Below are 55,223 nucleotides of genomic sequence, written 5' to 3'. Positions count from 1 at the left end.
CCAAAGTATCTAGGCTCTCCGCGGCCCTCTTCAGCAATAGCTACAGCAATTTTTTCCTTTGATACGTCTAAACCTACAAATTTTATGGCATCCTGCATAATGACTAGCTCCTTTCGTAATGTAGCTCTAATTTGATTTTTTGTTTTTCAACATTAAACATTCTTACCAAATTAACCTACGAATTTACGAGTAAGGAGCTAGTTTCGTTCATGATAACTCGGCGCTAAGCGCCTGCGGGGTCTCCCCTGCCCCGTCCTCCCGCAGGAGTCTTCGCGCCTTCCGCTCCAATCAACGTAGGCTTTAAACCAGCAATGACCTTTAACAAAGCCATTTAATAAAAAAATTCCTATCATGCATCTATTTCCCTTGTATACGAAATATTCCTGATTTTTTAGGGTGAATTGACATTTCTTAAAAAATTTTTTATAATAATCTTGAAATCAAGATATTTTATTCATATAGATACCTCAAAGTAGGTCTAATTTTATAAACCTAAAGGATGAGTTTTTTATGGAAAATAATTCAACTACTAATTCATTAAAGCTTTTTATAGTTCTTTCAAGAGCGTATAAAGCAATAAACGAGCATGTGAATAAAGTAATCCAAGCTAGTGGTTTAAATCCAACTGAATTTGCAGTTTTGGAGCTCCTTTACCATAAAGGTGACCAGCCAATGCAGCAAATAGGCGGGAAAATATTACTTGCAAGCGGAAGCATTACTTACGTGGTCGACAAACTTGAACAAAAAGGGATGTTAAAAAGAATTGCCTGTCCGAAGGACCGACGAGTCACTCATGCACAAATAACTGAAGATGGGAAAAAGTTTATTCAGGATATTTTTCCTGAACATGCAGAACAAATTGATAAACTCATGTCAACACTGACTGAAATTGAAAAACTTGAAGCAATTGACTTGTTGAAAAAACTAGGTTTGCCTGCAGGGAAGTTCTAATACGGCCATTTGGTCGTATTTTTTTTGTTGTTAGGAATGTTAGCGGTTAGTATATAATAAAATAGATTGGAATATTAGCAAAGTTTAAAAAGGGGATGGTTCAATGGGGTTTGAGAACTACACATACATACGTCCGAATCTAGAAGAGGTAACAGAAAAATTTAATTTGGCACTTGAGAGCCTAAAAAATGCAGAATCAGTTGAAGAGCAAAGCAGGGTCATGAATGAGATTAATAAGCTAAGAAATGATCTAGGTACGATGTTCAACCTTTGTTATATTCGTCATTCTATTGATACAAATGATGAGTTTTATAAGGATGAACAAGATTTTATGGATGAAATCCAGCCTGAAGTTGAAGGGTTAGTAACTAAGTATTATCAAGTGCTAGTAAATTCTAAGTTCCGTCCTGAATTAGAAGAGAAATGGGGAAAGCAGCTATTTGCCCTGGCTGAAGGACAACTTAAAACATTTAAACCTGAAATTGTGCCCTTACTTCAGAAGGAAAATCGCCTATCAACGGAATATACGAAGCTAATGGCTTCGGCAAAGATAGAATTCGAAGGGGAAGAGAGAACATTAGCACAATTAGAACCATTCGCGCAGTCGACTGACAGAAAAATGAGAAAACGGGCCAATGAAGCGAAATTTGGTTTTATGGTTGAACATGAAGCAGAGTTTGATCGGATTTATGATGATCTGGTGAAAGTAAGGACAGAAATTGCCGAATCACTTGGATTTAATAACTTTGTTGAACTTGGTTATTACAGAATGATGAGAACAGATTATAATGCTGAGATGGTCGCCAATTTCCGTAGTCAAGTACAGGATTTCATTGTTCCGATTGCGACAAAATTAAAAGTACGTCAACAAGAAAGAATCGGACTGGATAAATTAAAGTACTATGATGAAAGCTTTAATTTTCAAACTGGTAATGCCACTCCAAAAGGTACTCCGGAATGGATCATAGAAAATGGACAAAAAATGTATGAAGATCTTTCAGAAGATACGGGGGCATTTTTTCGCTATATGCAAGATAATCATTTGATGGATCTTGTTGCCAAGAAGGGTAAAGCCGGCGGAGGCTACTGTACGTTTATAGAGAATTATAAAGCACCTTTCATTTTTTCTAATTTCAACGGAACGTCCGGGGATATTGATGTCCTGACACATGAGGCAGGTCATGCTTTCCAAGTGTATTCAAGCCGTCATTTTGAGATTCCCGAATACGCATGGCCAACATATGAAGCATGTGAAATTCATTCGATGAGTATGGAATTTTTCACATGGCCGTGGATGGATTTGTTCTTTAAGGAAGACACCGATAAATACAAGTTTTCACATTTAAGTGATGCCCTATTATTCTTGCCATATGGGGTTTCGGTTGATGAATTTCAACATTGGGTCTATGAAAACCCAGAAGCTACTCCAAAAGAGCGTAAGCTCCAGTGGCGTGAGATTGAGAAAAAATATTTGCCGCATAAAGATTATGACGGAAATGAATACCTAGAGAATGGCGGCTTCTGGCAGCGCCAAGGGCATATCTATAATTCGCCATTTTACTATATTGATTATACGCTCGCCCAAATTTGTGCTTTCCAATTCTGGAAGCGTTCAAGAGAGAATCAAGACGAAGCTTGGGCAGATTATGTGAAGCTTTGTAAGCTAGGCGGGAGTATGTCATTCACAAAGTTAGTTGAGGAAGCAAATCTAATCTCTCCTTTTGAAGTTGGTTGTGTAGAGTCAGTTGTGGGTGTAATTGATAATTGGTTAAAATCTGTGGATGATAAAAATCTATAGTTAAATGAAAAAAGCGAAGCCGTTCAAGAAATGGCTTCGCTTTTGACCTATTTAAGAGAAATTATTTTTGAAACTACTTTGAGTTGATTTTCTTCAACAACGGCAGATAATTTTTTAATATCTGGTTCCTCTAAGATAAAATCAGCAATTTTATCTTCAAGTTCTTCTTGGATTACGCGGCGGAGCGGGCGTGCCCCAAATGCGGGGTGGTACCCAAGCATAGCTAGTTTTTCTTTTGCTTCTGTTGTAATGGTTAATTCAATCTTTTGCTCAGTAAGTGTTTCTTGTAATTCACTAATCATTAAATCGACAATATAGAGGATATGCTCTTTACCCAGTGAATTGAATTCAATGATACTATCGAAACGATTCAAGAATTCTGGCTTAAAGAAGCCGCCTAACGAGTCAAGTATACTTGCTTCTTCGATTGCCTCTGTTGTACCAAATCCAACATGAACTGTCTTGTGGCCCACACCAGCATTGCTTGTCATAATGATAACAGTATCCTTAAAGCTGACAATTCTTCCTTGACTGTCTGTGAGTCGGCCATCTTCAAGAATTTGCAGGAACAGATGCTGGACATCTGGATGTGCCTTTTCAATTTCATCTAATAAAATAATGCTATATGGATTTCTCCTCACTTTTTCGGTTAGCTGTCCGGCCTCTTCATGACCTACATAACCAGGAGGTGAGCCGATTAATTTAGAGACGCTGTGTTTTTCCATGTATTCGCTCATATCAAGGCGGATCATCGAATCCTTAGAACCAAATAATTCCTCAGCAAGCGTTTTGGTTAACTCTGTTTTTCCCACTCCGGTTGGTCCAACAAATAAAAAGGAACCAATTGGGCGATGCTTTGATTTTAAGCCGGCTCGACTACGTCTAATCGCTTTAGAAACTTTATTTACAGCCTTTTCCTGGCCAATAACCTTTTGGTTAAGATTTTCTTCTAATGCTTTCATTTTTAGCTGCTCATCTTGTTGGAGCTTTCCAACAGGTATCCCTGTTTTTTGTTCGATGATTTCTTGAATAAGCCCTACATCAACGATGGGTCTTTCAGAGCTTGATATTAAATGTAAAGACTTTTCAAGGTTTGTTTCTTCATCGCGAAGGGATGCGGCCTTTTCATACTGCTCATTTTTAAGTGCTTCTTCCTTCTCAGCAACAATCTCTTTTAAACGTATTTCAATTTGTTCATTGCTCTTATAATCCGAAACTAGGTTTAATTTCGAACCAGCTTCATCAAGCAAATCGATGGCTTTGTCTGGTAAAAAGCGGTCTTGAATATAGCGCTGAGACAATTGAACACAGGCAAGGATTACTTCATCAGAATAGACGACTTCATGATAATCCTCATACTTCTTTTGTATCCCTTTTAATATATCAATCGCAGCTTCTGCAGTCGGTTCAAGTACATGAACTGGTTGGAAGCGCCGTTCCAGAGCAGAATCTTTTTCGATTTGGCGATATTCTTTTAATGTGGTTGCACCAACCACCTGAAGTTCTCCACGAGCAAGGGCTGGCTTTAAAATGTTGCCGGCATCCATAGAGCCTTCAGCAGAGCCAGCACCTACTAGCAGATGAATCTCATCGATGAAAAGGATAATATTTTTCCGGTCCTGTAATTCGGAAATGACTTGCTTCATTCTTTCCTCAAATTGGCCACGGATTCCTGTATTTGCAACAAGGGAAGCAACGTCAAGCAAATATACCTCTTTACCTCGTAACTTACCTGGGACATCTCCTTCAGCAATTTTCTGGGCAAGTCCTTCAGCAATTGCAGTCTTCCCGACCCCTGGTTCACCAATTAATACCGGATTATTCTTATTTCGTCTGTTTAGTATTTCAATGACACGCTTTACTTCTCCATCGCGGCCGATGACAGGATCTATCAACCCCGCTTTTGCCATTTGGGTTAAATTACGTCCGAATTGGTCAATAAAGCCACCTTTTCCGGTTTTTCTTCCTGTTTGTTGTGTAGGTTGAATGCTATCATCCTTTTCATGAGAAGCGTTATTCATGAACAGATTTTCAAATGGGAAGCTTGGATAAGAATTCATCTTTGGACCAAAACTTGCACCTAAAGTTTGCTTTTCTTTTGTATAGCATTCGTGACAGAGTTTGATTTCCTTACGTTGTCCGTTAATAATCATATTTAATTGGATGTTTGCATGGTTCTCATTACATTGTTGACAAAGCATAAGCAAATTACCTCCTCGTAAAGATTCATATTTTCACTTTGACTTTGACTATATTTGACCTTATGACGATAGTATACTCTGACCTTTTTTGACTTTCAAGAAATTTGTTTTTGGTAATGCTTGCTATTTCAGGAAAAAAGCTCGTCTTTGTTTGTCCTTAGCATCATATATTGATGATAAGGAGGAGATGATGTGAAAAGGGATTGGACTCAAGCATTTCAGATTGCGGCGGTCTATGTAGGCACTGTAGTAGGCGCTGGATTCGCCACGGGAAAAGAAATCGTTGAATTTTTTTCACGGTTTGGTTTCTTTGGCTTAATAAGTATATTGATGAGCGGATATCTCTTTATTTCATTGGGTTCAAAATTAATGAGAATGGCTGCACTTATAGATGCAAAATCTTATCAAGAGTTTAATGAGTATTTGTTTGGCAAATGGCCTGGTCGTGTCATTAACGTCTTTATGCTATTTATGCTTCTTGGTGTTAGTGCTGTGATGCTTTCAGGGGCTGGGGCTATTTTTGAGGAACAGTTAAATCTACCCAAAGCAGTCGGTGTTTTCCTGACAATTTTTTTATCCTTTTTAGTCATGCTAGTTGGAACAAAAGGTCTTTTTGCTGTCAACACGTTTGTTGTTCCGGTAATGATCACATTCAGCATAATTTTAATGTTCTATTCCATTCAAATGCCCAACTTCCTCAATCAATTATTATTTATTCCTCATTCCGATGATGGCTGGAAAAGTGTGATTGCACCATTTTCATATGTGGCATTGAATCTGGGGCTAGCACAAGCCGTTTTAGTACCGATTGCAACAGAGGTAAAGGATGATTGGATAATCAAATGGGGAGGGATTCTTGGGGGTGCTGCTTTAACAGTGATATTGATTGCTGGTCATTTCACTTTAATCATGCTTCCTAATTTGGAACAGTATAATATTCCAATGGCAATTGTTATGAAAAACTTAGCCCCTTTTTTTTATTGGATTTTTGTTCTCGTTATTTATGGAGAGATTTTTACTTCTGTGATTGGAAATGTCTTTGGACTGGACCGACAATTGAAGCAATATTTGCCCATTCCGACAATGGTGTCGGTTACGCTTATTTTTATTGTTTCCTACCTGATTAGTCTTGTGAATTACGGTACGTTGCTATCCTATTTGTATCCATTGTTTGGTTACATCTGCATGATTTTTTTTATTTTACTATGGATGAAACCATTTACACCAAGTATAAGAAAATAGAAAAGCAGGTGTCCATTAGACACTCTGCTTTTCTAATTAAAAGGCAAAATAATAAAAATCAAAAGGTCAAAAATGATATGAGAAACAATAACCAAAGGCATACTCTTTTTTAAAAAATAAAGATAGCCCCACACAAAACCAGAAATAAAGGCAGCGAGAACTAATAAAAATGAGCCCGAATAAATATGGACGGAAGCGTACAGAATTGATGCAGACAAAATACTTACAACCGGATTTAAGTATTTCGAGAGTCTTTTTTGGATAAATCCACGCCAGAAAAGTTCTTCGCCAGGTGCCGCAACTAAAACAAGTGCAAGGTACTGCCAAAAAAAGGATGGGGCATACCAATTATAGAGATTTTTAATGCTTGTATCAATTGGCAGCTGAAGTATCTCGATTCCCCATATACCAGCCCGAAAAACAAAATATAATAAGAAACCTGATATTGATCCTAGTAGGATAAATTGAATAAATGATACTTCATCATCCACCTCCTCTTGAAAGGTTGAGTATGCGATGAGTACCAGAACTGATCCTGAAAATATATACCAAAAGATCGCTCTATCATGAAATGAAAAAAATAAAAGAACGTGAGCAATAATAAAACCAATAAGTATGCGAGGGTCTTGGAAGAATTTTTTCATTATCGCGATCTCCTTTTCGAAACAATAAAATTTATTTTACCAAATTAGTTTTTCAAATGGAAATCATTACATCACCCCATTCCCCATTTATATTGGTTAGAACACCAAGAAAAGAAAAAAATAATAAAGAAGGGAGTGAAAGGGATGAGCAAATCAAAGAGTGAACAAGAACGAGAATGGACAGTTAGGAAACAAGATCAAAATCCTCATGGGAAAGTCAAAAGTTTAAAGCAGTTATCAAAGGAAGCTGGAAAAGGCGAATAACGGTTTAAAAAAAAGGCAGCCATGGTTAGACTGCCTTTTCTATAATTCTATTAATTAATAAGCGCTTTCTTTTACAACCTTATAGTTTTTGTGATTAACAACTGTTCGTTGATCCAATTCTAAATCACGATAATTGTCCATAAATGTTAGGTCGACTATGACAGAATTTTCATTTACCTTTTCAACAATCCCCTTTAGACCACCGCGGAATTCTATGATATTTCCTACTTCTGCTTTTCTCATTTTAGTCTCTCTCCTTTACCTCAAAAAACTATAATAAAATCCAGTTAAATAACAGTTTGCACTACTTTATTCATTTCGTAAAGGCTTTTATTTGACAATTATGTTAATTCTTTATAAACATTTTAATTATATGAGAAAAAAGGCCATAAAAGAATCGGAAACGCTTTCAAAAGTTATCGTAAGTTTCGAAAATTGGCTTAATAAAAGTCATATACGTTAATATAAACAGGTAAAGGTGGTGCAACAGTATGAAGGAAGAAATGATCACTGAAATCCTGGATCGACTAATGACTGGTGAACTTTCAGAGTATTTTGTAACAAATGATGATTTCATGGAATTTCGTCAGGTACTTGTAAAAAGAAAAGATTTTAAGCATTTCCGCGGAATTGGTCAGAGGGGAGGCGATGTTTTGTATCAATATCTAAAAGAACCAAGAAGCTAATCGCTATTATTACCAGGAACTCTCCATTAGGAATGTTGAAATAATCAAAAGCTGTCGAAGGTAACAGATTTTATTGTTTTTTTTGGGGGGAATATGATAGTTTATGAATGTTTTTGACAGAATTGTGACAAATGATATAAAATTGATTTTTCAGTTGTTTGATAAAGTGGAAAGTGCTATTCTATCAATTGAATACACAAAAAACATTATCATGAGAGTGTAAATTCATTACATATTTGTTTTCCTTTTGGAAAAAATAAGCGAAAAAGATTTGAATTTAACTCTTTAGCCAATTAATGATTTAGTTGACTAAATGATGAGAAATGTTTATTTTTAATGAAGCAAGTTTATATTTATCTATATATTAAAGGAGTTTGATGATCATGTCAGAAAAGCAATTTAAGGTAATCGCAGAAACAGGGATACATGCAAGACCAGCAACTTTATTAGTACAAACGGCTAGCCGATTTGATTCTGAGATTCATTTAGAATATAAAGGTAAAAAAGTTAATTTAAAATCAATTATGGGTGTTATGTCTCTAGGTGTTGGCCAAGGTGCAGATATTACGATTTCAGCAGAAGGAAACGATGCAAACGATGCTTTAAATAGCCTTGAAGAGACATTGAAAAAAGAAGGATTGGCTGAATAATGACTTTTTTACAGGGGATTGCAGCATCAAACGGTATCGCAATTGCGAAGGCATACCGTCTTGTTGAACCAGATTTATCTTTTGAACAAAAAACAATTGACGATGCTGCTGCAGAGGTTGACCGTTTTCGACAGGCAATGGAAAAATCTAAAGCAGAACTCGAAGCAATTCGTGACCGTGCCAAAGTTGACTTGGGTGCGGATAAAGCAGCAATTTTTGAAGCACATTTACTTGTCCTAAGTGATCCTGAATTAAATACACCTATCGAAGAAAAAATTCAGTCTGATAAAGTGAATGCTGAATCTGCTTTAAAGGAAACGGCAGATATGTTCATTATGATGTTTGAACAAATGGATAATGAATATATGAAAGAACGTGCAGCAGATATTCGTGATGTAACGAAACGTGTATTAGCCCATTTATTAAGTGTTCAACTAGTTAATCCAAGCATGATTGCTGAGGAAGTTATCATTGTTGCAGAGGACTTAACACCTTCAGATACAGCACAATTAAACAGACAATATGTCTTAGGATTTACAACAAATATTGGTGGACGTACCTCACATTCAGCAATTATGGCTCGCTCTATGGAAATTCCAGCAGTAGTTGGAACAAAAACAGCTACTGAGGAAATCAATAATGGGGATCTAGTTATTGTAGACGGTTTAAAAGGTGAAGTACTTATAAATCCTACTCCAGAACTTGTTGAACAATACCGTAAAGTTCATGATGAGTATGAAGTACAAAAAGCTGAATGGGCCAAGCTTGTTAACGAACCAACGGTAACGAATGATGATCATCATGTAGAATTGGTCGCCAATATTGGTACTCCCAAGGATTTAAAGGGAGTAATTGAAAATGGCGGGGAAGGTGTTGGTCTTTACAGAACCGAGTTCCTATATATGGGAAGAGATCAGCTTCCAACTGAGGAAGAACAGTTTGAGTCCTATAAAGCCGTTTTAGAAGGATTAAAAGGAAAACCTGTTGTAGTTCGTACCTTGGATATTGGCGGGGATAAAGAACTGCCATATTTGGACTTACCAAAGGAAATGAATCCATTCTTAGGCTTCCGTGCAATTCGATTATGCTTGGAAGAGCAGGATATATTCCGCACCCAGCTTAGAGCCTTGTTACGGGCAAGTACCTATGGAAATTTAAAAATCATGTTCCCGATGATTGCAACCCTGGATGAATTCCGTGCGGCAAAAACGATTCTAGAAGATGAAAAGCAAAAGCTTCTTACTGAAGGTCAAAAGGTTTCCGATGAAATTGAACTTGGAATAATGGTCGAAATTCCTTCAACTGCTATCTTAGCTGATCAATTTGCAAAAGAAGTAGACTTCTTTAGTATTGGAACTAATGATTTGATTCAATATACGATGGCTGCAGACCGCATGAACCAACGTGTTTCATACCTATATCAGCCCTATAGCCCATCCATTTTACGATTAGTAAAAATGGTTATTGATGCAGCACATGCAGAAGGAAAATGGACAGGTATGTGTGGGGAAATGGCAGGAGATGAAACGGCCATTCCGGTTCTTTTAGGTCTTGGGCTTGATGAATTCTCAATGAGTGCAACTTCAATATTAAAAGCTCGCTCACAAATCAGGAATTTGAAAAAATCTGATATGGAGAAGCTTGCTCAACAAGTTTTAAATATGCAAACAACCGCTCAGGTTATTGAAGCAGTAAATGGCGCCACAAAGTAAACACAATACTCAAAAAAGACCGGCTGATGATTAGCCGGTCTTTTTCTGTCGTTCATTTATTTTTTGATTTTTCACAGTATTGCCTTTTTTATTATGGATTTTTGAGTATAATAAGTGATACATAGTACCTATTTTTCGGCCGGTACTTTAGGGTGATAGATGGACAGGAATAGGCAAGTATTTTATTGGACATGGTAAATTTGAAATGGTGGAGGTGAATGGAAGTATGGAACAAAAACCTGTACATTTTGATGGAAGCTCACTACTAGGTCAAGCAACCAATGAGGCTTTGGTTAATGAACCATTCCAGTTGACTGATGAAATGAGAATTAACATTGGTCACAACCCTTACTCTCTTGATACAAATGAATAAATGACATGAAAAGGATTTGTCTTCGGGCAAATCCTTTTTGATTATTTTCTCTTATTTTAACTAATAATATTATTGTCTTTATTCAAAAGAAAGGTGGAGCTTAAATGGTACGTGTTTTGTATATCACGGCACATCCTCACAATGAAACACAGTCCTATAGTATGGCGGTAGGTAAGGAATTTATTGATAGCTATAAACAAATCAATTCCAGCGATGAGGTAATTCATCTAGATTTGTATAAAGAACATATACCTCACATTGATGCAGATGTGTTTAGCGGCTGGGGAAAACTTCGTTCTGGTCAAAGCTTTGATGAATTAACAGCGGAGGAAAAGCAAAAGGTTGGCCGGCTTAACGAGTTAAGTGAGCAGTTTGTTAGTGCGGATAAATATGTGTTTGTCACGCCTTTATGGAATTTCTCATTTCCACCAATTATGAAAGCATATCTTGATTCTGTAGCAGTTGCGGGAAAGACATTTAAATATACGGAACAGGGCCCAATAGGTCTTTTAACGGATAAAAAAGCATTGCATATTCAGGCCCGAGGTGGATTTTACTCAGAGGGGCCTGCAGTACAGATGGAAATGGGACACCGATATATCAGTGTGATGATGAGTTTCTTTGGAGTTCCATCCCTAGAGGGGTTGTTTGTGGAAGGCCATAATGCAATGCCTGACAAGGCTGAAGAAATAAAAGAAAATGCGATTGCACGTGCAAGGGATTTGGCACATACATTCTAAAAACTTAATATAGGTACAGAGGCAGATTAAATCTGTCTCTTTTTGTATGATTTTTTGGCAAGTATTTCCTCAATTTATCCTGTATACTAAGAATATATTTGTGAAGGAGGAATTGTAAAAAATGGAGTTGAATTTAACTAGTAAAACAGCTTTGGTGGTTGCTTCCAGCCAGGGCTTAGGGTTTGCAATAGCTGAACGATTAGTAAGAGAGGGAGCAAATGTTATGATTTCTGGCCGGGAAGAGGAAAAGCTGAAACAAAAAGCAAGTCAGCTTGAATCTCTTGGTATGGGAAAAGTAGCCTACCAAAAAACTGATATAACTAATGTAAATGACATTAATCAGCTGGTAAAAGTAACAGCAGAATCGTTTCAAAGAATTGATATACTAGTTAATAATGCTGGAGGCCCTCCTGCAGGGGCGTTTGAGGAGTTAACAGATGAGGAATGGCAGAAGTCCTTTGAATTGAATTTATTATCATATGTTCGAATGATCCGGGCTTCATTGCCCTATTTAAAAGAGCAGGGCGGGAAAATTTTGAACATCGCCTCTACTTCGATTAAAGAACCAATTCCAGGCTTAATACTCTCGAATACCTTTCGGACGGGAATAATTGGACTAGCAAAAACTCTTGCTTCAGAACTGGCTCAATATAATATTCTTATTAATACCATTGCTCCTGGCCGGATAGCAACTGACCGCGTCAATCATTTAGATCAAGTAAATGCAGATAAACTTGGAATCAATCGGGAAACTATGGCATTTCAAGTAAAGGAAGAAATTCCATTAAAGAGATACGGAACACCAGAGGAATTTGCAAATGTTGCAGCTTTCCTATTATCTGATGCTAATTCCTATATGACAGGCAGCTCATTTTTAGTAGATGGAGGGATGATCAAAGCGATATAATAACCCAATTATTTTTTCCTATATTAACCTTTCTTTACGTTTATTACCGATGTATTTTGGCTATGGTAAAAATATTAAGGGAGTGTTTAAGATGCTGAAAAATATTCGATTCATTACTGTATTGATCATAATAGTATGCAGTTATTCTCTGCTAAGTGGCTGTAGTTTGCTTTTTTCCAATGAATTAATTGTAAACCGCTATGCCGATGCCTTGTTAACAAAAAATAATGAACTTCAATTCCGTTTTCGAATTAACAATGAAATATTAGCAGGGCAACAATTATATAAAGTGAAAGTTACTATTCACGATGACAAATTAGCTGCCGCAATCGGTAAACGAGAAATAGTATACGGAGAAGATCAAGTGTTGAACGGTGAATATTTAGAAGTAAAAGGAAAAGGTGAGAAATATATTTTTATGGATCCGTTGCCCCTAAGAGAAGATTTACATATTCTTGACCTTAAAAACATGATTGAAAAGGATAATGCTGTTTCGATTGAAGTATTTAATAATCAAGAAGTATTCGGTCGTGCCTATTTAACAAATTTTTCTTCAGAGTTATAAAAAGTGATTATGTTCTCGGTTGAAAGGACAAAATATATTTGTGCATAACTTTGGAGATGGAGCACGAAGACCGGAGCGACTGGGACGTTCCGGTTTTTTTATGCATAATTTTTTATCAAACAAAATTTTAATGCTAAAATATATAAGGAAAATTCCAAAGAGAGGGAAGATTATTTTGCTTACTCCAGAAAATACGGTAATTGGATTTATTGGCACAGGTGTAATGGGAAAAAGTATGGCAGGACATTTATTAAAGGCGGGCTACTCTGCAGTTGTTTATTCAAGGACAAAGGAAAAGGCACAAGACCTATTAGATAAAGGCGCAGACTGGGTCGCAACGCCGAAAGAGGTAGCTGAAAAAGCATCTATAACTTTCACAATGGTCGGCTATCCAACCGATGTGGAGGAAATATATTTCGGCGAAAATGGCTTAATTCACAATGGGACATCTGGAAGCTATCTTATCGATATGACAACCTCTTCTCCGTCACTGGCCATTAAAATTTATGAACAGGCTAAAAGTAAAGGAATTCAGGCGATTGATGCACCTGTTTCTGGTGGAGATGTAGGTGCAAAGGAAGCTAAGCTCTCCATCATGGCTGGCGGTGAAAGTGAAGCGTTTGAAGAGGTTCGTCCTATATTGGAGTTGCTTGGAACTAACGTGGTCTACCAAGGCAAACCAGGTGCTGGCCAGCATACAAAAATGTGCAATCAAATTGCAATTGCTTCTAATATGATAGGTGTTTGTGAAGCAATTATATATGCTGAAAAAGCTGGGCTGGATCCAGAAAATGTCCTGAAAAGTATTACAACGGGAGCTGCTGGAAGCTGGTCTCTTAGCAATCTTGCACCAAGAATGTTAGCCGGAAATTTTGAACCTGGTTTTTACATAAAGCATTTTATAAAGGATATGAAAATAGCGATAGATGAAGCTGATCGAATGGGAATGGAAGTACCAGGTCTCTCATTAGCTAAATCTTTATACGACCAATTAGCCGAAATGGGAGAAGAAAATAGCGGCACACATGCTCTGTATAAATATTGGAAGAACTAATAGTTGAATAAATTCCTCCTATCTTCTTGAAACTATAAGAGAAACCTTGAATTAGGAGGAATTGTTAATGGCTAAACGGACAAAAAAGAACGACGCAAAACAAAAAAACAAAAAGGGGTTTGATTCTGCAGTAGCGAACGAAGAATTCGCCAATGAATTCGGATCAGCTGCAGCAAATCAAGCACATAAAGAAAAGGCTAAAAAAGAAAAGGCTCCTAAAAACAATGGGAAATATAAAGGCCAATAATTTTTAAAATTAATACCCTCACATTAAATGTGAGGGTAAAATTCGTTTATTTCCAATTTCATAAATATTGTTCCAGCCGATTTAGGCCAAGTTCTAATAATTCCATAGAACAAGCAAACGATAACCGGAAATAGCCTTCTCCATATTCAGAAAAAGCACTGCCTGGTACGACGGCCACTTTTGTTTCTTGAACAAGCTTAAGGGCAAAGTCAAAGCTGCTTAATGCGATGGTATCAGGAATTTTCACAAAGAAATAAAACGCTCCGTCCGGTTTGACGGCATCAAGTCCCATAGCAGATAATCGCTTGAAAACATAATCCCTTCTTTTTAAATATTCCTTTTTCATCACAAGCGCATCATCAATACCTGTTGTAACAGCCGCCAAAGCTGCCTTTTGCGCAATCGAAGTGGCACAAGAAATATTATATTGATGGACTTTTAAAATATGTTTGGTGATACCTTCAGGTGCAAATAAAAAGCCAATTCTCCATCCTGTCATTGAGTGGGACTTGGATAACCCATTTATTACGATGGTTTGTTCTTTTAGAAATGTTGCAATCGATTGATGTGGCTGATCATAAGTAAGTTCGCTGTATATTTCATCTGCAAGGATAAAGATATCTTTATTCTTAAGATATTCTGCTATTTCTCTTAGCTCTGACTCTGAGAGACTGACTCCAGTCGGGTTCGAAGGGTACGGGAGTACAATGCAGCGAGTTTTCTCGGTAATAAATGGTTTGATCATTTCTAATGTAAAGCGAAACTGGTTTCGCCGAATATCGACATGCACTGGAGTTGCCCCCATCATTCGAATAATTGGTTCATAGCCTGGATAAATTGGACCAGGTAATATGACCTCGGAACCTTCTATTAAAATAGACCGAAAAGCAATATCAATTGCCTCACTTGCCCCTGCAGTAACAATCACTTCTGATTCAGGCTTATAATGCAAGCCATATTTTTTTTCTACAAAATTGCACGCAGCTTCCCTTAATTCAATCGTCCCTGCATTATGGGTATAGGAAGTAAAGTTCTGTTCAATTGCTTCAATACCTGCTTTTTTTACATGTTCAGGGGTCGGGAAGTCAGGTTGTCCAATTGTAAATGAAATCAGGTCATCAACATGCGCAACCATATTAAAAAACTTTCTAATTCCTGAGATTTCTATGTCTTTTACTCGTTGATTAATTAAATGCTCCACTATTGTCCATCCTTCCGACTGGTATTAATCTGTTATGAATATAATGATTATAGACTATTTTTAGCTAAAGTTACCACTATGTAGAAATAAAAAACGATCTGAGTTTTTCTCAGATCGTTTTTTGGGGAAAGGGGAGTGTAATTCAAATGAAAGTGTTTTAATAACCATAGTCGCAGTCAACTTCGTCCTCGTGCCAAAAAACGGGTGACACAAAACCAAAATTAACTATTCTATTTTCGAGCTTGCAATTACATTGCTCGCAGCCACATTGCTCTTTAATTTCTTCATAAATAGAATGATCAACATCTTCAATAAATGTAACATTTTGTTCCTGAAAAAGAATCGCTGTTCCTTTCATTGGTCAAGCACCTCTTTTGAAATTATATTCAACTTAAGACTATTTGACTTATAACTGTATTGTAAATCCACATTTATTAACAGTCTATATACTAGTGATATTGTTCACAAAATCATCACGAAGCATTAGCAAAAAAGTAATCCAGATTTATAAATCAAAAAAAGCCAAGCTTCGAGCTGGCTTTTTGAGTTCTTTTTAGGAGTATCTTTCTCCTAATTTTTTGAAAATAGGTTTTTGGTAAGTTTTGCTCTTTTTATGAGTGCTTGGGGGTTGATCTAGTTCTGAGATGCCGGTATATAGTTGAAGTAAGGCTTTTGCTGAATTAAGTGAGAGTGTTGCCTTTGGATTTCGTACCCGTTCATCTAATTTCCCAAAATGAGGTAGTTCGAGAAAATCTGATTTAGTTGGAGGAATATGAAATGTGTATCTTCCACATTCAATAAGCACATCTGACTGCTGCTGACTATTACGCGGATTTCCAGAAAAATGAAGACCAACTTTTTTTGCCTTGCCTTCTTTAATCAATTTTTTTAATGTTTCTTGTTTCAATCTGTACAATAATTTGGGATTTGTAGCCGTTTTTGCATGGCGATTCACAATAAAGATAGCTTGAGCGAGGTTTTCGATGGTTAGATTTAGATTTATTAGGGGGCCTTTTTGATCATAATTCAAAATATGTTCTCCTTTCAGTTATATAAAACATTTATATTATACCCCTTTTTTTAAGAAATAGGAATAAAACAGTGCGTCTTTTTGGCTATTATGATAAGAAAATTATAAAAATTCTTCTAATCTTACGAATAAAAGAGAGTGTAGGATGTTAACCTAATCCTACACTATAAAAAGAATAAAAAGAAACTTTAATAATCATTATGTTCGAAAGGTTTTTTCGTTTTCACTTTTCTGATTTTAGGGTAAAGACGGTTAATTCAGGTTTTGACATAAAGCGAAAGGGGAGACGTGTTGTTCCAATTCCTCTATTTACATATAGTGAGAGGGGATTATGCTTGCCGATTGAATAAAGACCCTCTGTGTATATTTTTCCAAAGGGAGGAGTCACAAGAGCCCCCAAAAATGGGATTTTTATCTGTCCTCCATGGCTATGACCACTTAGCTGCCATTGGACTGGATACAATGAAGCTGTTTCTGCAAGGTCGGGTGCATGGGATAATAATATTTTAAACGAATTTTTAGGCACATTTTTTAAAGTCAAAGGTAAATTAGGATTCCCTAGCATCGCATCATCAATCCCAAGCAGATAGATTATGCTTCCATCACTTAATTTAATTGGTGCTGAATCATTCAAAAGTACGGAAAAATCAGTTGTTTCCATAATATTCCGGTAAATATCAGAGCCATAGCCGCCATGATCATGATTACCAAAAATGCAGTATTTTCCAAGCGGAGCCTGTAATTTCTTCAAAATAGGCATCAGTTTATTAATTTCTGTATATTGGTTTGGCTCGTCCATTAAATCTCCAGTAAATAAAATAATGTCTGGCTTAAGACTATTAATTTTTTTAACTAATTGATTAAATTGATGAAGATTATATTGAAAACCAAGGTGGGTATCACTAAATTGAATCATTTTTATTCCATCAAAGCTGTTAGGGATTAGTGGATGTTTGATTTGAAGTTCTTGAATATCGAGTAATGAGGGTTCAATTCGATTGGCATAAAGATAGCCTCCCGAACTTAATCCGAGAACGGTAAGAAATGAACCCAATGTTCGTTTTAGAAAGGTTCTCCTCGTCTGATTTTTAGTCATTTTTTCAACCAACCTATCTTTTATTCACCTTCTATAAAAAGAAGGGTCCCTTTGTATTTTCTTTAAAAACTTTCGATAATGCAAGTGAAAAGGTCCTTGGTATGTTCTTATTCAAAAAAAATTAAAACATGCATAAAAAGCAGCCAACAATGCGGCTGCTTTTCCTACTTATAGCTTACGGCACGGCTTTTTAATGCTTTCCAAGAAGAAATAAATTGTTGTTTACCTACTCTTACTTGTTTTTTTCCAGAAAGTGGATCGTTTAAATAGACATATTTCGCGTCATACCCAACTAAAACGACGGCATGTAGATCAAGCGGGGTTTTAATGTATTGTTTCCCGTGATACCAGCCCTCCCAACGGTCTGGAAGACGGTAATCCCCTGTTGTCCATACAACCACTGGATATCCTGCAGAAACATGCTCTAAGACCCGTTCAAATGGCATATTTGTTAAATTAATGGCTCTTCCAGGGAGCTTTTGGTTGACTAGGGCAATCATCGGTTGGTCAAATACTGCATACCCTGCTCTTCTGCCTGTCATATCCCCAACAAAACCATCTGCTGGGTTTCCCCAACGTACTATATCTCCCTTTGGAGATCTAATGAGCGGGTCTACATCCTTCCGGATAGACCGGTATAGATCCATTTTACTTGTTTTAACGCCTGCAAAATTTAGCACCATTGCAAGGCTTGTGACTTCACAGCCGTATCTAAGTTCAGGGTTTTGCTTAATTAATACCACATTTAGCATAGCAGAATTCTTTTTGGGAGTAGTACTAACCGAATCACTTTTATTGGCTTCATTTTTTCCATAAATCACTTGTTGATTAAGTTCTTTTATTGTATATCGGTTATTTTCAAAATTGACAGATGATCTGGATTGAGTATTCTCTTTCACGGATATCGTGGAAAGAGGCTGTTTACTTTCTGTGCTGGAATGTGTATCAGCATTAAAGTGGCTGCATCCCAACATGGGAAGGATCGAGGCTAATAAGCAAAGTTTTTTCAAAACTTATCCTCCTTATAGAACAGCGTAGGTATAGGATATGATTGTTTATAAGCGACTATAATGGTATCCTTTTGGAAAAGAACGAGAATCCTTCGTTTTGCGTATGGTATAATGAGAAAAAATTTTGGAGGTACTTGGATGGATGCATTGGAAATACTATCGGATCTTGAAAATGTATTTCCCTATTTTCAACCGATTATTAGTGCCGATGAACAACGCGTAATTGCCTATGAGGTATTGGGGAGATATGAATCAGAAGGGAAAATCATCAGTTTAGGGGCCTTTTTTCAGGATGATCAAATTCCTGATGAATATAAGTTTGAAGTGGATTTGTTATTAGTCAAAATGGCACTTGAAAAAGCGTTAAATCTTGATGAGGATGTAAGTATATTTCTGAATCGGAATGCTGATTTATTAATGTATGGACATGGTGAACCTTTTTTACAGGAGCTCCTCGCGTTTGAAAAAAAAGGCTTGATGTTAAATCGAATTGTTCTAGAAATTTCAGATCGAAATTATACTGGGGATTTAGACCAATTTGATCACTTATTGCAATATTATCGAACATATGGGATTAAAATAGCGATAGCAAGAATTGACAGTGAAAGTAACTATTTTGAACGAATAGGACAACTTGAACCAGATATACTGAAAATTAACCTACAAGCCTTAAAATCGACGTCAACTGGTATAAATTATCACGATGTCTTGTTTACATTGTCTCTTTTGGCGCGGAAAATAGGTGCAACACTCTTGTTTGAAAATATTGAGATGAGCTACCAACTGCAGTTTGCATGGAAAAATGGCGGTCGTTATTATCAAGGTTATTATTTACACCCGCCAGCAGCAGAGTTCATTCAACGTGATTTCCTAAAGGATCGCTTAAAAGAGAAGTTTCATGACTTTATCTCATATGAAAAAAAGAAATTAGAAGCAGTTTATACCACTGCAGAATTTTTTCAAGCCAAAGTCCAAGAAATTGTGATTAAGAACAGAAATGTAACTTATCAAAACCTTTTTCAAGTACTAATAAAAGAATTGGATCAGATTGCCTTTAGAATGTATGTTTGTGATGAGGATGGCTTCCAGAAATCTGCCAATATCTTTAAAGAAAAAGAGGGTTGGATCACTCAATCCGAGTACATTCAAAAAAATTGGAGCTGGCGTCCTTACTTTTTAGAAAATATTATCAAAATGAGAAATGAACGAAAAGGAATCTTATCTGATTTATATTGTGATATTGATACTGGGGAAACGATTCGTACTTTTTCATTCCCAATGAATGGGGAAGATTATTTGTTTATCGATATATCCTATCAATATTTATTCCAACATGACCAATTACTTTAAAATGCACTGAATTTGCTATCTTTTAGCTTCTTTTTAGGGAAGTGTATTAAAAAATTCCTTATTTTTTTATTTTTACTTGGACAAATGGACAACGTTATTTTATTCTTTTAATATTGGCATATTAATTATGCGGTTGGAAAATTATGAAAGTAATCCAATCGGATAGAAAAATGCCAAATGAGAAACATAATTGTAGATGTTTGTTTGGGTTTGAAAGGAGACGGAGCATATGTCACAGCTTCAAGGTATATTAACAAGATTAAAAAATCTTCAGGAACAAGCTAATAGTGGTGAGCCAGCACAACGCTATTTCGAGGTAAACGGTGATAGAAAGTGTCAAGTAACATTTCATCCAAAAACGGAGACATTTGAATTAGAAGTATATAATGAGAAGGAAAAACCAAAAAGATATCAATTTGATAATGTTGATATGATTACAATTGAAATTTTTGATTTGATTCAATAAGGAACCTTTAGGGTTCCTTTATTTTTCGTGTCAACAACTGCGGAGGTTATATTTAGGTTTCTAATTATACATGACCAAAATTAGCACAGACTCCCGAATACTATGGTAGAATGTAACTGTAGAAAAACAAATTTTTGAGGAGTTTTCGGCGATGATCAGTCTTCCCAACGGTGAATTTTTAAAATTAACAATAAAAGAATTAATGATCCCTTCCGAACGGGTAGCGCATGTTCAAATAGGTAATAATCTCGAACATGCCTTATTAGTTTTAACAAAAAGCGGGTATACGGCTATACCGGTCTTAGACCCTCATTACAAGCTTCATGGGTTAATTAGCACCCCGATTATTATGGATTCTATCCTTGGACTAGAAAGAATTGAATTTGAACAACTTGAGAAAAAACGAGTGGAAGAGGTCATGAAAGGCTCTATTCCACGAGTTAAAATTACTGCATCCTTAAAAAAATGTCTTGAATTACTTGTTAACCAACCATTTCTTTGTGTTGAGACTGAAGATGGATACTTTGAAGGAATTTTGCCAAGAAGTACGTTATTAAATCAATTAAATAAAATAATAAAAAAAAGTGAAAAATGATGTATTTAGGCCCCCAAGCAGGGGGCTTGATTTTTTTAAAGTTTGAGGTGTGAATATGAGTACTTCTACTGAGAAGATATCCAAAGAAAAGTCCAACAGCAGACAAACGAAAAAGCCACTAGTTCTAGCTGCCGTAATGTTAGCGATGTTTATGGGGGCGATTGAAGCAACGATTGTTTCAACCGCAATGCCAGCAATTGTCGCTGATTTAGGTGGTTTTACACTATATAGTTGGGTATTTTCTGCGTACTTGTTAATGAATTCTGTAACCGTTCTTATTTATGGTAAATTATCTGACTTATTTGGTCGAAAACCAATTCTTACGATTGGAATATTAATTTTTTTATTAGGATCCATTCTTTGTGGATTCGCCACATCAATGAAAATGTTGATTATTTTTCGTTTGATTCAAGGGTTTGGAGCAGGTGCTGTCACACCGATTGCGACAACAATAGTTGGCGATATCTATACTGCAGAAGAACGGGCTAAAATTCAGGGATACCTAGCTAGTGTATGGGGTGTTTCGGCGATTACTGGACCTGCTGTCGGCGGTTTACTTGTCCAATATGTAAGTTGGCATTATGTATTCTGGATAAACATTCCGCTTGGGATTCTGTCCTTAGTAGGCCTATGGCTGTTCTTACATGAAAATGTCCAAAGGAAAAAACATGAAATAGATTATCTTGGTGCTATTTTGTTAACGATGACTATTTCTTCGTTAATGTTTATCCTTGTAGAAGGTGGGAGCCGCTTTGCATGGGGATCTTGGCAGTCGCTAAGCTTTTTTGCTTTCAGCGCTGTAACATTACTTGGGTTTGTATTTCAGGAAGCCCGTGCTAGAGAGCCAGTAATGCCATTTTCAATTTGGAAGGAACGCTCTATTCTTATAGCAAACACTACCTCGCTTTCTACGGGAATCATGTTAATTGGAATTTCGAGCTTTTTACCTACATTTGTGCAAGGTGTTATGGAACAGACACCCATTGTTGCGGGTTTTACGTTGACAGCGATGTCAATCGGGTGGCCAATTGCATCCACACTTGCGGGACGGTTGTTGATAACGATGGGTTATCGAAAAACATCTATTATCGGTGGTGTCTCGTTAATCATTGGCAGCATTGCCTTCTTGACGATGTCAGCCTCCTCAGGGCCTTTATGGGCAGCAGTGGGTTCTTTTTTCGTTGGATTAGGGATGGGCTTAACATCCACTGCCTTTATTGTCTCGATTCAAAGTACGGTTGGTTGGGAACAGAGAGGCATCGCAACTGCATCTAATATGTTTATGAGAAATCTTGGAAATACAATTGGTGCAGCATTACTGGGGGGAATCCTTAATAACAGGTTGAGTCAATATTTAAGCGAGAATGATCATTCCTTATCAGTAGATGATGTCAATCTACTCTTAAAATCTGCTGAGCGAGAAAATCTCTCTGAATCAGTCCGGAGTTTCTTGCAGAATGGGTTAACCATTTCTCTTCACTCTGTTTATTATGTTGTCTTCGCCTTGGCAATCATAAGTTTACTGTTAATATTTTTTATACCGAAAAAGAACGAAAGCTCTGTGTAACTTCACAGAGCTTTTTTAAGGAGGGGAACAATCTTGTCCTCATTATCAGAATTTCAATTATTATCCGTTTTAGCCCAGGAGATGAATATGCGGAAGGCATCAGAACGGCTGTTTGTTTCACAGCCAGCCCTTTCGCAACGATTGCAAACAATCGAAAAAGATTGGGGAACGAAATTATTTATTCGCTCGCAAAAAGGTCTAGCTCTAACCCCTTCAGGTGAGCATGTCATCCAATTTGCAAATGAAGTACTAACTAAGCAAGAAAAGGTGCGTGAAACTATTCATTCCCTTCAATCAGGTGTGTCAGGTACTTTGAAGATTGCTGTTGCTTCGATTGTAGGCCAAAACTGGCTTCCACAGGTTTTAAAGAAATTTATTGATAGATATCCTCAAGCCAAAATTTCATTAGTAACTGGATGGAGCAGCGAAATTTTAAAATGCTTATATGACGATCAAGTTCATATTGGGATTATCCGTGGTACACCTGATTGGAAAGGAATTAAGGTTCATCTATTTAACGATCCTCTTTATTTAGTTGACAGGGAAATTACCAGTCCGGAACAAGTTTTAAATACGGACCGCCCCTTCATTCAATTTAAAAGTGATTCTAATTATTTCCAAGAAATTCAAGATTGGTGGATGCGCAATTTTAAGACTTCACCCAAGAGGACCGTTGTGGTTGATCAAATTGAGACATGCAAGCAGATGGCTTTCAATGGCATTGGCTACGCCATCCTGCCCGCCATAACATTAACTAAAGCAGAAAAGGAAATTTTCAAAATACCGCTTTTAAATGAGAATAATGAACCTCTAAATCGTGATACATGGCTACTGGGCTATGAATCGGCCTTTCAATTAAAGCAAGTTTCAGCCTTTGTAGAATTAATTAAGGAACATATCGCTGAATCTTCAGGAGATTAGGGTAGTTTTTCTTGTTTTCGTTTCTTTTGTTTGTTAAAGTATTTTTTAGTACGAATACATAGGGGGTAAAATAATGAAGATGATGGATGCAAATGAAATTATTTCTTTTATCCAAAATAGTAAAAAATCTACACCTGTAAAGGTTTATTTAAAAGGTGAATTAGCAGGAATTGATTTTGGGAACAATACAAAAACTTTTATTAATGGAAATACGGGAGTCATTTTTGGTGAATGGTCTGAAATTAATGAAGTGTTAGAAGCACATAAAGAAAAAATTGAAGATCTTGTGGTTGAAAATGACCGTCGTAATTCTGCAATCCCTTTGTTAGATAATAAGCATATTAATGCCCGAATTGAGCCAGGTGTTACTATTCGTGACCAAGTGGAAATCGGTGATAATGCCGTTATTATGATGGGAGCCGTTATCAATATCGGTGCCGTTATTGGTGAAAAATCGATGATTGATATGGGTGTTGTTCTAGGTGGAAGAGCTACAGTCGGGAAGAATTGTCATATTGGGGCGGGAACTGTCTTGGCCGGTGTTATTGAACCCCCATCTGCGAAGCCTGTTATTATTGAGGATGATGTTCTTATTGGAGCGAATGCCGTTGTTCTTGAAGGGGTAACAGTTGGAACAGGTTCAGTAGTCGCTGCAGGTGCAGTTGTCACTCAAGATGTTGCTCCTTATACAGTTGTAGCAGGGATGCCGGCAAGGAAAATTAAAGATATTGATGAAAAAACGAAGTCAAAAACTGAAATAATGCAAGAACTTCGTCAACTTTAAAAGCCCGCTTCCTTTGCGCGAAGTACTCTAGCCGCTGGGCGCTGGAGCTAGATAGTTTCTCTAAGTATAAGCAGAAAAGCGTGGAGCATATCCACGCTTCTTTTTTAAAAGGAGAGTTAATAAATGAATCCATTGATTAAAATCCGCCGTGACCTTCATCAAATTCCAGAATTAGGATTTCAAGAGTTTGAGACACAAGCCTATTTATTGTCTTACCTTGAGTCTTTACCACAAGATCGTATCACGATAAAAAAATGGAAGACAGGGTTGTTTGTAAAGGTTCATGGCTTAAATCCCCAAAAAACAATTGGTTATAGAACAGACATCGATGGACTTCCAATTAGCGAAGAAACAGGATTACCTTTCTCATCGACCCACGATAATAAGATGCATGCATGTGGGCATGATTTCCACATGAGCATCGCTCTTGGGGTACTAACTTATTTTACGAATAACCCAATTGCAGACGACCTTATGTTTGTTTTTCAACCTGCAGAGGAAGGACCTGGCGGAGCGGAACCGATGTTAAAATCAGATGAGATGCTGGAATGGAAGCCTGACCTGATTTTTGCCTTACATATTGCACCAGAGTATCCAGTTGGAACTATCGCGGTTAAGGAAGGGTTACTATTTGCTAATACTTCTGAACTGTTTATTGATCTAAAGGGTAAGGGGGGGCATGCCGCTAGACCTCACGAAACGAATGATATGGTTGTCGCAGCATGTACATTGGTAAACCAGCTGCAAACGATTGTTTCGAGGAATGTCGACCCCTTAGATAGTGCGGTTATAACGATTGGAAAAATCACTGGCGGTACGGTTCAAAATATTATTGCTGAAAATGCAAGGCTTGAGGGAACCATCCGGACGCTTTCTGCTGAATCGATGAAAAAGGTTAAACATCGCATTGAGGCGCTTGTGAAGGGAATCGAGGCAGGTTTTGAATGTGAAGCAGTCATTGATTATGGATCGATGTATCATCAAGTCTATAATACTGAATCTATTACAAGAGATTTTATGAAATATCTTCAAAATGAAACAAATGTTGAAGTAATCGAGTGCAAGGAAGCAATGACGGGAGAAGACTTTGGGTATATGCTTAAAGAGATTCCAGGGCTTATGTTTTGGCTGGGTGTGGATTCGCCCTATGGTTTACACCATTCAAAATTAAATCCACAAGAAGGTGCGATTGAAGTAGCTGTTAAAGTAATGACAAGCTATATCTCTAATCTAGGGAATAGATTAAATCTTAAATAAGAAGGCGTTTTATTTTGTTCTGATTAGCAATCATGATAAAATTAAAGAGAATTAAAAGGGAAATTGTTACATATCGTCGATTATTCTTACACAATTAGGGAAAACTTATGAAGGGGAAATAAGGTTATAATTAATAATAAGTATTTAATTAAATTAATTATAATTTAATATTGACTCAAAATAAGATGTGTCCTATAATTAGAATTGTGAAAAGGATAGCAAATGAGAATTGCTATAAATACTCATTTATTAATTATTTGGAGGGATTAGAATGCCAGAACGTATGGTAGGTAAACAAGCACCACGCTTTGAAATGGATGCTGTAATGCCAAACAAAGAATTTAAAAAAGTAAGTTTGGAAGAAAACATGAAAAACGATAAATGGACAGTGTTGTTCTTTTATCCAATGGACTTTACATTTGTTTGTCCAACTGAAATTACAGCGATGTCCGATCGTTATGAAGAGTTTGATGATCTAGATGCAGTTGTAGTTGGTGCTTCTACTGACACAATCCACACTCATCTTGCTTGGATTAAAACAGACCGCAAAGAAAATGGTCTTGGCGATTTAAACTATCCACTTGCTGCAGATACTAACCATGTGGTAGCTCGTGATTATGGAGTATTAATTGAAGAAGAAGGTATCGCACTACGCGGTTTATTCATCATCGATCCTGAGGGTGAATTAAAGTATTCTGTTGTAAATCACAACAACATTGGCCGAGACGTGGATGAAACTTTACGTGTTCTTCAAGCATTACAAACTGGCGGTCTTTGCCCAGCAAACTGGAAGCCTGGACAAGCTACATTGAACGTATAATTTGTACAAAACAGATAGACCTAACCTTTTAAAGTGTTAGGTCTTTTTAATAGGGGGATTATCGATGAAATTACGTGAACCAATGCCAGAGTTAACTGGGGCAACTGAATGGTTAAACGGTGAAGTGACAAGAGCAGACCTCATCGGAGAAAAACCAACATTGCTTCATTTTTGGTCGATTAGCTGCCATCTTTGTAAGGAAGCGATGCCGCAGGTAAATCAATTTCGTGATGATTTTAAGGACAAATTAAATGTGGTTGCTGTTCATATGCCGCGTTCTGAAAACGACCTTAACTTAGATGAAATTAAACAAGTGGCAGCTGAGCATGGAATCAATCAACCGATTTTTGTCGACAGTGATCACAAGTTGACAGAAGCCCTTGAAAATCAATATGTACCAGCTTATTATGTATTTGACAAAGAAGGCAAGCTCCGCCATTTCCAAGCAGGCGGAAGTGGCATGAAAATGCTCGAGAAGCGTGTAAACCGAGTGTTGGATGAGTTGGAAAAAACAGAATAAAAAACGATCTAAGTGCTGTCCGTATTCAACGGGCAGCATTTTTATTTTTTTATCTTTACCTGTAACCTAGCTTCCTTTTAATCGTCGGTATTTATATACAGGACTTAACCATTAGAGGAAAAAGGGGTGTCAGAAGTTGATAAAGCTAAAACGTTGGTTTCCTATCTTTTTAATTATCTTATTATTTTGGATAACAGGGTGCAGTTCCAACAGCGAAGATAAAAGTGCAAAAATGAGTGAAAGTAATGAGGTTGCTATGGATTCAGCCGAATCTGGCAGTGGGGAGGAAGCAGACTTTTACTCAGGTGAAACAGAAAAGGATGAAAAAAGTTCCGCAGCTGCAAATATAAAAATTCCAAACCAAATGGTCATTTATCAAGCTGATCTACAACTGCGAGTAAAGAAATTTGATCAGACAGTCCGTATCCTTGAAGAAAAAGTAATAAAATATGGAGGTTATATAGCAGAGTCTAATGTATCAAAAGAGGGCAACGAGCTGGTAAGCGGCAGCATTAAAATTAGAATACCACAAAAGCACTTTCAGACCTTTTTACATGATGCTGAGAGGCAAGCAGCAGAGGTTTTGCATAGAAGCATAACAGGGCAGGATGTAACCGAGGAATATGTTGATCTTGAGTCCAGATTAAAATCAAAAAAGGTGGTGGAAGAACGGTTACTCACTTTCATGAAAAGTGCAGTAAAAACAGAAGATTTATTGAAAATTTCTGCTGATTTGGCATCTGTACAAGAGGAAATTGAGATCATTGAAGGAAAGATGAAGTTTTTAGAAAACCAAACCTCCCTTTCGACGGTTAACATAACCCTTTACGAAAAAAGCGTAGTTGTACCTACAATTAATAAAGATAAATTAAATACTTGGGAGAAAACCAAAAAACAATTCATGAAAAGCATCAATATGTTATTAGTTGGTTTATCAGGCTTGGTTGTTTTTATCGTTGGGAACCTGCCAGTTATTGGCATTTTATTTATTATAGTATTTTTTCTCCTATACTATCTTAAAAAGAGGAAGTCCAGACAGGGGCAGGAATAAGAAGGGATAGCTCTCTCTATATAAATCTGACGAATGATGCTAAAATGAAACATAATAAGATAATGATTTATCCGGGGGAGTTATATATGAAGAAAAGTTTCGCAGTCATTGGGCTTGGTCGATTCGGTGGAAGTATTTGCCGAACTCTTACCGATGAGGGGATGGAAGTTCTTGCTATCGATAAAAATGAAGAACGAGTAAATGAGTATGCAATGATTGCTTCTCATGCGGTTGTAGGGGATACAACAGACGAAGCTGTTTTGAAAAGCCTTGGGATACGTAACTTCGATCATGTGATTGTAGCTATTGGCGATGATATTCAATCAAGTATACTTACAACTCTTATTCTTAAGGAATTGGGTGTAGTGCGTATTACAGCTAAGGCTCAAAACGATTACCATGAAAAAGTTTTGAGGAAAATTGGAGCAGATAGTGTTGTTCACCCAGAAAGAGACATGGGAAAACGGATTGCTAACAATATGGCTTCGAGTAATGTGGTCGACTATCTTGAACTATCAGATGAACACAGTATCGTTGAAATTGTTGCGAATGGAAAACTTAGTGGTCATACGATTATGGATTTGGATATTCGCAAGAAATATGGTTTGAATATTGTCGCCATAAAAAGAGGAGAAGAAATTATTGTTTCTCCACAAGCCAAAGAAACTTTTCACGTTAATGATGTTTTAATCGTGATTGGAACCGATCAAGACATCAATCGATTTGAAAAAAAAGTATTGGAATAAGAAAAGCGGAAGCGCCTTGAACAGGGGCGACAGGCATAAGACGAGCAGGCGTGAAGGTTGCTCTTTAACCTTCATGACTGATTGGCTTATGACCCCGAGCCCCTAGGCGCTGGAGCTAGACAATAAGAAAAGCGGAAGCGCTCGAGGAGCTTCCGCTTTATTTATTCTTATACTTCCATAATGATTGGTAAAATCATTGGTCTGCGCTTTGTTTTTTCGTATAGGAAAGGCGCTAATGTATCTGTAATTTCATTTTTAATTTCAGACCATTGGCTTGTCTTTCTTTCCATCACTTTATTTAAGTGCTTGGTGATTAGATTTTGAGCATCGTTAATTAAATCACCGGATTCTCTCATATAAACAAATCCTCGAGAAATTAGGTCAGGTCCTGAAGCAATTTTAAATTCTTTCATATTAATACTTACGACCACAACAACTAATCCTTCCTCAGAAAGAATTCTACGGTCCCGTAAGACAATATTTCCAATATCGCCTACGCCACTGCCGTCGATATAAACAGAACCAGATGGAATCTTTCCAGCAACCTGAGCAGTATCCTCAGAAAGAGCTAACACTTCACCATTATCCATAATAAAACAATTTTCTTCTTGTACTCCGCAATCAACCGCGATCTTAGCGTGCATTCTTTGCATTCGATATTCACCGTGGATTGGCATAAAGAACTTTGGTCTAATTAAACGCAGCATTAGTTTTTGTTCTTCCTGTCCACCATGACCAGAAGTATGAATATTACTTAGTTTACCGTGAATAACTTCCGCGCCGGCTCTATAGAGCATATTAATCGTTCGACTCACACTAATTGTGTTCCCTGGAATAGGTGAAGATGAAAATACCACTGTGTCACCAGGAATGATTTGAATTTGTCTGTGTGTGCCATTAGCAATTCTTGAAAGAGCAGCCATTGCTTCGCCCTGACTTCCGGTACAAAGGATCGTAACTTTATCAGCAGGAAGCCGGTTTATTTGATTCGCTTCAATAAAAGTCTCTTTAGGTGCATTAATATACCCTAATTCAAGTCCGATATTGATAGCTGCTTCCATACTTCGGCCAAAAACCGCTACTTTTCTTCCGTATACTACTGCTGCCTCTACCACTTGCTGCAATCTATGGATATTAGATGCAAAGGTAGCAAAAATAATACGACCGTCCACTTTACGGAAAATATCATTGATGCTGTCACCTACCCGACGTTCTGACATGGTGAATTCAGGTATTTCACTATTTGTACTATCTGATAGTAAACATAAAACGCCTTCTTTACCTATTTCAGCCATTTTGGTTAGATTGGCAGGTTCACCTACAGGGGTAAAATCAAATTTAAAATCTCCAGTATGGACAATTTGACCTGGCGGAGTTTTAACTACAATCCCATAAGAATCAGGAATACTGTGGGTGGTGCGGAAAAAAGTAACCGATGTTTTGCGGAATTTGATGATATCGTCTTCTTTAATGTCTATCAACTTAGCATTTCTTAATAAGCCGTGTTCCTCTAGTTTATTTTTAATTAATCCAAGAGCGAGTTTTCCACCATAAATTGGAACATTAATCTCGCGTAATAAATAGGGAATACCGCCAATGTGATCTTCATGTCCGTGTGTAACAAATAATCCTTTTATTTTATCTTGATTCTTTACCAAATAGGTATAATCAGGAATAACATAATCAATACCTAATAGCTCATCCTCAGGAAACTTTATTCCGGCATCAATTAATATTATTTCATCCTGAAACTGAACTGCATACGTGTTTTTGCCAATTTCGCCTAAACCACCTAGGGCAAAAACCGCAGTTTGATCATTCTTAACAAATTTCATAAATTATCATTTCTCCAATACTTTATAGTCTTCATTTTGAAGTTCATATTTTAAATGAGCTCCTTTAACTTCTTGAACAAATTCAACATTAAACCCACGGTCGGCAATTTTTGAGCGGACATCTCTTACCGATTCTCCTTCAATAAATAGGGTTTTTGTATTCTCTCTGACTGGTACTTCTTTGATGTTTTCCTGATAATATACTTTAAATATCATTACAATTTCGCTCCTAACTGAATCATAACTTTTTCTATTATATAAAACATTTTCATCTTTTTCATTTATTTTCTTTGGAAACCATTAGACTTATATGAAAAGTATGTAAAAAAGAATCGTTGTTTTTACAATTTACAATAATGAAGGAGCCCTTCGCAAGTTTGAAGGGCCCTAAAAAAATTTAGGCAATGGATTTCTTTCGCAGTAATTCTTTCCACTGTTTTAAAAGCTTCTTCCTTAGCTTCTTTAACATAGTGGATCATCTCCTTATCTCTTATTTTATACAATCCTTGTCCAATGTAAAGTAAGCGATGGCAGATTATTGAAGTTTTTTTAAAATAAGAGTATTTTTACTATATTATATGATGAAATTGCTGATTCAATCATGGTTAAACATGGAATTACATTGACAAATTATAAATTGACTTTTTTTAATATAAAGTTTAGTGTTTTAAAGAATAAAGAACTGTGGGGAGTACATTTTCACAGTTTAAAGGATTCGACAAAAAGGAGTACATATTAAATGAAGAAAATTGTATTTTTTGACATAGACGGCACATTGCTCGATCATGAAAAAAACCTACCCGAAAGCACGATAAAAGCCATCAATTTACTTAAGAAGAATGATGTATTTGTCGCAATTGCCACTGGTAGAGCTCCGTTTATGTTTGAAGGCCTGCGGAATGTACTTGGAATTGACTCTTATGTGAGCTTTAACGGTCAATTTGTGGTTTTTGAGAATGAAGTTATATATGAGAACCCTTTGAATGAAAATGAGCTAAATAAATTATTTTACCATACGAAGTCAAACAATCATCCATTAGTGTTTATGAATGAAAAAACAATGAAGGCAAGTGTTAAGCATCATCCATTTGTTGAAAAAAGCATGGGGAGCCTAAATTTTCCTCATCCTGAGGAAGATGATTCTTTTTATGTCAATCGAAAAATGTATCAAAGCCTCCTTTTTTGTGAAAATAAAGATGAAAGTTTATATTTCTCTGACTATCCCCAATTTGATTTTATCAGATGGCATCCATATTCTGTCGATGTTTTACCAAAGGGTGGTTCAAAAGCAGAAGGAATAAAAAAAATGATCGAACGTTTGGGGTTTGAGTTGAAGGATGTTTATGCATTCGGAGATGGTTTAAATGATTTAGAAATGTTGAAGGCAGTTGGAACAGGCGTTGCCATGGGAAATGGTGTCCCTGAAGCCAGAGAACTTGCAGATCTTATTACAAGCGATGTTTCCGAAGATGGTATCTGGAATGGGTTAAAGGAACTACAGTTAATATAAATTGTGAACCGACCCGAGTAAGGGCCGGTTCTTTATACATCTGTAGCTCAAAATCAATGCAGCTCCTGTTTGATTACCTTTCGATAGCTAGGGCCCCTTGGATTGGTTTTAATGGGTCTTCATGATTGATATAATCATAAAACATAACACCATTTAAATGATCGATTTCGTGTTGAAAGCAGATAGAAGGAAGTCCCTTTAAACGTAGTTTCACTTCTTCACCGTTAAGGTTTGTTCCCTTTACAGTAATCCTTGCATATCTAGGGACGTATCCTGGAATGGCTCTATCTACTGAAAGGCAGCCTTCACCAGCTTGTAAATACGACTTTTCAACAGAATGGCTAATAATTTTGGGATTAAATAATGCGTAACTATAAAGTGTGCCTGTGTCATCAGTAAGATGCACGGCTATCATCCGTTTTAGAACATTTATTTGCGGGGCAGCCAATCCTATTCCAGGGCGTAAACCAAATTGTACCGACTTTTCAGGATTTTGACTATTAATTACATATTCTAATAAGCTAAATAATATTTGTTTATCCTCTTCTGATGGCGGCATGGATACTTCTGCAGCCACTTTTCTAAGGGAAGGATGACCATCTCGAATGATATCTTCCATCGTAATCATGATTCCACTCACTCCTGTGCTTAAACTAAAATTATTAATAATAAATAGTCTATCAGACAATTGATAAAAAGTTAATATTTGATTCAGGTAACTGATTTGCAACCTTTTTTTATGGGATATTGTATTGTCAAACAAACCAGGTGTCGATATAGTAGGAATTGGAATAGGCAGGAGGTTTATAATGTGTCATTAAAAGAAAAGTATTGTTTGATTTTATGTTTATCCGTTTTGATTGTTATTTTTGCTGGGTGTACGAAAGAAAAGTCTCCAGTCGAAAAAATGTATGATGTTTTAGAAAAAGTCGTTTCAGCCGAAAAAGAATTTGAGGAACAACAGAATCCCCTTGTTACACTTGAAAAAAAAGAAAAAGAAATTTATGACCAGATTATCAAACTTGGCATGAAAGAATATGCTCAAATCGTAAAACTTTCAGATGAAGCAATATTATTAGCTGATGAAAGAAAAGCGCTGATGGAGAAAGAAACCAACAGCATTAAAGAATCCCAGAAAGAATTCTTAAAGGCCAGGGATATTAAGGATAAATTAGAAGATCGCGATTTAACGAAATTAGCTAATGAACTATATGAGATAATGATGGAAAGATATAAAGCGCATGAAGCGTTATACCTAGAGTATAATGAAGCACTGAAAAATGATAAAGAATTGTATCAAATGTTTAAAAATAAAAATCTTTCACTTGAAGACCTTGAAGCACAGGTAAATAAGTTAAATGAAACGTATAAAAGAGTCTATAATGCCAATGAAAAATTTAATATGTTAACAGAACAATACAATGATAAAAAGTTGTCATTTTATAAACAAGCAGGGCTTAAATCAAGCAAATAAATATTATCTCATCAAAATAATCGGCTGAATAGGCCGATTTTTTGTATATTATAACAAATAAATTAAATGAGGTATTATATATAACAGATGTTAAAAAAAAGTAATACAGAAGAAAAAAAGTTTATAATATTAGCAATATGAACGTGGTGAAAAATATTAAAATATAGTATTTGACGTGCAAAAACTAATGATGTAAACTTAAAAAGTGTTAATTAATTGTATCAATGATGTTACATAAAATAGTGGTACAGAATAAGATGATGGTAAGGTGAAAGATATTTTGTTTTAAGTTTTCGTTTATTTGAAAAACTATTTGAAAGTATGTTTCATGTACTATGCTTACCAAAATCGAGTGTAATATCAAGAGTTTATCCAAATGATAAAGAAAAATGGATGACATTGTCCATCTGTCTTTTATTCTTAAGTTTTTGGGTATTCTAACTTAGTGGATAATAATTAAAAAAATTAAGTTTTGAATTGAAAGGAAGAGGTGACCTAAATGGTTTCTAAAACTCAGAACGCCAAGCTTGATGCGAAGAAAACACTAGAAGTTGTAGAGGAACAATTTCAAACACTTCAAATTCTTAATGAAGTTGGTGAAGTCGTAAACGAAGCTGCGATGCCAGACCTTACAGATGAACAGCTTCAGGAATTAATGCGCCGTATGGTTTATACACGAATTCTTGACCAGCGCTCTATCTCTTTAAATCGCCAAGGAAGATTAGGATTCTACGCTCCAACTGCAGGACAAGAGGCATCTCAATTAGCTTCACAGTTTGCATTAGAAAAAGAAGATTTCATCCTACCGGGATATCGTGATGTTCCACAAATTATCTGGCATGGATTACCTTTATACCAAGCCTTTTTATGGTCCAGAGGTCATTTTGAAGGTGGACAAATTCCTGAGGGCGTTAATATAGCTATCCCGCAAATCATCATCGGTGCACAGTATGTTCAGACAGCTGGTGTAGCACTAGGAATGAAAAAGCGTGGAGTAAAAGCAGTTGCAATTACGTATACAGGTGACGGTGGTACATCTCAAGGGGATTTCTATGAAGGAATGAATTTTGCAGGCGCATATAAAGCTCCAGCCATCTTTATTGCTCAAAATAACCGTTTCGCAATCTCAACTCCTGTTGACAAGCAAACGGCTGCCAAAACTCTGGCTCAAAAAGCAGTTGCAGCAGGTATTCCTGGTATTCAAGTTGATGGTATGGATCCTTTAGCGGTATATGCTGCAACTCGTGATGCACGTGAGCGTGCAATTAATGGTGAAGGCCCAACATTCATTGAAACATTAACTTATAGATATGGTCCTCATACCATGGCTGGTGATGATCCAACTCGTTATCGTACAGCAGACCTTGACAATGAATGGGAAAAGAAAGATCCATTAGTACGTTTCCGTAAATTTCTTGAAAATAAAGGGTTATGGACGGAAGAAAAAGAAAATGAAGTAATCGAACAAGCGAAAGAAGACATTAAAGAAGCAATTAAAAAAGCTGATGCTGCACCTAAACAAAAGGTTACTGATTTAATGTCAATTATGTATGAAGAAATGCCGCAAAACTTAAAAGAGCAATATGAAATATATAAAGAAAAGGAGTCGAAGTAAGCCATGGCTCAAATGACAATGATTCAAGCAATTACAGATGCATTGCGTGTGGAACTAAGCAATGATCCGAACGTATTAGTTTTCGGTGAAGACGTGGGTGTAAACGGTGGTGTTTTCCGTGCAACCGAAGGGTTGCAAAATGAATTTGGCGAAGATCGTGTTTTTGACACGCCACTTGCTGAATCAGGAATCGGTGGTTTAGCGGTCGGTCTTAGTTTACAAGGCTTCCGCCCTGTTCCAGAAATTCAATTCTTCGGTTTCGTTTATGAAGTAATGGATTCAATTTCTGGTCAGGCAGCTCGTCTTCGTTATCGTACCGGAGGCAAATTTAATGCTCCAGTAACATTTCGTTCGCCATTTGGAGGCGGCGTACATACACCTGATATGCACGCAGACAGTTTAGAAGGACTTATGGCGCAACAACCTGGCTTAAAGGTTGTTATTCCATCAACTCCATATGATGCTAAAGGACTTCTCATTTCATCAATCCGTGATAATGACCCAGTTATTTTCCTTGAGCATATGAAGTTATACCGTTCGTTCCGTCAGGAAGTTCCAGAAGGGGAATATACAATTCCACTAGGAAAAGCCGAAGTAAAACGTGAAGGAACAGATATAACAATCGTTACTTATGGAGCAATGGTTCACGAGTCATTAAAAGCCGCAGAGGAACTAGAAAAAGAAGGTCATTCTGCTGAAGTTATTGACTTAAGAACAGTAAGTCCTATCGATATTGAAACGATTATTGCTTCTGTTGAAAAAACAGGTCGTGCGATCGTTGTTCAAGAAGCTCAAAAACAAGCAGGAATTGCTGCAAACGTTGTTGCTGAAATTAACGACCGGGCAATTTTAAGCTTAGAAGCACCTGTATTGCGCGTGGCTGCACCTGATACCATTTTTGCATTCCCGCAAGCGGAAGCTGCATGGCTGCCGAATTATAAGGATGTAATGGAAACAGCTAAAAAAGTTTTAAATTTTTAATTAATTACGTAATTGACCGCTCTAATTATTATAATTTCGATGCTCAAAAATACATGTAATTTAGGAGGATGAATCCTAGTGTCATTTCAATTTAAAATGCCTGACATCGGTGAAGGTATTCATGAAGGCGAAATTGTTAAATGGTTTGTAAAGCCAGGCGACAAAGTTCAAGAAGATGATGTACTTTGCGAGATTCAAAATGATAAAGCAGTGGTAGAAATTCCGTCCCCAGTTGAAGGAACCGTTCTTGAAGTACTAGTAGGAGAAGGAACTGTCGCTACAGTTGGACAGGTTTTAGTCACTTTTGATGCCCCAGGGTATGAAAACCTACAATTTAAAGGCGATGAACATGCTGATGAACCGAAACAAGAAGAAAAAGCAGCAGTAGCAACTCCTGCACCTGAGGTTAAACAAGATGCAGCACCACAACCAGCAGCAGTAGCAGTGGCACCACAAGCAGATGTTGATCCAAATCGTCGGATTATTGCTATGCCATCTGTTCGTAAATATGCCCGTGAAAAAGGCATTAGTATCAATTTAATAGCTGGAACAGGAAATAATGGACGGATACTGAAGGGTGATATTGATCTCTTTGTAAGCGGTGGAGCAGCACCTTCGCCACAAGCTGCGACAAATGTAGCTGTAGAAGTTGAAACAGCTAAAGTGGAGGCACCGCAAACAACAGCCGTAGCTATTCCACAAGGTGAATATCCAGAAACTCGCGAGAAAATGAGTGGGATCAGGAAGGCAATTGCCAAAGCAATGGTTAACTCCAAACACACTGCTCCTCACGTTACATTAATGGATGAAATCGATGTAACTAAACTTGTTACACACCGGAAGAAATTCAAAGAAGTGGCAGCTGCTAAAGGCATTAAGCTTACCTTCTTACCATACATCGTTAAAGCATTAACAAGTGCATTACGTGAATTCCCAGCTTTAAATACTTCACTTGATGATGCTACTAGTGAAATCATTCATAAACATTATTATAATATTGGAATTGCAGCAGACACAGAAAAAGGATTGCTAGTTCCCGTAGTAAAAGATGCAGACCGTAAGTCAGTATTCTCAATTTCAAATGAAATTAATGAATTAGCTGTAAAAGCCCGTGACGGCAAACTTGCACCTAACGAAATGAAGGGCGCATCTTGTACAATTTCAAACATCGGTTCAGCTGGCGGGCAATGGTTTACACCAGTTATTAACCATCCTGAAGTAGCAATTTTGGGCGTTGGCCGAATTGCAGAAAAACCAATCGTTAGAAACGGTGAAATTGTTGCTGCACCGGTTTTAGCACTTTCATTAAGTTTTGACCACCGCATGATTGACGGTGCAACAGCACAAAATGCATTAAATCATATTAAACGTTTATTGAACGATCCAGAACTATTGTTAATGGAGGCGTAATAAAATGGTCGTTGGAGATTTCCCAATTGAAACAGATACTATAGTCATCGGAGCAGGCCCAGGGGGATACGTTGCTGCTATTCGTGCAGCGCAGTTGGGACAAAAAGTGACAATTGTTGAAAAAGAATATGTTGGCGGCGTTTGTTTAAATGTAGGATGTATCCCTTCTAAAGCATTAATTTCAGCAGGTCACCGCTATGAAACAGCGATGCATTCTGAAACATTCGGGATTACTGCTGAAAATGTAAAAGTGGATTTCACAAAAGTTCAAGAGTTTAAATCAGGAATTGTAAATAAATTAACTGGCGGCGTTGAAGGATTATTAAAAGGGAACAAAGTAAACATTGTCCGTGGTGAAGCATATTTTGTCGATGCCAATACGCTGCGTGTAATGGATGAAAATTCAGCTCAAACTTATACCTTTAAAAATGCTATTATTGCTACTGGATCCCGTCCGATTGAGTTGCCTGCCTTTAAATATTCAAAACGTGTTTTGAATTCTACTGGGGCACTTAACTTAAATGAAATCCCTGAAAAAATCGTCGTTATTGGCGGCGGAGTAATCGGGATTGAGCTTGGCGGTGCATACGCAAACTTTGGCAGTCAGGTTACCATTTTAGAAGGTGCAGAAGAAATATTAGGTCTTGGTGTTTTTGATAAGCAAATGGCTGCTCTCGTAAAACGAAGCATGAAGAAAAAAGGTGCAGAGTTCTTTACAAAGGCGTTTGCCAAGGGCGTTGAAGAAACTGAAAATGGTGTGGTAGTAACGTTCGAAACAAAAGGGGAAGAAAAGAAAATCGAAGCTGATTACGTTTTTGTAATGGTCGGACGACGTCCTAACACAGATGAAATGGGCTTAGAACAAGTTGGTGTTAAATTAACTGAGCGTGGACTAATTGAAATCGATAAACAATGTCGCACAAATCTTAGCAATATTTATGCTATTGGTGATGTTGTTGCTGGCCCTCAATTGGCACATAAAGCTTCATATGAAGCTAAAATTGCCGCAGAGGCAATTGCTGGTCACGCATCTGAAATTGATTACCTAGGTATTCCTGCTGTTGTCTTCTCTGATCCTGAATTAGCTTCAGTTGGATATACAGAAGCTCAAGCAAAAGAAGAAGGAATTGTTGTAAATGCGGCTAAATTCCCATTTGCAGCTAATGGTCGTGCATTATCACTCGACAGTGGTGATGGATTTATGAAATTAATTACTCGTAAAGAGGATGGACTTGTCATCGGGGCGCAGATTGCCGGAACAAATGCATCAGATATGATTGCAGAATTAGGACTTGCGATTGAAGCTGGAATGTCTGCTGAAGATCTTGCCATGACTATTCATGCTCATCCAACACTTGGAGAAATCACAATGGAAGCAGCGGAAGTTGCCTTAGGAAGCCCAATCCACATTATGAAATAATTCATAAATATATAGTCCTTTTCGTTATCTAACGGAAAGGACTTTTACTATTTTTACCGAATTGTATTTATACAAAGATAAAAGCAAAAAAATCCATGTCAACTTAAAAACAAAATATATCTCTCGCTTTTAGAACATATACTTAAGAACGAGCATTCTAAAAAGAAATGAATGTATTAAGAGTGGTGATAAATATGAGGGTCTATATTGTTGTGATACTGCAATTTATCATTTGGAGCGGATATACATTTATTGAATGGTTATCAAAGCATGACCAGCTAATTTATAAAGTCATTATGTTTTTTGTGTTCTTTTATTTAGCATTTTTAATAGGAAACCAGGTCACAAAATCAGTGCGTAAAACGCTTTTTATCACTACTCTAAGCCTTGTTATATATACTTCGATTCACTATACCATGGAATTGTTTATTCAATAAAAAAAGCCCCAAAAGGAGCTTTTTTTATTTACGCGGATAATAATACATGATTCTCTCATTAAAAAGGTGGAGTTCCCCTTGGAGCTTTTTCGCAAGGTATTTACAAAATTCATTCGCTTTACCCTTATCTCCATACGTAGATTGTTCGGGTAATGTCACTTGTATGTATGTTTGTTCTAGTTCTTGTCCTTCTTCATTTCGAATAGTTTCCTGGTCTACACCTAATAAAATGGCATAGTAGCGGTCATCGTTAGAGTGCAAATAGAACCATTTTCCGTCCGCTTCTGATGTTTCTTTAATTACATAGGGAAAAGCTGACTCTCCATATTGCCAACCTATTTGATTACCAGTTTTTGTAGTGTTATTTTTATACTCATGAAATAATTCTTTAACTTCTTCTATTGTTACTGTTTGTTTAGCAGATGAAGGCACTAGCTTAATATATGCATTAACAGCCATCATCATTCCCCCCTAATAGTCCATTATATATGCCTCTTTATTCTAGCATTTAATAAAATCTTATGACAACTATAGCTTTAAATAAAAGTAGAAGTTTTCTTGTTTCTTTAGGGAAAATGAATTATAATAATATTCTAAACATTCTTAGGAAAAAGGAGGAGCCATATGGAATTATTTGATAAGCTCTATGATGAACATGAAAATGCGAAGGTAAGGTTTATTGGATTTACAACGGAACATACCCGTTATGATTTCGGCATAATTTACACCAACATGTTTTTCGGCAAACCTCTAGTTGTCTGCATGCAGACTGGCCGTTCCACTCTCCTCGACCCAAAAGACATCGAAGATATTGATTACCTTCAAACCGTATTCCGTATCCCTGATCAACAGCAAGCAGCAGATTTAGCTGAGTTTTTCAGCGAAACACTACCAACCATCCCGTTTGAGACTCAGTACGAATAATTTATCAAGAGAAGGCCCAATAGGGTCTTTTTTTTTATTATTTTTTTAAATGTGACATACAATTTAGGCTTGATATTTCTAATGTGATATATTATTATTACATTAATGATATATAAATACTTCGTTTTGTGATTATTCAATAATGAAAAGGGGGTTGAACAAATGGGTACTTTAGTTTGTCAAACTTGTAACTCTACTATTGATTATTTTGAAGATGAAAAAGTAACGGTGCTTTATTCTAAATGCAATTGTTGCGAGGATCATCATACAGAGGAAGATTTATAATAACTAAACATAAATTAAAACAGGATTCCGATATCGGAATCCTGTATTTTTGTTGTTTTATTTTATTGCCTTGTATTCTTTAATGACAAGAATTGACTTAATTTCATCATCTTCTGGACCTTGTACAGGTAAACCTGCCTCAAGGTTTTTTCGAATGTAATGGAGGTTTTCCTTAGTAATAATCTCACCAGGAATAAAAATTGGGATACCGGGTGGGTATACCATAATAAATTCTGCAATAATTCTTCCTTCAGATTCTTCAAAAGGAATAACTTCTGTTTCAGAATAAAACGCATCTCTTGGTGTTAAGGCAAGGACAGGAATTTCAGGAAGAAGAACTTCAACAGGTTCAATTCTTTCGGTGCGATGTTTACACTCATCTGCCAAATCTTTTAAGGCATTAATTAACAAGTCGGCTTCCACTTCTGTGTCTCCAAGCGTGATGATACAAAGAATGTTATAAAGATCAGAAAGTTCCACTTCAATATTGTGTTTTTCTCTTAACCATTTTTCAACATCGTATCCAGTTAATCCTAGTTCTTTAACTGAAATGATAAGCTTGGTTGGATCATAATCAAAGGTAGCTTCTGACCCTAGAATTTCCTCACCGATACAATGCAGATTTTCAATCTCATTTATTCTTTTCCGCATGGATTGCGCTAAATTGATGGTTTTATCGATCAAATCCCTTCCTTTCGTAGCCAATTGCTTCCGAGCAACATCAAGTGATGCAAGTAATAAATACGAAGTGGAGGTAGTAGTAAGCATGCTTAGAATCGACTGAACATGTTTTGCGGAAACAAGTCCTTCTTTCACATTAAGAATCGAGCTTTGGGTCATCGATCCACCTAGTTTGTGGACACTAGTAGCCGCCATATCTGCACCGGCTTGCATAGCTGAAAGTGGAAGGTCATCATGGAAATGAATATGAACACCATGGGCTTCGTCAACAAGAACAGGAATATGATAGGAATGAGAAATTTCAACAATCTTTTTTAAATCTCCGGAGATTCCAAAATATGTTGGGTTGATTACTAAGACAGCTTTTGCGTCTGGATGTTGCTCTAGAGCCCTTCCTACTGCATCGGGTGTTATTCCGTGAGAAATTCCTAATTCCTTATCAATTTCAGGCTGGATAAATACAGGGATGGCACCGGAAAAGACAATAGCAGACATAATTGACTTATGAACATTTCTTGGAACGATAATTTTATCATCTGGACCACAAACAGCCATAATCATGGCAATGATTGCTCCGCTTGTCCCTTGTACTGAAAAAAATGTTCGATCAGCTCCGAAGGCTTCGGCTGCTAAATCCTGAGCCTGCTTAATGATTCCTTTTGGCTGATGAAGGTCATCTAGTGGACCAATATTAATTAGGTCAATAGACAGGGCGTTATCACCGATAAAGTTTCGAAACTCAGGGTCAATCCCAGCACCTTTTTTATGACCAGGAATATGAAATTGAATTGGGTTCTTTTTCGCATGTGCTAATAAACCGCTAAATAGCGGTGTTTGATTTTGAGACAATTTATAACCACACCTCTTTATAAAAAATACTCTAATTATGTCATCCAAAAACATAAAAACAAAGGAATTATAGCACTAATACCTTTCATTGCAAAGAAATAAATGTTTTTTCTTATTCGGTTTACGATAGTTTCCCATTTAGAAAGGAAAATTACCCTAAAGAGACGAAATAACAAATAGAAAGTTTTTAGGAGGGGTTAAAATGGAATGGAAAACACGTGTTACTGAATTATTAAATATACGATTTCCTATTGTTCAAGGGGGTCTAGCTTATTTAGCCTATTCTGAATTGGCCGCAGCGGTATCTAATGCCGGAGGTCTTGGTCAAATCACAGCTATGTCTTTAGGTGAACCTGAACAGCTTAGAGCCGAAATACGAAAGGTGAAGCAGTTGACGAAAAATCCCTTTGGGGTTAATTTTGCGATTGGACAGCATGGGAGGCCATTTGCTGATTTTCTTCAAGTGGCTATTGATGAAAAGGTCCCGGTTGTTTCAATGACAGGAGGGAATCCTGCCCCCATATTTGAACAATTAAAAGGCACGCCGATTAAAACGCTTGTCCTTGTAGCGGCAAGAAGACAGGCTGTCAAAGCAGAAGAACTCGGTGCAGATGCAGTTATGGTCGTCGGTCAAGAAGGGGGAGGCCACCTAGGACGAGATGATGTCGGCACGCTTGTTTTAGTTCCTCAAGTGGTAGATGCCGTTTCTATACCTGTTATTGCATCAGGTGGAATAGGAGATGGCAGAGGGCTCATGGCAGCCCTTAGCTTAGGTGCTGAAGGGATTGAAATGGGTACGAGATTTATTGCGACTAAGGAATGTGTTCATGCAAACGAGATATATAAGAAGACTTTAGTGGAAGGAAATGAATCTGGAACGGTTGTCATCAAGAGAACTCTAGGAACTCCCGCCAGGGCACTTGCTAACAGCTGGACAGAAAAAATTCTTGAGTTAGAAAAAAATAATGAAGGTTATGATCAGTTAAAAGATTTCATTAGTGGAATGGCTAACCAACGCTACATTTATGATGGTGTCCCTGATGAAGGCTTTGCATGGGCAGGACAAGTGATGGGATTAATTAAAGATGTCCCTTCGGTTCATGAGTTATTCGATCGAATGATGAAAGATGCTGAACAAATTCGTGCAAAGTGGGGAAATTAAATGTATGATTCATTTTAGTTAAAATAGTTAGTAGGTGAAAGAATGGAATACCAATATCCCATTGATTATCATTGGAGCACAGATGAAATTGTTGATGTAATTGCATTTTTTGAAACCATTGAGAAGGCGTATGAAAACGGAATTGAACGTGATGCGGTAATGAAGGCGTATCGTCGATTTAAAGAAATTGTCCCAAGCAAGGCGGAAGAAAAAACTATTTGTGGTGAATTTGAAGAAATGAGTGGTTATTCGTCCTATCGGACCATAAAAAAAGCAAAAGAGGCTTCATCTGGGGATAAAATTAAAATGAAATAAGAAGAAGCTCCCGAACTATTTGGTCTGGGAGCTTCTTCTTATTACTTTTTATTAAGAGAGATTTTATAGAGTGTGGCTACTTTATTAAAAACGTCCTCAATTTGTTGAATTAGCCCATCTGAACCTAATTGGATGACTTGTTCCCTGTTGATTGTATAGCCGCATAACAATTCTGCTTTCTTTACGTTTTGCAGCCGATCAAACAGCGAATGAAGATCATCCTTTGTTAGTTGACGGTGTTCAATTGTTTCTGGTTTTGTATGATCAATAGACCAAACAAAATCTTTTGGTGTATCTTTGAAAATTTTAGTGATTTTTTTTGAGAACCTTGCAGCAATCTTATCTTTTTGGGGTGCTTCATAAATAACGGCAAACCATATAAATAAATGGGTATTCCACAAGCCAATTTGAAAATGCGGAAGCATTTTATAACCTCGAGGACTATTTGAAAATGCGACCCAAGTATCCTTTGGTGGATTAATAGTGCGCCTTGCATGTTTGGCGACATGAACAAACATTTCATCATCTGTTAATACAGATATTGTAGGGGCAAAGTATTCTCCCAAATCTTCTAATTTTGGACGAATTGTTTCTTTAAGAGCTGCCATTCTAGCCTCTAAACCATCTATTAAAAAAACATCAAAATCCTCATTTGTAAATCCCTTAAAGCTCATAAACTAAACCTCCAACAAAACAATTGTACTTAATTGTAGCATACCACTTACCAGACGAGTAGTGAGATGCTTTCTAGGTTAAAGCACATATTTGTTGCAACATATCTCCCTGACTCATATTATACAGTAAAAAAATAATCTGAAAAAATAGTTAAATTTAGGAAGGGGAGGAGAAACGTGAAACAACTTATGAATACCTCACTTAAAAAAGCAGGCGAAAAGGAAAGAACTGCAGTTTTGCGATTGGAAATGGATTATGAATTAGCAACATTATTCGAAGCGATTGAGGAAAAGAACGAGAAAAAAATGACGGATTGCAAACAAAAATTAGAAAAAATCCGCCAAGAATTATTACGATTAAAAGCCCTTTGATAAATAAGACGGTTTTTTTATCCAAGGAGAAATAAATAAGAATGAAACGAAATAGAATATATCCTGAACTTATCTAAAACGAACTCCAGCAAAAAAGAGGGAGTTCGTTTATTATTGCCCTTTACTATAATTGGAACTTATAATACGCCAAAAAGTTGCTGTGTTACATCAATTTGATTAAGCTAAAGGTACATCATCTAATTTGTCCGGCATCATACTACATACATGAAAACAAATGAAGAAATAAGATATTTGGAGGGGAATTATGAACTGGGATCAAATTTATGCTCATGCAAAGGAATGGGTAAATGAGGCAGGGGTTAAAATCAGGTTATCTTTTAATGAAACATTAAATATTGAAACAAAAACGAACGCTAATGATCTTGTAACAAATATCGATAAAGAAATTGAGCAATTTTTTATTAGTAAAATTAGAGAAGTGTATCCAGATCATAAAATAATGGGCGAAGAGGGATTTGGTGATTCACTTGATAATCTTGAGGGAATTGTTTGGATGATTGATCCAATCGATGGGACGATGAATTTCGTCCATCAACAAAGAAATTTTGCTATTTCCCTTGGCGTGTATGAAAATGGTGTTGGAAAGATCGGACTCATATATGATGTCGTACATGACGAATTGTATCATGCTAAAAGAGGAAATGGGGCCTATTTAAATGAAAAGCCTCTAGATGTATTAAAGGAAACAACCGTTAAGGAATCCATCATCGCACTCAATGCCACATGGGTGATGGAAAATCATCGGATCGATCACAATTTAATGATTCCTCTTGTTAAAGCAGCAAGAGGAACAAGGTCTTATGGTTCTGCTGCGCTCGAAATGGTTTTTGTTGCAACAGGAAGAGTGGATGCCTATATTTCTATGCGTTTATCACCATGGGATATTGCTGCTGGAGCAGTAATAATTGAAGAACTAGGTGGTATAGTGACAAATTTATGGGGAGATAAGCTGAATTTCCTTTCGCAGGATTCATTATTAGCAGCTAAACCTGGCCTCCACCAATCAATCCTAAAGGATTACTTAAAAGAGGGAAAATGGTAAAAAAGAAGCCAATCAAGGCTTCTTTTTATAATTCACCGTTCTCGCGCATTTTTCTTTTTGTTTTAAAGCCCATTCCCATTATTACAATAATTGCAACGAAACAACCGATTGCTCCTATTAAGCTTTTTTCGCTTATTGCGATTCCAATCCCCATTATACTTACGGCTGCAAGGATGGCATACACAAGTAAAGGCCACTTCACGTTTTTCATTATTTTATACTCCTTTATCATTGAAATACAGCTAGTTAAAGGCCCACTGTTTAAAGTATATTTTTATTCTACAATAAAATGGTTAGGGGTTTCCACTTTATTTGTGGTATAATGTTTTAGTTATAAATGAGAAACTATAAATAGTTTTATTTTTAAAATATAGGTAGGAGTGGAATTGTTTGAAATTAAGAGATGATATACGTAATATTGCAATTATTGCCCACGTTGACCACGGTAAAACAACTTTGGTTGACCAATTGTTAAAACAGTCAGGTACATTTCGTACTAATGAACATGTAGAAGAACGTGCAATGGATTCCAATGATTTAGAAAGAGAACGCGGAATTACCATTTTGGCGAAAAACACAGCAATTCAATACAAAGATAAACGAATCAATATATTGGATACTCCGGGACACGCTGATTTTGGCGGAGAAGTTGAACGGATTATGAAAATGGTTGATGGTGTATTGTTAGTAGTTGATGCCTATGAAGGCTGTATGCCACAAACTCGTTTTGTTCTTAAAAAGGCATTAGAGCAGAAGTTAACTCCTATTGTTGTTGTCAATAAAATTGACCGTGACTTTGCACGACCTGCAGAGGTAATTGATGAAGTGATCGATTTGTTTATCGAACTTGAAGCAACTGAGGATCAACTTGAATTCCCAGTTATCTACGCTTCAGCGATTAATGGTACAGCAAGTACAAACCCTGAAAAGCAAGATGAAAATATGCAATCCTTATATGATGCGATTGTTGAATATATCCCTGCCCCTGTTGATAATCATGAAGAGCCGTTGCAATTCCAAGTTGCCCTTCTTGATTATAATGATTATGTTGGCAGAATTGGAATCGGTCGTGTTTTCCGCGGCACGATGAACGTGGGTCAACAAGTAGCACTGATGAAGTTAGACGGTTCAGTTAAGCAATTCCGCGTCACCAAGATTTTCGGTTTCTTTGGATTAAAGCGCCAAGAAATAGAAGAAGCCAAAGCCGGCGACTTAATTGCTGTTTCAGGAATGGAAGATATAAATGTGGGTGAGACAGTTTGTCCTGTTGAACATCAGGAAGCACTGCCAATTTTAAGAATCGATGAGCCAACATTACAAATGACTTTCGTCGTAAACAACAGTCCATTTGCCGGTAGAGAAGGGAAGTATTTAACTTCAAGAAAGATTGAAGAAAGACTTCGTTCTCAATTGCAAACTGACGTAAGTTTACGTGTTGATAACACTGATTCACCTGATGCTTGGATTGTTTCTGGCCGTGGTGAGCTTCATTTATCAATTCTTATTGAAAACATGCGCCGGGAAGGTTATGAACTTCAAGTTTCAAAACCGGAAGTTATTGTCAAAGTTATTGACGGTGTACGCTGTGAGCCAGTTGAAAGAGTTCAAATAGATGTCCCAGAAGAACATACTGGTTCAGTAATGGAATCTATTGGTGCCCGTAAAGGCGAAATGATTGACATGATTAACAATGGTTCAGGTCAAGTACGCTTAATCTTTAATGTACCTGCACGTGGATTAATTGGTTACACAACCGAGTTCTTAACAATGACTCGTGGTTATGGAATTATTAATCATACCTTTGACAGCTATCAGCCAATGTTACCAGGTCAAGTCGGCGGAAGACACCAAGGTGTTCTAGTGTCAATGGAATCAGGAAAAGCTTCGACTTATGGTATCATGCAAGTTGAAGACCGCGGAACCATTTTCGTTGAGCCTGGTACGGAAATTTACGAGGGTATGATCGTTGGCGAAAACACTCGTGAAAATGATATCACCGTAAATATTACAAAAATGAAACAAGCGACAAATGTTCGTTCAGCTAACAAAGATCAAACATCTGTAATTAAAAAACCGCGTATTATGACATTAGAAGAGTCATTAGAATATTTAAATGATGACGAATATTGTGAGGTTACTCCAGAATCGATTCGTCTTCGTAAAAAAATTCTTGATAAAAACGAACGTGAAAGAGCAGCTAAAAAGAAAAAATATGCTGAACAGAGTTAAGTAAAAGGAGTGCAAGAAGATGGAAGGATTCTCTCCTAGTCTTAGATTTTTCATTGAACTAACAGATGTAAAAACTGCTGTGTGGTTACAGTATTTATATATTGTAATTTTAGCGGCAATTGTATATAAGTTAGGCTTTGCAAAAAAATTGCCTCTTTTGAAAAACATCGTGATTTATATTTGCCTTTTAATTGGATGCTTTGTTATGCTGATTTTCTCTTATGCGTTGCCGATTGCGGAAGGACTTGCAGGTGCGGCGGTGTTATTGATCATCTATAAAATACGCTTACATCAAACGAAAAAGGATCAGGCTGAAGCGAAATAACGGGGGTTTAATTAAATGAAATCCGTACAGGATACACTATATAATTGGCTTACTATTAAGGTTGTATGCGACGCAAGGCCTGATGACACAGCAGCACGAGATACACTAAACCTTTTTGAAGAAATGATAGCTGATCTTCACCTCTCAGACATTGAGGTAACAAAAGATGATGTCATGTATTATGTTTCCTATCAGCAAGGAGAAGAAACTAAAAAAACTCGTTATCCTCAGGAATTAATTGAGGTTATGCTAAACCAAATCAATCAAGAGCCAGAAAAGTACGAGAATTACCCAATCGAAGATTAAAAAAAACCATCATGTTCATTCCACTTTGGAATGAGCATGATGGTTTTTTCTTGTCCAGCTCCTTGGCACGCTTTCGCTTTTCGTTTTACCAATCATCTTCTTCAGATTTCGCACGATATAATCGGAAATTGCCTGTTTCAAATCTGGCATTTGTTTTTTCAGTTATTCTTGTCTTACATTGTTTACACATATATGTATGGATGGGACGATTACGTAGACGCTTGGCCTCAAACGATTCATCTTCAATCGCTTCAATTTTATCGCAAATTACGCATTTAACTCTCATTAAGACACCTCTTTAACTATTTCTAATAACCAACTGTTGCCTCTAGTATATCATGGTAGAAAGTTTGAATGTAATCAATTGGTTTAATTTGATGAAAGCATGGGATAGTAGTAATATGAGAATATCTGTTTTTTAACAGGGTGAAGGAATAAGTAAAAGGGGATGTTTTAATGGCAAACCAAGTGGAACCAAAGCTAATCAAGCCTTTATATGATGAACTGCAAAAGGAACGATTCGTGACAGTGGCAACCGTAGATCATGAAACAGGGGGTCCAAATATTAGTTCTATTTCTTGGGTATTAGCAAAAGATGAAAGTACCATTTATTTTGCAGTGGATAATCGTTCCAGAATTCTTGAGAATTTAATTAATAACAATCAAGTCGTTATTAATATAATTGCTAATGAATCTACATACGCAATTCATGGGACAGCCCAAATAATAGAAGAGAGACTTAAAGATGTACCATTAAAGCTGGCTTTGATACAAGTAGCGATAACAGCAGTAAGGGATGTTATGTTTTATGGATCTAAAATAGTCTCTGAAGTTAAATATGATAAAACATATGATAAAAACGCTGCCCAAAAGTTAGACAATCAAGTTATGGAAGCAATAAGAAAAGCTTAGGAATCCCTAAGCTTTTCTTATTGTTACTTATAATCATTAGATTGGTCTTCTTGTTCTTTTTCTAGTTTCTTTTTGTCGTTAGAATTTAGCTTTTTATCTGGTTTTTCAGTGGCATTCTTAGGGCTTGGAGTTATTAAATCTCCAGGTATCTCAGGCATTAATCGACCAGCTACATCTGCTAGTTCCTCCATAATGCCCTGAATAGGCCTACCTTTATTTATATCTACTTGTATTTCTTTTAAACGTTGTGTGGTATCAGCATCAGCAACCACCACTGCTTTTGCTCCGTAAGGATCCTTTTTCAAGCTTTCTGCTACAGAATATTTTATGGATCCAACTTGGGAACGATCAATTTTCGCATTTACATCAATTCCGACAATCGCGTATCTTCCTAATACCACTGCAGTTGCATCGTTAACATTTGGGATACTTGTCGCCAGCTTAACTAAACGTTTGGAGATTTCCTGCCCCGTTTTTTGGTCAACACTTTCAATGTAACTGTTTTTTACCTTAACATATGATGCGTTCTCATTGTTTGTTAGTTCCTTTTTTGTACTGCAGCCGGCTAGGATCAGACATAACGCAGTAATAATTAAGGTTTTCTTCATTTATTATCCACCTCCGCATTGCTTATAAAAAATTTGAAATTAAGCCTATTCATTCGATTAATTGATTGTTCTCACTAACATTTATTGTGCGGAACTCCTTCTATCTTTATTCCAATAAACATATATTTTACCAAAGTCCAATCTAGCAAAAGGGTTGTTCTGCAATTTAACAAATCTAACAACAAGTAAAGCAGGAGGCGTTGCTTTGAGCAAAATATACGTGTTAGATACAAATGTCTTATTACAAGACCCGTATTCCCTCTTCTCCTTTGAAGATAATGAAGTTGTTATTCCTGCAGTGGTTCTTGAAGAAGTGGACTCAAAGAAAAGGTACATGGATGAAGTCGGGAGAAATGCAAGGCATGTATCAAGGTTGATTGATGGACTTAGGGCATCAGGAAAGCTTCATGAAAAAATCCCGCTTGAGAGCGGGGGGACAATTAGAATTGAATTAAATCACCGTAGCTTTCATGAATTACAGGATATTTTTATTGAAAAAACAAATGATAATCGCATTCTTGCAGTGGCAAAGAATTTATACTTAGAGGAACAAACCAAGGAAAATGGGAAGCCGGTTATTCTAGTAAGTAAGGATACTCTCGTCAGGGTAAAAGCGGATGCCATTGGTTTAGATGCCGAAGATTTTTTAAGTGACCGTGTTGTAGACATAGATCATATATACACTGGTTTCTTTGAAGTATTGCTACCAATTGAATTATTAGGACGCTTTTATGAGAAAGGGGAGTTAAATCTCTCTGAACTGGCAAACCACCCATTTTATCCAAATCAATTTCTCGTTATGAAGGACGCCCTTGGCAGTTCAGCATCAGCCATTGGGATGGTCGACAAAACGAGTACGAAGGTAAAGAAATTAGCACTGAATCAAGACCATGTTTGGGGGATTCACTCAAGGAATGTGCAGCAGACTATGGCAATCGAATTATTACTTCGTAAGGATATTCATTTAGTCACATTAACGGGGAAGGCTGGTACAGGAAAAACTCTGCTAGCACTTGCTGCGGGATTAATGCAAACGGAAGATTTCAGGGAATATAAAAAACTATTAGTGGCTAGGCCAATTGTACCGGTTGGAAAAGACTTAGGGTTTTTACCGGGAGAAAAACAAGAGAAATTAAGACCATGGATGCAGCCAATCTTTGATAATCTAGAATATCTTTTCAATACCAAAAAGCCTGGTGAACTTGATGCCATCTTAGCGGGAATGGGTTCGATTGAAGTAGAGGCGTTAACGTATATTCGCGGCAGAAGTTTACCGAAGCAGTTTATCATCATTGATGAAGCACAAAACTTAACGAAGCATGAAGTAAAGACCATCCTTACCCGTGTCGGAGAAGGCAGTAAAATTGTTTTAATGGGTGACCCTGAACAAATTGATCATCCATATCTTGATGCCTATAACAACGGATTAACCTATGTTGTCGAAAAGTTCAAGGACCAAGTAATTTCCGGTCATGTTAAATTATTAAAAGGGGAAAGGTCGGGATTGGCACTTTTGGCAGCTGATTTGCTTTAAATACCCCAAAAAAGTAAAGCGGGCGCCCAAGGCACCCGTCTTATTTTATGATAAAGCTCTTTACATTTTTAATCGGACTTTGTTGATTTGAACCATCGCCTAAATAGACATGAACGGGACCATCTAACGTAAGTGGTTTACCTTTATTGGAGAAACCCAATATAAAATCATAGGCGCTTTCAAGTGGATACTCGTATTCACCCTCTGTACTCTGAATTACAAAAGTGTGAGCATCACTAGCAGGCTCCGAATTTAATAAAAAAGGTTTCAATGGAATACCAAATGTACCAGTTAACACCTTTTCCTTTTCAAATTTCTTTTCTGATTTCAATGTGGGAGGATAAATTGCCCCCTCCATAATTTCACGGTCCCAATGCTTAGAAACAGCTTTAGTATATTCATCTAATGAATTGGTACTCTCTAATTTTGTTGAAAAAAAGGTCGTTAAATCAACTCGTCGGTCGTCGAAAATCCACACACCTGGATCAAGCGTGATCGAATATTTCACTTTTCCAGATATGATAATGATATTTTCCATTTTTCATTCCCCCTAAACCTTTGCATAATTAGTATAACTTTTTTTGGGCAAAATGTCATAACAGTAAAAGCAGGTTCCTTAAGAAGATACAATCTTTCTGAATAGCTGCCGTTTTAAACAAACTCCTTTGTGCAATCCACTTCATAGTTCTTGCAATTTTCCTTTGTAAACGGTAAAATTTATAGATAAGTTGAATTATCGCTCTGAAATGGGGGGATCAATGTTGGCGTCTGAAATGATCGTGAATCACCAGGAAAAAGCATATGCCTTACTACAGGCTGACGCTGAAAAAATATTAAAGCTAATCAAAGTGCAAATGGACAATCTCACGATGCCTCAATGCCCTCTTTATGAAGAGGTATTGGATACACAAATGTTTGGTTTATCAAGAGAAATAGATTTTGCTGTTCGGTTAGGCTTAATAGATAGTAAAGACGGTAAGGCAATTCTAGATACATTAGAAAGAGAATTATCAGCGCTTCACGATTCATCGTTAAGGAAATAGTAGCAAAGAACTCAAACAATCCATGTTAATTGTTTGGGTTTTTTATTATTTCAAGAAAACAAAAACGGGCTCAATTTATTTTCTTATTTCAGAATATTCTTTATTAAATTGTTGTAACAAATTAACTTTTCCTCAAGTAAAATTGTTTATTATCTATTATAATAGAGTGATATAAATCAATATTGAAAATGAGGACTTTTTAAATGCTGAAAAAAATATTGAAATCATATGATTATTCATTAATTATTGCCACCATCCTTTTGTGTTTATTTGGACTTGTTATGATCTATAGCTCAAGCATGGCTTCCGCAGTTCAAAGGTATGGTTATTCACCAGATTATTTTTACCAAAAACAAAAAGTATGGCTGATGATTTTTACTGTGATCTTCCTTATCGCAGCAATTATTCCATATAAGATCATGATGTTCAAAAAAGTTCTGGTATTGATTGTGCTATCATCTATTTTATCTCTATTAGGATTATTTGTATTTGGGGTAGAAAAAAATAATGCGCAAAGCTGGTACTCCATTGGCACTTTCTTATTTCAACCATCGGAGTTTGTCAAGCTTGCAGCCATCATTTATTTAGCAGCCGTTTATGCGAAAAAGCAAGCCTATATCAATCAATTCAACAAAGGTGTCCTCCCGCCTTTAGTATATCTTTTTTTCATATGTGCACTTATCATTTTTCAACCTGACTTCGGTACAGCATCTATTATCATAGCCATAGCTTGTATGATTGTTTTATGCTCTGGGATGAATTTTAAAAGTATCGGTAAATTACTTATTTTGGCGCTTATTGTCCTTCTGCCGCTTATTTTAGTTTCCTGGGGAAAGTTTTTTTCTGACGAACAACTAAGTCGTTTTGCTGTATTAGATAATCCATTTACTGAAAAATATGTAAATAATGAAGGTTTTCACTTGGCAAACTCCTATATCGCCATCGGTTCTGGCGGAATAAATGGGTTGGGTCTCGGGAAAAGTATTCAAAAGCTTGGTTATCTGCCGGAATCACATACGGATTTCATTATGGCCGTAATTGCGGAAGAATTAGGGATTTGGGGTGTAGGATTCGTTATTATTCTCCTTTTTTATATTGTATTAAGGGGAATTTACATTGGCTTACAATGTAAGGACCCTTTTGGTAGTCTGCTTGCTATTGGTATTTCGAGCATGATTGGGATTCAATCCTTCATCAATCTAGCAGGAGTTTCTGGGCTAATTCCACTGACTGGTGTACCGCTGCCATTTGTTAGTTACGGAGGATCATCACTCTTGATGCTTGCGGGAGCGACAGGAATACTTGTAAATGTTTCTATGTTCACTAAATATGAAAAAAAATATAAAAATAAACAGGATCAAGTCAATAATAGGAATCAATCAAAAGATGGCAAGGTTTTCTATATTTAATCAAAACGCGAAGGACAATATTTGCTTCTTCGCGTTTTTAAAAATACATAGAATATGAGGTGCTTTAAATGACAAGACAGATAAATAAAGTGTTGGTTGCCAATAGGGGAGAAATAGCGATAAGGGTTTTTCGCGCGTGTACTGAACTGAATATTCGAACAGTTGCCATTTATTCGAAAGAGGATTCTGGGGCCTATCATCGTTATAAGGCGGATGAGGCTTATTTGGTTGGGGAAGGAAAAAAACCAATTGATGCCTATTTAGACATTGATGGCATCATTGCTATAGCCAAAAAAAGCGGTGCAAATGCCATACATCCAGGTTATGGGTTTATGTCAGAAAATATTCATTTTGCCAAGCGTTGTGAAGAAGAAGGGATTATTTTTATCGGTCCGTCCATTACACAACTTGATATGTTTGGAGATAAGGTAAAAGCAAGGCATCAAGCAGAGCTAGCTGGAATACCAGTGATTCCTGGTAGTCCTGGTCCCGTAACAGAGGTCAGTGATGTTGAAGACTTTGTGGAAGTACACAAGTTACCCATAATCATAAAGGCCTCTCTTGGCGGAGGCGGGCGCGGGATGAGAATTGTTAAACGCATAGAGGAAATCCGTGAATCATTTGAACGAGCAAAGTCGGAAGCGAAAGCCGCTTTTGGGAATGATGAAGTTTATCTTGAAAAATTAATTGAAAGTCCTAAACATATCGAAGTGCAAATCATTGGTGATCGGCATGGGAATATTGTTCATCTTTTTGACCGTGATTGTTCTGTTCAAAGACGCCATCAAAAGGTAGTGGAGGTTGCTCCAAGTGTGTCTATTTCTGATGAGTTGCGAGAAAGGATTTGTGCGGCGGCCGTAAAATTGATGAAAAATGTTGATTACCTAAATGCAGGTACGGTAGAGTTTCTGGTTTCAGGAAATGACTTTTATTTTATAGAAGTAAATCCACGTGTACAAGTGGAACATACTGTAACAGAGATGATAACAGGAGTCGACATCGTGCAGACGCAAATTTTGGTATCAGAAGGGCACGAATTACATGGTCCAATAATTGGTATACCACCGCAAGAAAAAATTCAAATGAATGGATTTGCTATACAGTCAAGGGTAACAACAGAAGACCCGCTTAATAATTTTATGCCTGATACCGGTAAAATTATGGCCTATCGCTCAGGGGGCGGCTTTGGGGTGCGTCTTGATGCTGGAAATGGCTTTCAAGGAGCTGTTATTACACCGTATTATGACTCTTTATTAGTAAAGCTTTCTACATGGGCGTTAACCTTTGAACAAGCTGCATCAAAAATGGTTCGAAATTTACAGGAATTCAGGATTAGAGGGATCAAAACAAATATCCCGTTCTTAGAGAATGTTGTGAAGCATGAGAAGTTTAGGAATGGCGA

Annotated in this window: 62 protein-coding genes (1 of these 62 running past the window's edge); 44 read left to right on the top strand and 18 right to left on the bottom strand. The window is 36.9% G+C overall.

Annotated features, from left to right (window positions below; all coding sequences use genetic code 11):
* The first annotated feature begins 510 nt into the window (after positions 1-510).
* Positions 511-951 (top strand): MarR family winged helix-turn-helix transcriptional regulator, encoded by a 441-nt coding sequence (locus J7E63_RS04055; protein ID WP_215010353.1) that lies wholly within the window; start codon positions 511-513, stop codon positions 949-951.
* Positions 952-1,054: 103 nt separating this feature from the next.
* Positions 1,055-2,749 (top strand): M3 family oligoendopeptidase, encoded by a 1,695-nt coding sequence (locus tag J7E63_RS04050; protein WP_215010352.1) that lies wholly within the window; start codon positions 1,055-1,057, stop codon positions 2,747-2,749.
* A 47-nt stretch (positions 2,750-2,796) separates the two neighbouring features.
* On the opposite strand, the gene J7E63_RS04045 is transcribed toward J7E63_RS04050, so the two are convergent.
* Positions 2,797-4,950 (bottom strand): ATP-dependent Clp protease ATP-binding subunit, encoded by a 2,154-nt coding sequence (locus J7E63_RS04045; RefSeq protein ID WP_215010351.1) that lies wholly within the window; start codon positions 4,948-4,950, stop codon positions 2,797-2,799.
* A 192-nt stretch (positions 4,951-5,142) separates the two neighbouring features.
* Between J7E63_RS04045 and J7E63_RS04040 the strand changes: the two genes are divergently transcribed.
* Entirely contained in the window at positions 5,143-6,192 is a 1,050-nt protein-coding gene (locus J7E63_RS04040; RefSeq protein ID WP_215010350.1) for a YkvI family membrane protein, read from the top strand.
* 32 nt (positions 6,193-6,224) lie between these two features.
* Here J7E63_RS04040 and J7E63_RS04035 read toward each other — a convergent pair whose 3' ends face one another.
* Positions 6,225-6,836, bottom strand: a complete 612-nt coding sequence (locus J7E63_RS04035; protein ID WP_215010349.1) for a CPBP family intramembrane glutamic endopeptidase — start codon at positions 6,834-6,836, stop codon at positions 6,225-6,227.
* Between the two features lie 144 nt (positions 6,837-6,980).
* On the opposite strand from J7E63_RS04035, the gene J7E63_RS29480 reads away from it, so the two are divergent.
* Positions 6,981-7,100 carry a DUF6254 family protein gene (locus J7E63_RS29480; protein ID WP_246869713.1) on the top strand — a complete coding sequence of 40 codons (120 nt, stop codon included), beginning with the start codon at positions 6,981-6,983 and terminating at the stop codon, positions 7,098-7,100.
* 54 nt (positions 7,101-7,154) lie between these two features.
* Here J7E63_RS29480 and J7E63_RS04030 read toward each other — a convergent pair whose 3' ends face one another.
* Positions 7,155-7,343, bottom strand: coding sequence for a YkvS family protein (locus J7E63_RS04030; RefSeq protein ID WP_066252404.1), 189 nt, complete (start codon positions 7,341-7,343; stop codon positions 7,155-7,157).
* A 248-nt stretch (positions 7,344-7,591) separates the two neighbouring features.
* On the opposite strand from J7E63_RS04030, the gene J7E63_RS04025 reads away from it, so the two are divergent.
* The 9 genes from J7E63_RS04025 to J7E63_RS03985 all read left to right on the top strand — a co-directional run bounded on the left by J7E63_RS04025 (position 7,592) and on the right by J7E63_RS03985 (position 14,034).
* Positions 7,592-7,786: a hypothetical protein gene (locus J7E63_RS04025; protein ID WP_214714687.1), complete on the top strand. Its 195-nt coding sequence runs from the start codon at positions 7,592-7,594 to the stop codon at positions 7,784-7,786.
* A gap of 383 nt (positions 7,787-8,169) precedes the next feature.
* Complete coding sequence (locus J7E63_RS04020; RefSeq protein ID WP_088086214.1) at positions 8,170-8,436, top strand: phosphocarrier protein HPr; 267 nt, start codon at positions 8,170-8,172, stop codon at positions 8,434-8,436.
* Entirely contained in the window at positions 8,436-10,148 is a 1,713-nt protein-coding gene (ptsP, locus tag J7E63_RS04015) for a phosphoenolpyruvate--protein phosphotransferase (RefSeq protein ID WP_215010348.1), read from the top strand. Before J7E63_RS04020 ends, ptsP begins: the two co-directional genes overlap by 1 nt.
* A 226-nt stretch (positions 10,149-10,374) precedes the next feature.
* Positions 10,375-10,521: a hypothetical protein gene (locus J7E63_RS04010; RefSeq protein WP_215001663.1), complete on the top strand. Its 147-nt coding sequence runs from the start codon at positions 10,375-10,377 to the stop codon at positions 10,519-10,521.
* Between the two features lie 104 nt (positions 10,522-10,625).
* Positions 10,626-11,261 carry an FMN-dependent NADH-azoreductase gene (locus J7E63_RS04005; RefSeq protein ID WP_215010347.1) on the top strand — a complete coding sequence of 212 codons (636 nt, stop codon included), beginning with the start codon at positions 10,626-10,628 and terminating at the stop codon, positions 11,259-11,261.
* A gap of 121 nt (positions 11,262-11,382) precedes the next feature.
* A complete protein-coding gene (locus J7E63_RS04000; protein ID WP_215010346.1) occupies positions 11,383-12,168 on the top strand; it encodes an SDR family oxidoreductase in 786 nt (261 codons plus the stop codon).
* A gap of 91 nt (positions 12,169-12,259) precedes the next feature.
* Positions 12,260-12,733 carry a hypothetical protein gene (locus J7E63_RS03995; protein ID WP_215010345.1) on the top strand — a complete coding sequence of 158 codons (474 nt, stop codon included), beginning with the start codon at positions 12,260-12,262 and terminating at the stop codon, positions 12,731-12,733.
* A gap of 175 nt (positions 12,734-12,908) precedes the next feature.
* The gene (locus tag J7E63_RS03990) at positions 12,909-13,787 is read left to right on the top strand and encodes an NAD(P)-dependent oxidoreductase (protein WP_215010344.1); all 879 of its coding nucleotides are present in this window, start codon (positions 12,909-12,911) and stop codon (positions 13,785-13,787) included.
* Between the two features lie 67 nt (positions 13,788-13,854).
* Positions 13,855-14,034, top strand: coding sequence for a hypothetical protein (locus J7E63_RS03985; RefSeq protein WP_168242639.1), 180 nt, complete (start codon positions 13,855-13,857; stop codon positions 14,032-14,034).
* Between the two features lie 58 nt (positions 14,035-14,092).
* Here the strand turns inward: J7E63_RS03985 and J7E63_RS03980 are convergent, their stop codons facing one another.
* From J7E63_RS03980 to J7E63_RS03960, 5 genes are all read right to left on the bottom strand, one after another.
* Entirely contained in the window at positions 14,093-15,235 is a 1,143-nt protein-coding gene (locus tag J7E63_RS03980; protein ID WP_215010343.1) for an aminotransferase A, read from the bottom strand.
* Between the two features lie 157 nt (positions 15,236-15,392).
* Complete coding sequence (locus J7E63_RS03975) at positions 15,393-15,593, bottom strand: hypothetical protein (RefSeq protein ID WP_215010342.1); 201 nt, start codon at positions 15,591-15,593, stop codon at positions 15,393-15,395.
* 195 nt (positions 15,594-15,788) lie between these two features.
* Positions 15,789-16,265: a YkyB family protein gene (locus J7E63_RS03970; RefSeq protein ID WP_215010341.1), complete on the bottom strand. Its 477-nt coding sequence runs from the start codon at positions 16,263-16,265 to the stop codon at positions 15,789-15,791.
* 223 nt (positions 16,266-16,488) lie between these two features.
* Positions 16,489-17,361, bottom strand: a complete 873-nt coding sequence (locus J7E63_RS03965) for a metallophosphoesterase (protein ID WP_215010340.1) — start codon at positions 17,359-17,361, stop codon at positions 16,489-16,491.
* A gap of 164 nt (positions 17,362-17,525) precedes the next feature.
* Positions 17,526-18,371 carry a C39 family peptidase gene (locus J7E63_RS03960; RefSeq protein WP_251033343.1) on the bottom strand — a complete coding sequence of 282 codons (846 nt, stop codon included), beginning with the start codon at positions 18,369-18,371 and terminating at the stop codon, positions 17,526-17,528.
* Between the two features lie 138 nt (positions 18,372-18,509).
* On the opposite strand from J7E63_RS03960, the gene J7E63_RS03955 reads away from it, so the two are divergent.
* From J7E63_RS03955 to J7E63_RS03905, 11 genes are all read left to right on the top strand, one after another.
* A complete protein-coding gene (locus tag J7E63_RS03955) occupies positions 18,510-19,721 on the top strand; it encodes an EAL domain-containing protein (RefSeq protein WP_215010339.1) in 1,212 nt (403 codons plus the stop codon).
* A gap of 229 nt (positions 19,722-19,950) precedes the next feature.
* Positions 19,951-20,187 (top strand): YkuJ family protein, encoded by a 237-nt coding sequence (locus J7E63_RS03950; RefSeq protein WP_066252435.1) that lies wholly within the window; start codon positions 19,951-19,953, stop codon positions 20,185-20,187.
* Between the two features lie 151 nt (positions 20,188-20,338).
* Positions 20,339-20,782, top strand: a complete 444-nt coding sequence (gene cbpB / locus J7E63_RS03945) for a cyclic-di-AMP-binding protein CbpB (protein WP_214714783.1) — start codon at positions 20,339-20,341, stop codon at positions 20,780-20,782.
* A gap of 55 nt (positions 20,783-20,837) precedes the next feature.
* Entirely contained in the window at positions 20,838-22,349 is a 1,512-nt protein-coding gene (locus J7E63_RS03940; protein WP_215010338.1) for an MDR family MFS transporter, read from the top strand.
* 33 nt (positions 22,350-22,382) lie between these two features.
* Positions 22,383-23,270 carry a transcriptional regulator CcpC gene (locus J7E63_RS03935; RefSeq protein ID WP_168242646.1) on the top strand — a complete coding sequence of 296 codons (888 nt, stop codon included), beginning with the start codon at positions 22,383-22,385 and terminating at the stop codon, positions 23,268-23,270.
* A gap of 73 nt (positions 23,271-23,343) precedes the next feature.
* Positions 23,344-24,054, top strand: a complete 711-nt coding sequence (gene dapD / locus J7E63_RS03930) for a 2,3,4,5-tetrahydropyridine-2,6-dicarboxylate N-acetyltransferase (RefSeq protein WP_215010337.1) — start codon at positions 23,344-23,346, stop codon at positions 24,052-24,054.
* 123 nt (positions 24,055-24,177) lie between these two features.
* Positions 24,178-25,311: an N-acetyldiaminopimelate deacetylase gene (locus J7E63_RS03925; RefSeq protein WP_215010336.1), complete on the top strand. Its 1,134-nt coding sequence runs from the start codon at positions 24,178-24,180 to the stop codon at positions 25,309-25,311.
* 271 nt (positions 25,312-25,582) lie between these two features.
* The gene (locus tag J7E63_RS03920) at positions 25,583-26,131 is read left to right on the top strand and encodes a peroxiredoxin (protein ID WP_215010335.1); all 549 of its coding nucleotides are present in this window, start codon (positions 25,583-25,585) and stop codon (positions 26,129-26,131) included.
* 64 nt (positions 26,132-26,195) lie between these two features.
* Positions 26,196-26,651, top strand: coding sequence for a TlpA disulfide reductase family protein (locus J7E63_RS03915; protein ID WP_088086232.1), 456 nt, complete (start codon positions 26,196-26,198; stop codon positions 26,649-26,651).
* Between the two features lie 136 nt (positions 26,652-26,787).
* Positions 26,788-27,702 carry a DUF4349 domain-containing protein gene (locus tag J7E63_RS03910; RefSeq protein WP_215010334.1) on the top strand — a complete coding sequence of 305 codons (915 nt, stop codon included), beginning with the start codon at positions 26,788-26,790 and terminating at the stop codon, positions 27,700-27,702.
* An 86-nt stretch (positions 27,703-27,788) separates the two neighbouring features.
* Complete coding sequence (locus tag J7E63_RS03905; RefSeq protein ID WP_168242652.1) at positions 27,789-28,448, top strand: potassium channel family protein; 660 nt, start codon at positions 27,789-27,791, stop codon at positions 28,446-28,448.
* A 167-nt stretch (positions 28,449-28,615) separates the two neighbouring features.
* Here J7E63_RS03905 and rnjA read toward each other — a convergent pair whose 3' ends face one another.
* Positions 28,616-30,283 (bottom strand): ribonuclease J1, encoded by a 1,668-nt coding sequence (gene rnjA, locus J7E63_RS03900; RefSeq protein ID WP_088086235.1) that lies wholly within the window; start codon positions 30,281-30,283, stop codon positions 28,616-28,618.
* Positions 30,284-30,289: 6 nt separating this feature from the next.
* A complete protein-coding gene (locus J7E63_RS03895) occupies positions 30,290-30,499 on the bottom strand; it encodes a DNA-dependent RNA polymerase subunit epsilon (protein WP_088086236.1) in 210 nt (69 codons plus the stop codon).
* A gap of 523 nt (positions 30,500-31,022) precedes the next feature.
* Between J7E63_RS03895 and J7E63_RS03890 the strand changes: the two genes are divergently transcribed.
* Positions 31,023-31,793 (top strand): Cof-type HAD-IIB family hydrolase, encoded by a 771-nt coding sequence (locus J7E63_RS03890; protein WP_215010333.1) that lies wholly within the window; start codon positions 31,023-31,025, stop codon positions 31,791-31,793.
* A 73-nt stretch (positions 31,794-31,866) separates the two neighbouring features.
* Here the strand turns inward: J7E63_RS03890 and def are convergent, their stop codons facing one another.
* On the bottom strand, positions 31,867-32,421 hold the full coding sequence (def, locus tag J7E63_RS03885) for a peptide deformylase (protein ID WP_215010332.1): 555 nt from the start codon (positions 32,419-32,421) through the stop codon (positions 31,867-31,869).
* Positions 32,422-32,604: 183 nt separating this feature from the next.
* Between def and J7E63_RS03880 the strand changes: the two genes are divergently transcribed.
* The 5 genes from J7E63_RS03880 to lpdA all read left to right on the top strand — a co-directional run bounded on the left by J7E63_RS03880 (position 32,605) and on the right by lpdA (position 38,693).
* Entirely contained in the window at positions 32,605-33,267 is a 663-nt protein-coding gene (locus tag J7E63_RS03880; protein ID WP_308161899.1) for a YkyA family protein, read from the top strand.
* A 499-nt stretch (positions 33,268-33,766) separates the two neighbouring features.
* Positions 33,767-34,882 (top strand): pyruvate dehydrogenase (acetyl-transferring) E1 component subunit alpha, encoded by a 1,116-nt coding sequence (pdhA, locus tag J7E63_RS03875; RefSeq protein WP_168242656.1) that lies wholly within the window; start codon positions 33,767-33,769, stop codon positions 34,880-34,882.
* Positions 34,883-34,885: 3 nt separating this feature from the next.
* Complete coding sequence (locus J7E63_RS03870) at positions 34,886-35,863, top strand: alpha-ketoacid dehydrogenase subunit beta (RefSeq protein WP_215010331.1); 978 nt, start codon at positions 34,886-34,888, stop codon at positions 35,861-35,863.
* A gap of 78 nt (positions 35,864-35,941) precedes the next feature.
* A complete protein-coding gene (locus tag J7E63_RS03865; RefSeq protein ID WP_215010330.1) occupies positions 35,942-37,273 on the top strand; it encodes a dihydrolipoamide acetyltransferase family protein in 1,332 nt (443 codons plus the stop codon).
* Positions 37,274-37,277: 4 nt separating this feature from the next.
* Positions 37,278-38,693 carry a dihydrolipoyl dehydrogenase gene (gene lpdA / locus J7E63_RS03860; protein ID WP_215010329.1) on the top strand — a complete coding sequence of 472 codons (1,416 nt, stop codon included), beginning with the start codon at positions 37,278-37,280 and terminating at the stop codon, positions 38,691-38,693.
* A gap of 461 nt (positions 38,694-39,154) precedes the next feature.
* On the opposite strand, the gene J7E63_RS03855 is transcribed toward lpdA, so the two are convergent.
* Positions 39,155-39,589, bottom strand: a complete 435-nt coding sequence (locus J7E63_RS03855; RefSeq protein WP_210427163.1) for a DUF1885 family protein — start codon at positions 39,587-39,589, stop codon at positions 39,155-39,157.
* 165 nt (positions 39,590-39,754) lie between these two features.
* Between J7E63_RS03855 and J7E63_RS03850 the strand changes: the two genes are divergently transcribed.
* Both J7E63_RS03850 and J7E63_RS03845 read left to right on the top strand, forming a co-directional pair.
* Complete coding sequence (locus J7E63_RS03850; RefSeq protein ID WP_215010328.1) at positions 39,755-40,054, top strand: DUF3055 domain-containing protein; 300 nt, start codon at positions 39,755-39,757, stop codon at positions 40,052-40,054.
* A 162-nt stretch (positions 40,055-40,216) separates the two neighbouring features.
* Positions 40,217-40,339: a GapA-binding peptide SR1P gene (locus J7E63_RS03845; RefSeq protein WP_215010327.1), complete on the top strand. Its 123-nt coding sequence runs from the start codon at positions 40,217-40,219 to the stop codon at positions 40,337-40,339.
* A gap of 57 nt (positions 40,340-40,396) precedes the next feature.
* On the opposite strand, the gene J7E63_RS03840 is transcribed toward J7E63_RS03845, so the two are convergent.
* Positions 40,397-41,869, bottom strand: a complete 1,473-nt coding sequence (locus J7E63_RS03840; protein WP_215001712.1) for an aminotransferase class I/II-fold pyridoxal phosphate-dependent enzyme — start codon at positions 41,867-41,869, stop codon at positions 40,397-40,399.
* A 202-nt stretch (positions 41,870-42,071) separates the two neighbouring features.
* On the opposite strand from J7E63_RS03840, the gene J7E63_RS03835 reads away from it, so the two are divergent.
* Both J7E63_RS03835 and J7E63_RS03830 read left to right on the top strand, forming a co-directional pair.
* Positions 42,072-43,031, top strand: coding sequence for an NAD(P)H-dependent flavin oxidoreductase (locus J7E63_RS03835; protein ID WP_215010326.1), 960 nt, complete (start codon positions 42,072-42,074; stop codon positions 43,029-43,031).
* A gap of 42 nt (positions 43,032-43,073) precedes the next feature.
* Positions 43,074-43,346 (top strand): UPF0223 family protein, encoded by a 273-nt coding sequence (locus J7E63_RS03830; protein WP_098933074.1) that lies wholly within the window; start codon positions 43,074-43,076, stop codon positions 43,344-43,346.
* Positions 43,347-43,387: 41 nt separating this feature from the next.
* Here J7E63_RS03830 and J7E63_RS03825 read toward each other — a convergent pair whose 3' ends face one another.
* Positions 43,388-44,020, bottom strand: a complete 633-nt coding sequence (locus J7E63_RS03825) for a YktB family protein (protein ID WP_215010325.1) — start codon at positions 44,018-44,020, stop codon at positions 43,388-43,390.
* Between the two features lie 177 nt (positions 44,021-44,197).
* Between J7E63_RS03825 and J7E63_RS03820 the strand changes: the two genes are divergently transcribed.
* Together J7E63_RS03820 and J7E63_RS03815 are read left to right on the top strand one after the other, a co-directional pair.
* Complete coding sequence (locus tag J7E63_RS03820; protein ID WP_215010324.1) at positions 44,198-44,392, top strand: hypothetical protein; 195 nt, start codon at positions 44,198-44,200, stop codon at positions 44,390-44,392.
* A 262-nt stretch (positions 44,393-44,654) separates the two neighbouring features.
* Positions 44,655-45,455, top strand: a complete 801-nt coding sequence (locus J7E63_RS03815; RefSeq protein WP_215010366.1) for an inositol monophosphatase family protein — start codon at positions 44,655-44,657, stop codon at positions 45,453-45,455.
* Between the two features lie 25 nt (positions 45,456-45,480).
* On the opposite strand, the gene J7E63_RS03810 is transcribed toward J7E63_RS03815, so the two are convergent.
* On the bottom strand, positions 45,481-45,666 hold the full coding sequence (locus J7E63_RS03810; RefSeq protein ID WP_215010323.1) for a YlaF family protein: 186 nt from the start codon (positions 45,664-45,666) through the stop codon (positions 45,481-45,483).
* A 179-nt stretch (positions 45,667-45,845) separates the two neighbouring features.
* Between J7E63_RS03810 and typA the strand changes: the two genes are divergently transcribed.
* Genes typA through J7E63_RS03795 form a run of 3 tightly spaced genes read left to right on the top strand, consistent with a single transcriptional unit; the run spans position 45,846 to position 48,315 of the window.
* Positions 45,846-47,684, top strand: coding sequence for a translational GTPase TypA (typA, locus tag J7E63_RS03805; RefSeq protein WP_168242666.1), 1,839 nt, complete (start codon positions 45,846-45,848; stop codon positions 47,682-47,684).
* 19 nt (positions 47,685-47,703) lie between these two features.
* Complete coding sequence (locus tag J7E63_RS03800) at positions 47,704-48,009, top strand: YlaH-like family protein (protein WP_168242667.1); 306 nt, start codon at positions 47,704-47,706, stop codon at positions 48,007-48,009.
* Positions 48,010-48,024: 15 nt separating this feature from the next.
* Positions 48,025-48,315, top strand: coding sequence for a hypothetical protein (locus tag J7E63_RS03795; RefSeq protein ID WP_215010322.1), 291 nt, complete (start codon positions 48,025-48,027; stop codon positions 48,313-48,315).
* A gap of 85 nt (positions 48,316-48,400) precedes the next feature.
* Here the strand turns inward: J7E63_RS03795 and J7E63_RS03790 are convergent, their stop codons facing one another.
* Positions 48,401-48,601, bottom strand: a complete 201-nt coding sequence (locus J7E63_RS03790; RefSeq protein WP_214715915.1) for a YlaI family protein — start codon at positions 48,599-48,601, stop codon at positions 48,401-48,403.
* Positions 48,602-48,771: 170 nt separating this feature from the next.
* Here J7E63_RS03790 and J7E63_RS03785 point away from each other — a divergent pair, with 170 nt between their 5' ends.
* Positions 48,772-49,227, top strand: coding sequence for a pyridoxamine 5'-phosphate oxidase family protein (locus tag J7E63_RS03785; protein ID WP_215010321.1), 456 nt, complete (start codon positions 48,772-48,774; stop codon positions 49,225-49,227).
* Between the two features lie 23 nt (positions 49,228-49,250).
* On the opposite strand, the gene J7E63_RS03780 is transcribed toward J7E63_RS03785, so the two are convergent.
* A complete protein-coding gene (locus J7E63_RS03780) occupies positions 49,251-49,835 on the bottom strand; it encodes a YhcN/YlaJ family sporulation lipoprotein (RefSeq protein ID WP_215010320.1) in 585 nt (194 codons plus the stop codon).
* A gap of 205 nt (positions 49,836-50,040) precedes the next feature.
* Between J7E63_RS03780 and J7E63_RS03775 the strand changes: the two genes are divergently transcribed.
* On the top strand, positions 50,041-51,369 hold the full coding sequence (locus tag J7E63_RS03775; protein ID WP_215010319.1) for a PhoH family protein: 1,329 nt from the start codon (positions 50,041-50,043) through the stop codon (positions 51,367-51,369).
* A gap of 40 nt (positions 51,370-51,409) precedes the next feature.
* Here J7E63_RS03775 and J7E63_RS03770 read toward each other — a convergent pair whose 3' ends face one another.
* Positions 51,410-51,907, bottom strand: coding sequence for a peptidyl-prolyl cis-trans isomerase (locus J7E63_RS03770; protein ID WP_215010318.1), 498 nt, complete (start codon positions 51,905-51,907; stop codon positions 51,410-51,412).
* 223 nt (positions 51,908-52,130) lie between these two features.
* Between J7E63_RS03770 and J7E63_RS03765 the strand changes: the two genes are divergently transcribed.
* The 3 genes from J7E63_RS03765 to pyc all read left to right on the top strand — a co-directional run.
* Positions 52,131-52,412: an Fpa/YlaN family protein gene (locus J7E63_RS03765; RefSeq protein WP_088090352.1), complete on the top strand. Its 282-nt coding sequence runs from the start codon at positions 52,131-52,133 to the stop codon at positions 52,410-52,412.
* A gap of 203 nt (positions 52,413-52,615) precedes the next feature.
* Entirely contained in the window at positions 52,616-53,821 is a 1,206-nt protein-coding gene (locus J7E63_RS03760; RefSeq protein WP_215010317.1) for an FtsW/RodA/SpoVE family cell cycle protein, read from the top strand.
* A 68-nt stretch (positions 53,822-53,889) separates the two neighbouring features.
* Positions 53,890-55,223, top strand: partial view of a pyruvate carboxylase gene (gene pyc, locus J7E63_RS03755; RefSeq protein WP_215010316.1) — the 5' portion only. Its footprint extends 2,110 nt past the window's final position; only the first 1,334 of its 3,444 coding nucleotides appear in the window; its start codon is at positions 53,890-53,892; its stop codon lies beyond the right edge, outside the window.

This window comes from Bacillus sp. ISL-75 (assembly GCF_018613095.1).
This window is presented reverse-complemented; position numbering and strand designations above follow the sequence as displayed.

Bases quoted from the DNA above. Each gene is read 5' to 3' on its own strand.
- J7E63_RS03985 (WP_168242639.1), top strand. From the start codon at position 13,855: ATGGCTAAACGGACAAAAAAGAACGACGCAAAACAAAAAAACAAAAAG.
- J7E63_RS03905 (WP_168242652.1), top strand. From the start codon at position 27,789: ATGAAGAAAAGTTTCGCAGTCATTGGGCTTGGTCGATTCGGTGGAAGT.
- J7E63_RS04035 (WP_215010349.1), bottom strand. From the start codon at position 6,836: ATGAAAAAATTCTTCCAAGACCCTCGCATACTTATTGGTTTTATTATT.
- J7E63_RS29480 (WP_246869713.1), top strand. From the start codon at position 6,981: ATGAGCAAATCAAAGAGTGAACAAGAACGAGAATGGACAGTTAGGAAA.
- pdhA (WP_168242656.1), top strand. From the start codon at position 33,767: ATGGTTTCTAAAACTCAGAACGCCAAGCTTGATGCGAAGAAAACACTA.
- def (WP_215010332.1), bottom strand. From the start codon at position 32,421: ATGATTACGATGGAAGATATCATTCGAGATGGTCATCCTTCCCTTAGA.
- J7E63_RS03785 (WP_215010321.1), top strand. From the start codon at position 48,772: ATGGCAAACCAAGTGGAACCAAAGCTAATCAAGCCTTTATATGATGAA.
- J7E63_RS04055 (WP_215010353.1), top strand. From the start codon at position 511: ATGGAAAATAATTCAACTACTAATTCATTAAAGCTTTTTATAGTTCTT.
- J7E63_RS03760 (WP_215010317.1), top strand. From the start codon at position 52,616: ATGCTGAAAAAAATATTGAAATCATATGATTATTCATTAATTATTGCC.
- J7E63_RS04050 (WP_215010352.1), top strand. From the start codon at position 1,055: ATGGGGTTTGAGAACTACACATACATACGTCCGAATCTAGAAGAGGTA.
- J7E63_RS03825 (WP_215010325.1), bottom strand. From the start codon at position 44,020: ATGAGCTTTAAGGGATTTACAAATGAGGATTTTGATGTTTTTTTAATA.
- J7E63_RS04045 (WP_215010351.1), bottom strand. From the start codon at position 4,950: ATGCTTTGTCAACAATGTAATGAGAACCATGCAAACATCCAATTAAAT.
- J7E63_RS03810 (WP_215010323.1), bottom strand. From the start codon at position 45,666: ATGAAAAACGTGAAGTGGCCTTTACTTGTGTATGCCATCCTTGCAGCC.
- J7E63_RS03965 (WP_215010340.1), bottom strand. From the start codon at position 17,361: ATGACTAAAAATCAGACGAGGAGAACCTTTCTAAAACGAACATTGGGT.
- J7E63_RS03790 (WP_214715915.1), bottom strand. From the start codon at position 48,601: ATGAGAGTTAAATGCGTAATTTGCGATAAAATTGAAGCGATTGAAGAT.
- J7E63_RS03870 (WP_215010331.1), top strand. From the start codon at position 34,886: ATGGCTCAAATGACAATGATTCAAGCAATTACAGATGCATTGCGTGTG.
- J7E63_RS03940 (WP_215010338.1), top strand. From the start codon at position 20,838: ATGAGTACTTCTACTGAGAAGATATCCAAAGAAAAGTCCAACAGCAGA.
- J7E63_RS03975 (WP_215010342.1), bottom strand. From the start codon at position 15,593: ATGAAAGGAACAGCGATTCTTTTTCAGGAACAAAATGTTACATTTATT.
- J7E63_RS03925 (WP_215010336.1), top strand. From the start codon at position 24,178: ATGAATCCATTGATTAAAATCCGCCGTGACCTTCATCAAATTCCAGAA.
- J7E63_RS03800 (WP_168242667.1), top strand. From the start codon at position 47,704: ATGGAAGGATTCTCTCCTAGTCTTAGATTTTTCATTGAACTAACAGAT.
- J7E63_RS03915 (WP_088086232.1), top strand. From the start codon at position 26,196: ATGAAATTACGTGAACCAATGCCAGAGTTAACTGGGGCAACTGAATGG.
- J7E63_RS03955 (WP_215010339.1), top strand. From the start codon at position 18,510: ATGGATGCATTGGAAATACTATCGGATCTTGAAAATGTATTTCCCTAT.
- lpdA (WP_215010329.1), top strand. From the start codon at position 37,278: ATGGTCGTTGGAGATTTCCCAATTGAAACAGATACTATAGTCATCGGA.
- rnjA (WP_088086235.1), bottom strand. From the start codon at position 30,283: ATGAAATTTGTTAAGAATGATCAAACTGCGGTTTTTGCCCTAGGTGGT.
- J7E63_RS03780 (WP_215010320.1), bottom strand. From the start codon at position 49,835: ATGAAGAAAACCTTAATTATTACTGCGTTATGTCTGATCCTAGCCGGC.
- J7E63_RS03770 (WP_215010318.1), bottom strand. From the start codon at position 51,907: ATGGAAAATATCATTATCATATCTGGAAAAGTGAAATATTCGATCACG.
- J7E63_RS03795 (WP_215010322.1), top strand. From the start codon at position 48,025: ATGAAATCCGTACAGGATACACTATATAATTGGCTTACTATTAAGGTT.
- cbpB (WP_214714783.1), top strand. From the start codon at position 20,339: ATGATCAGTCTTCCCAACGGTGAATTTTTAAAATTAACAATAAAAGAA.
- ptsP (WP_215010348.1), top strand. From the start codon at position 8,436: ATGACTTTTTTACAGGGGATTGCAGCATCAAACGGTATCGCAATTGCG.
- J7E63_RS04000 (WP_215010346.1), top strand. From the start codon at position 11,383: ATGGAGTTGAATTTAACTAGTAAAACAGCTTTGGTGGTTGCTTCCAGC.
- J7E63_RS03835 (WP_215010326.1), top strand. From the start codon at position 42,072: ATGGAATGGAAAACACGTGTTACTGAATTATTAAATATACGATTTCCT.
- J7E63_RS03895 (WP_088086236.1), bottom strand. From the start codon at position 30,499: ATGATATTTAAAGTATATTATCAGGAAAACATCAAAGAAGTACCAGTC.
- J7E63_RS03995 (WP_215010345.1), top strand. From the start codon at position 12,260: ATGCTGAAAAATATTCGATTCATTACTGTATTGATCATAATAGTATGC.
- J7E63_RS03845 (WP_215010327.1), top strand. From the start codon at position 40,217: ATGGGTACTTTAGTTTGTCAAACTTGTAACTCTACTATTGATTATTTT.
- J7E63_RS04005 (WP_215010347.1), top strand. From the start codon at position 10,626: ATGGTACGTGTTTTGTATATCACGGCACATCCTCACAATGAAACACAG.
- J7E63_RS03950 (WP_066252435.1), top strand. From the start codon at position 19,951: ATGTCACAGCTTCAAGGTATATTAACAAGATTAAAAAATCTTCAGGAA.
- J7E63_RS04010 (WP_215001663.1), top strand. From the start codon at position 10,375: ATGGAACAAAAACCTGTACATTTTGATGGAAGCTCACTACTAGGTCAA.
- J7E63_RS04030 (WP_066252404.1), bottom strand. From the start codon at position 7,343: ATGAGAAAAGCAGAAGTAGGAAATATCATAGAATTCCGCGGTGGTCTA.
- J7E63_RS03855 (WP_210427163.1), bottom strand. From the start codon at position 39,589: ATGGCTGTTAATGCATATATTAAGCTAGTGCCTTCATCTGCTAAACAA.
- J7E63_RS04020 (WP_088086214.1), top strand. From the start codon at position 8,170: ATGTCAGAAAAGCAATTTAAGGTAATCGCAGAAACAGGGATACATGCA.
- J7E63_RS03890 (WP_215010333.1), top strand. From the start codon at position 31,023: ATGAAGAAAATTGTATTTTTTGACATAGACGGCACATTGCTCGATCAT.
- J7E63_RS03850 (WP_215010328.1), top strand. From the start codon at position 39,755: ATGGAATTATTTGATAAGCTCTATGATGAACATGAAAATGCGAAGGTA.
- dapD (WP_215010337.1), top strand. From the start codon at position 23,344: ATGAAGATGATGGATGCAAATGAAATTATTTCTTTTATCCAAAATAGT.
- J7E63_RS03830 (WP_098933074.1), top strand. From the start codon at position 43,074: ATGGAATACCAATATCCCATTGATTATCATTGGAGCACAGATGAAATT.
- J7E63_RS04025 (WP_214714687.1), top strand. From the start codon at position 7,592: ATGAAGGAAGAAATGATCACTGAAATCCTGGATCGACTAATGACTGGT.
- J7E63_RS03920 (WP_215010335.1), top strand. From the start codon at position 25,583: ATGCCAGAACGTATGGTAGGTAAACAAGCACCACGCTTTGAAATGGAT.